The following is a 47,807-nucleotide window of genomic DNA, read 5'->3' as shown; positions in this document are numbered from 1 at the left end:
CCCGCCCCCCCCCGGCGGGGTCGCAGCCGCCCCGCCCCGGGGGCGCGCGGCCCCCCGGCCCCCCCCCCCGCCCCCCGGGGGGGGGGGGCGCGGCCCGCCCCCCCCCCCGGCGGATCACCGGGTCTGCGTGGAGAGGCTCACGCCGCTGAAGTCCTGTGCGGCGGCGAGGCTGAAGTAGACCCAGCCGGACGGCGGGTTGTCGATCGTCAGGGTCTCGCCGTTGCCGGCGCCGGTGGACTTCGCCTGGTGGCTGCCGGTGGTGGCCCAGCTGCCGCCGCCGTAGTACAGGTCGGCGTTGCCGGTGCCGCCGCTGCTGGTGATGGTCAGTTGCCTGACCCCGGCCGGCAGGTACACGAAGTGGTAGCTGTAGTTCCCGGCGGTGGCCGCGAGGCCCTCCCGGCGGCAGTTCGGGTCGAACTGGCGCGGGTCGGCGGCGGTGCAGAGCGGGGTGGACGGGGCGTCCGGCAGCGGGCCGCAGCCGTCGGTCGCGCAGGTGGTCGTGAGCCAGGTGGCGAAGCCGGCGTCGTAGCGGGTGCCGATGGTCTGCTTCAGGAAGGCGCGGGCGCCGTTCCAGTCGCCCGCGCGGTACTTGCCGAGCACGGTCTCCATGTCGTCGCGGTGGGCCTGGAGCATGTACCGGACGGCGAGGAAGCCCCAGCGGTAGACCCGGTCGGAGGTGACGGCGGGGTCCTCGTCCTGGCCGTAGACGGTGTCGAACAGTTCGCTCAGCCTGTACGTCTTCCTGCCGGCCTCGGCGATCGCGTCGGTGTTGCGCTCGCCCCGGTAGCCGTAGGAGATGTTCTCGGCGATGCCCTCGACCCACCAGACGGTCGGGGTGGTCATGCCGGCCTCGAAGTCGCCCGCCATGTCGAAGCGGCCGTCGAGGTAGTGGGTGTACTCGTGGTTCAGGTTCCAGATCTGGAAGGAGGGCCGCAGCCAGTCGGCCTCGTGGGCGATGAAGCGGGCCTGGTTGCCGGCGGCGGCCGGGTCGCCCTCCTCGTACATGCCGCCGTTGTCGACGTCGATGTCGTAGATGGCCCAGGCGTACAGCGCGTACTGGCCGTGGTCGTCGAAGACGACGACCTCCAGGGCGGTGTTCAGGTCGCCGGGGAGCGCGCCCTTGTCGCCGATGATCCGGTGGAAGTACGCGTCCTCGTTGACCAGGCTGGTGCAGGTGCTCTCCAACTGGCCGGGGGACATGTCCTGGGCGCGGATCTTCAGGCCCGGGGTGCACGTGTGCTGGATCGGCAGGACCGCCGGCAGGATGCGGGCGCCCAGGTCGCAGAGGGCGTAGGCCGCGCAGTTGCCCTTGTCGTACTGGCGCGTGTACCAGCCGAGGTTCATGGTGATCGGACCGGTGGGGCCGGTGTTCGGGTAGCGGTTGATCAGGTCCTTCAGCAGTGGCCGGACCCGGTCCTTGAGCTCGGGGACGTCGAGGGCGTAGCCGAGGTAGCGGCCGACGTTGCTGACCACGTCCAGGCGGTTGAGCTGCGCGCCGTTGCGGGTGATGAAGCCGGCCCAGGTGTCGAGGAGGGACGGGTCCGCCTTCAGGGCGGCCCGCCAGCCGCGGTCGTCGTTCTTGGCCTTGAAGCCGTTCTGCACGACCCACTCGACGTGCTGCATGGCCAGGTCCATCCGGGCGGGCCAGGTGCCGTCGTAGCGGCCGAGCATCCACTTGACCACGCCGGCGTACCGGCCGGCCGTGTGGGTGCTGTCGATCAGGGTGACGGCCTCGTTGAAGATCTCGCCGTTGGCGTCGGTGACGTCCTTGCTGTGCGGGGAGGCGAAGAAGGCGTCCAGCGCCCCGCGGGCCGCGCCGTCCAGGGCCGTGCCGTAGTCGCCGACGACGTCGGCGTGGTTGTCCTGGACGTAGTAGCCGGCGCGCAGGAACAGCACGAGCTGACCGATGGCGGCGCTGTTGTCGCCCGTGTAGCCGGCGGAGGCGTCGCGCAGGGCGTTGGCGACGGTCACCATCTGGGGTTCGCGGAAGGCCTTGCGCGCGTCCTCCCCGGTGAGTTCGAACAGCGGGTAGGTACAGGTGATCGCGGGGAGCGCGGTGAGCTGCCGGACCAGCGCGGAGCCCGTGGCGTCGATCACGCCGGAGAGGTCCCCGCACGCGTCCCCGGCGGCGGCCGCCGCCGAGGACTGCCCCTTGCCCGTCCGGGCGACGGAAGCGGCGGCGGGGGCCGGGCCGGACTCCTCGGGGCTGTCCTGCGAGGAGATCCGCAAGCGGCTGCCGTCCCGCACCGCGTCGGGCGAGAGGGGCACCGGGATCGACCGCGGCGCCGACGCCGCGGGTCCCGCGGGACGCCGGCCGGCCGGAGCCGGGGCGCCGGCGGAGGCGGCCTGGCTCGGTGGTGCGAACAGGCCGAGCGCGAGGAAGACGGCCGCGCCGAGGGCGGGCAGTCGGCGCGCGCCGGCCTTCGATATCCGGGAGGGATGCATCGGTGGGGGCCTCCGGGGCCGTGGACCGCGTGCGGGGAAACACGCGGTGTTGACATGTGACATGTAAAATTGCACATGTCGCACCACTCCGGAAGTCTTCGCGCCGGACTATTTCGGCCACTCGGGTCGACGGAGTCGGGCGGCCCTCACCCGGACCGGGCGCCCCCCGGGTCGCCCAGGCGGACGGCCAGCGCGGCGATGTCGTCGTCGAGGGCCCCTCTGCTGTACCGCAGGAGGTCGTGGTGCAGGGCGGTGAGCAGGTCGCGGGGCGGCATCGGGGGCTGTCGGCGCATCCAGGCCGTGAGCGGGAAGAATTCCCCGTCGCGGGCCCGGGTCTCGGCGATCCCGTCGGTGTAGAGGAGCAGCAGGTCGCCGGGGGAGAAGGCGAAGGTGTCGACGGTGTAGTGGTCCCCGATCAGCGCCGCGAGGCTGAGCAGCGGTGAGGGGGAGGCGGGTTCGAGGACGCGGAGTCCGCCGCTGCCGAGCAGCAGGGGCGGGGGGTGCCCGCAGTTGAGGATGTCGATGCGCCGCCCGTCGTGCGGGATCTCGGCGAGGAGCGCCGTCGCGAACCGCTCCATCGGCTCGTTCGACGGGAAGGCCGCGTTGTAGCGGGTGCTGCTGGCGTCCAGCCGGCGCGCCACGTCCACCAGGTCGCGTTCGCCGTACGCCGCCTCGCGGAACGCGTTGACGATCGCCGCGGCGGACCCCACCGCGGGCAGGCCCTTGCCCCGCACGTCACCGATGAGCAGCCTGACCCCGAACGGCGTGTCGACGACCTCGTAGAAGTCCCCGCCGATGCGGGCCTCCGCCGCGGCCGCGAGGTACAGGGACTCGATCTCGACGTGCCGGAAGCGGCGGGGCAGCGGGCTCAGCACCACCTGCTGCGCCGCCTCGGCGACGAGCCGCACCTGGAAGAGGGTGCGCTCCCGCTGGAGCCGGAGGTGGCTGCCGTACGCGGCGGCCACGGTGACCGCGATGATCCCCGCGGCCGTCCACCACGTGCCCAGGTCCGGGAAGACCAGGCTGAGGCCGATCATCAGGCCGAGGCAGACCGTGCCGAGCAGGATGGTGGGGAGGACCGGCCACATCGCGGCGGCCAGGGCCGGCGCCGCCGGCAGGAGGCGGCTGAAGGCCATCTCCGGCGGAGTCGCGTAGGCCAGGGTGGCGATCACGGCGGTCAGGATGACCGGCGACAGCCGCACCAGGCTCCCCCGACCATAGCTCCGGCGGAGCCGCGGCCGTCCAGACTCGATCACATCCCACAGAATATCCGGGCAAGAGGGACATAGCTCCCTGGCGGGCGGCCCCGCCCAAGGCTATGGAACAGGTTCAGTGCGGCTCGCGGGGGCACCCGGGCCGCCGGACCGGCGGCCCGGCGCGCCACGGCCTCCGTCGCCCCGGTGGGCTGGAGGAATTCCGGCCGTTTTCCCGAGCGGGGCATGGAGGAGGCAAATGCGGCGCGCGCGCCGGGATGAATTCCAGGCCCGTGATCATCGGATCATCCCGCGACTACCTGGTTCGAGTGAAGGGGATCGGCGATCTCCTTTACCGGTCCGTGACCGCTGCTACTAATTTCCCTGCGCCCGGATCCGGGCCGCAATACCCCAATTTTCCAGGCCGCGCGCCCGGCGCTCCGGCCTGCCTCGGGAATGGAATCACCATGATGCGCACCGCCGTCCGCAACACGCTCGCTCTCGCCGCGCTCGCGCTGACCGCCGCCCTCCTGCCGGCCGGCCAGGCCGGGGCGGCGGGCACCGCCCAGCAGACCGCGCGGGTCCCCGGCCGGTACTGTCTCGCCAACGCCTGGGGGACCCCGAACATCTCCACCAAGCCGTGCGACCCCGCCGACCAGGGCCAGCACTGGACCGTCGCGGGCCACCAGATCTCCCTGACCAACGCGCGCGCCTACTGCCTGGCGAACACCTGGGGCGCCACGACGGTCTCGGTGAAGCCGTGCAACGCCAACGACCAGGGGCAGTACTGGAACGTCTCGGGCCAGCAGATCGCCCTCACCTTCGCCCCGGCCTACTGCTTCGCCGACGCCTGGGGCACCCCGAACGTCTCCACGAAGCCGTGCGACAACGCCGACCAGGGCCAGCACTGGGTGGTCTTCAACGACCAGATCAGCCTGGCGCTCGTCTGATCCCCCGTCCCGACGTGCCCGGAGCGGCCGCGACCGCCCCGGGCACGGCACCGGCTCAGGCCCCGGCGCGGGGTACCCGGAGTTTCGCCCAGGACGTGGGACCGGGCGTTCCGTCGGCGTCGGCCCCCTCGTAGCCGAGCCTGCGCTGCCAGGCCTGGTAGGAGGCGACGTCGCCCGAACCCCAGACGTCGGCGTCGGCCGTGCTCCGGTAGCGGTCGCAGCCGACGGCGACCAGCCGGTCGTGCATGGCGGCGATGACCGGGCTGCGCCGGCCGGCCGTGAAGAAGCCGGCACCCGGGAACGGCTCGAAGGCGGACGCGGGCGGTGTCCATCGCCAGGAGACCACGGCCGGGCCGCCGCGGGGGTCGTGGGGATCGGCGGTGGGCGGGCACAGCCCGTCCGGGAAGCGGGGGGCGAAGTAGCCGGTGACGTAGCTGCTGCGGCGGGGGTTGGAGTGCGACCAGACGCCGTTGCCCTGGCCGTGGTCGGCCGATCCGGCCTGGATGCTGTTGCCGCCCTTGGTGTACAGGGTGTCGGCGTCGAAGCCGGTGACGATCTCGGTGTGGGCGCCGTCGCCGAAATCCACCCAGGCGCCGACGGAGGGGTACTCGGACCACTGGTCGCGCGCCCGGGCCCACTCCGCGAAGGCGCTCACGTTGTCGACCTTGGGGACGATCGCGTCGAGTCCGGTGTCGTGGTACATGCACCAGTCGAAGATCACGCACCAGGGGACGCCGTTCTCGCCGAACTCCTCCCCCCAGCGTGTGTAGTTGTCCCAGCCGTCGCGGCTGTTCCAGCCTTCGTAGACCTGCTCGGGGACGGACATGAGGTGGTCGGTGAGCTGCCGCCACCGGGGTGTGCTCATGGGGTGCCTCCAGGCGTGACGGTGCCGCGCGTTTCCGGAGCCGTCAATTCCCGTGGAGGCTTCCCAGCTCAGGGCGGCCCGATGCCGCCCTGAGCTGGAGAAACGATTCGGCTGGCCGTGCTCAGGCCGCCCGGTGCCCGCCCGCGGCCAGGGCGGCCTTGACCGCCTGTGCCACGCGGGCCGCGTCCTCGGGACGGTTCACCACGTCCGTGTGGTTCATGTCGATGACGAGGACCTCACTGGCCGAATAGTGCTGGTGGACCCAGTCGTCGTAGCCGGACCACAGCGTCCGGTAGTACTCCACGAGGCTCTCGTCCTGCTCGAAGTCGCGGCCCCGCAGTCCGATGCGGTGCAGCACCGTCTCGAAGTCCGCCTTCAGGTAGACCATGAGGTCGGGCGCCTTGCGGTACGGCAGGCCGTCGATCTCGCGCATCATCTCGTCCAGCAGTCCCTCGTACACCTGCATCTCAAGGGAGCTGATCCGGCCCAGGTCGTGGTTGACCTTGGCGAAGTACCAGTCCTCGTAGATGGACCGGTCGAGGACGTTGTCCCCCTTCTTGTACGCCTGCTTGATCGAGGCGAACCGCGTCTGCAGGAAGTAGAGCTGGAGCAGGAAGGGGTAGCGCTTCGCCTGGATCTCCTCGGGGCTCGCCGTGTAGAAGAGCGGCAGGATCGGATTGTCTTCCACGCTCTCGTAGAAGACCTCGCTGCCCAGCTCCTTGGCGATCAGCTCGGCCACGGTCGTCTTGCCGATGCCGATCATGCCTCCGACGCAGATCACTGGCATACCTCACTTCTCCCTGGGGGTCTTTTCTTCGCGGGGCGGCCCGGATGGGCGCCCCGGGCCGGGACGCCCGTCGGCGGCCGCTCGTTTCCCCAGGATCTTCATGATCGGTGCCATGTGGTCCCCGCCGGGACCAAGGCCCCGACGCAGGTCGCTCTCCTCGACCTGCCGGACTGACCGTTCCGCAGTTGCCGTATTCAGCGACGAGCCACCGCCCCGTGGCCGCTCAGAAGCATAAGTCATGGTCCGCCCGGGTGGCGGCGCGTACGCCGGATGGCGGCGGGGCCGGCGGTACGGGTGGCGGTCCGGCGGGCCCGGCCCGAGGCTCGTGGACGGGGGAGACGACGAGGGAAGGGCGGTCGTCCATGCCGCAGGCCGACGAGGAGGGCCTCGACGTGCGCCCGGCCGGTGCCGCGGGCCCGTGCCGCACCGGAGCCGGGCGCCTGAGGACCGTGGTCGCCCGCACCGGCCTCGTTCCCGCGTTCCTGGTCCTCACGGTGATGATGGTGGCCCTGTGGCTCACGGGCATGCCGTTCCTGCAGGCCCTGACGGTTTCCACCGGGGTGAAGATCGCGCTGGTCCTCCTCGAACTCCGCCGCTCGGCGCGGCCGGAGTCCCGGGCGTGAGCGGTACACCGGTCCCCGGGCCGTGTCGACCGCCGGATGTCGTACGGATGTTCTAGGGTCGGTGTCATGAGTACGCAGCTCCCGGCCCTTGAGCCGCTCCTGTCGCAGATCGCCCGTCAGGACGCCGTGTGGCAGGCCGAGAAGGACCTGAAGGCGCTCGGCTCCGCAGGGGTCGACGGCCTGGTGGAGATACGGCGCGGCGGCCCGGGTGCGCTGCGCCGCCACGCCCTGCACGCGCTGGCGATGCTCGGCGCGGGGGACGCGCTGGACGACCGCGACCGGCGGGCGCTGGAGCGCCTCGTCCGGATCAAGCTGCTGGACGACCGGCCGCTGGACGAGCACCTTCCGTTCATCTGGTTCGCGGTGCCGGCGGCCACGTACGAGGGCGTCTTCGAGGCCCTGGGACTGCACGACCGCATTCCCGCGACCATGGCCATGGGCATGTCGGCGATGTACCACGACACGGCGGTGACGACCGGGCCGGACGGCGAGGAACGGACGGTCCACCGGATCTTCGTCACGCCGGAGTTCGCCGGGTGGCGGATGCTCTTCGGCGGACTGGTCTTCAAGGACGCGGAGGAGACGCTGGCCCGGATCAGCGCGCACTGCGGTCAGGCCCACTTCTACTTCCGCGACGCCTACGACGACGAGCACGGCTGGGCGATCGCCGAACGGGGCCGGGTGGTCCGCTCCTTCCACACCTACCGCGAGCCGGCGTGGACGGGCGACCCGATGCCGTGGGAGGCCCCCCAGACGGAGGACGAGCACGGGGGGCCGGGCCCGTACGAGCCGAACGCCTCGTGCGAGACCAACGCCAACGAGGTGGCGCGCGCCCTGACCGTCGACCCGGAGCAGATCGACGAGGACACCCCCATGACCGGTCACGGCTGGCTGGCCGTCACCGCCCCCGGCGTCGGCCACGGCCCGTTCCCCGGCGCCCTCGCCATCTGAGGGCACGGTACGGCCCGCTCCGCCGGGGGGTGCCCCCGGCGGAGCGGGCCGCGGGCGTCAGCCCTCGATGCGGTGCTGGGTCCAGAACGAGGTCAGGTCGGTGGCCGACGCCGCCTGGGCGGCGGCCTTGAACTCGGCCGTCGTGGAGACGCCGTACCAGTGCGCGGCGGCGTAGTCCTTGAGCAGCTTGGCCATCGCGCTGTCGCCGAGCTGGCGCCGCAGGTCGTGCAGGGCGCACTTGCCGTAGCCGTACACCACGGTCGAGTACCGGGAGGAGTTCGCGTCCCAGTAGGCCATCGAGTTGGTGATCTTCTCGCCGGAGGACGCCCACGAGACGCTGTTCCAGCAGTTCGTGCCCGTCTTGCCCAGGGCCAGGTCGGTGGCGTAGTCGGTGAACGCCTCGTCCAGCCAGGGGCTCGTGTACTCGTCGTCGCCGACGATGCCGTAGAACCACTGGTGGCCGATCTCGTGCGTGAGCGCCGTGGTGCTCACGAGGTCGAGGACGAAGCCGGGGTACTCCATGCCGCCGAACCAGTAGTTGTTGTCGATGACCGCGTCCAGCTCGCCGTACGGGTACGCGCCGAACCGCGCCGCGTGGGCGTCGACCGCGTTCTTCGCGGTGGTCAGCATCGACTGCGCGTCGCTCGCACTGATGCCGGACACGGAGTAGATGTTGATCGGCGTGCCGGCGGCCGAGGTCCCGGAGATCTTGGCGAACGGGCCGGCGCCCCAGGCGAAGTCGCGCACCTTGGAGGCGGTGGCCCTGGTGACCGTGCGGCCGCTGGTGCCGGGGGTGTCGGCCGAGGTGCCGGTGGCCGGTACCAGCAGGCCGCTGGGGTGGTCCAGGGTCACGTTGAAGTCGGAGGCGAGGGAGTAGAACGACTCGCCGTTGTTGGTGTACGGGTCCAGGTGCCAGCCCGCGCCGTCGCGGACGGCGAGCACCGGCAGGGCGTTGCCGATGTTGCTGAACGCGCCGTCGTGGCCGAAGCGGTCCGCGCCGCTGGGCACGGTGATCGACAGGTCGAAGCCGATCGTGGCGCTCTGGCCCTGGGTGAGCGGGGCCGGCAGGTCGATCTTCAGGGCGGTGCAGGCGACCGAGAGGGCGCCGGCGGTGCCGCCGGTGACGTGGGTGACGGCGATCGGCATGGCCTGGCAGGTGCCGTGGTAGTTGTCCCAGAGCCTCAGGTACACCTCGCTCAGCGGGGTGGCGGAGGCGTTGGTGAACGACGCGGTCTCGTGGCCGGTCCACACGAAGCCGTTGGCGTCGCTGCTGAGGTCCACGGTGTACGAGGGTGCGGCCGGGGTGCGGGTGGAGTCCGTCGGCGGGACCGTGCCGCCGGAGGTGTCGAGGGCGACGTCGTCGAGGACGAAGCTGGTCTGGAGGCTGGAGTCCTCGGAACCGGTGAACGCGACCGTCACGGTCTGGCCGGCGAAGGCCGAGACGTCGAGGGACTTCTGGACGTAGCCCGTGTTCTTGTCGAGGTTCGAGTACGTCGCGAGCGTCGTACTGCCGATCTTCGCGGTCAGGGTGTCGTACTTGACCGACGTGGTGCGCTCGGCGGTGTCGATGTGCAGCCAGAAGGTGAGGGTGGCCGTGCTGCATCCGGAGGGGATCGTGACGCTCTGGGAGAGCGTGTCGGTGTGCGTGCCGCCGACGCCGTCCAGCCAGGCGAACCAGCTGCCGCCGTGGGCGCTCTGGCCGGTGCGGTTGGTGATCAGTCCGGACTGCGACGCGGTCCAGGGTGAACTGCCGTTCTCGAAGCCGCCGTTGGCGATGACCTGCGCGGGGGTGCAGGCGGCCGGCGCCGTGGCGGCGTGCGACCGGGCGGCGGTGTGCGACGGGGCGGCGGTGGCCGGCGCCGCGGGGAGCAGGGCGGCCGCGGCCAGCGCGGCGACGGTGCTCAGGATCGCGGCGAAGGCCTTGTGGGGGGTGGCTTTCACACGTAACTCCTTCTCGGCGGCCGGGATTCCGGCCTGCTGGTGAGACGTGCCTGTCCCCCGGTTCGGGGGACACCGACAGGCAGCCTCGCAGCGTTGACCGGAACATGCCATCCAGTGCGGGTAAAGGCGGGGTCTGTGAAATCTGCCATTCAAGATCTTGCCGTTTGTACACCCCCATGCCAGATTCGGCGCAGCACGTCCTGGGTCAACGGCGCGGCGCCGCGTGCCGGTGCCGCCACAACTGCGGGAAGAGGCCACCACCATGCCGGAACGACACGCCCCCGGGGACCGCCTCGCGGTCGAAAGACGGACCATCGAGGCGGTCCCGGACTCCGAGCGGCACGGTACGCCGCGCAGTCAGTTCACCCTCTGGTTCGGCGCCAACATGCAGATCACGGCCATCGTCGACGGCGCCCTGTCGGTCGTCTTCGGCGCCGACGCCCTGTGGGCGATACCCGCGCTGCTCCTCGGCAACCTGCTCGGCGGCATCGTCATGGCCCTGCACTCCGCCCAGGGCCCCCGGCTCGGCGTACCGCAGATGATCTCCAGCCGGGCGCAGTTCGGGGTGTTCGGCGCGGTACTGCCGTTGCTGCTGGTGATCCTCATGTACCTCGGCTTCGCCGCCACCGGCAGCGTACTGGCCGGCCAGGCGATGTCCGCGATGCTGCACGTCGGCACGAGCGCCGGGATCCTCGTCTTCGGGGCCCTGACCGCCGTCGTCGCCGTGACCGGCTACCGCCTGATCCACGTCGCGGGCCGCATCGCGACGGTCGTCGGCGCGCTCGGCCTCGGCTACCTGATGGTGCGGCTGTTCACGCAGTACGACGTCGGCGCGCACGTCGGCGGCAAGGGGTTCGACGCGGCGACCTTCCTGCTCGCCGTGGGGCTCGGAGCCGGATGGCAGCTCACCTTCGGCCCCTACGTCGCCGACTGCTCGCGCTACCTGCCCCGCGAGACCAGCACCCGTGCGACGTTCTGGTCGACCTTCGCCGGCTCCGTCATCGGATCCCAGTGGGCCATGACGCTGGGCGCGCTCACGGCGGCCGTCGCGGGCAAGGCCTTCCTGCCCGACCAGGTGGGCTTCCTCGGCGATCTGGCGGGCCCGGCGTTCCTCGCGTTCCTCGTGTACCTGGTGATCGTGGTCGGCAAGCTGACCGTCAACTGCCTCAACGCCTACGGCGGGTTCATGTCGATCCTGACCACCGTCACCGCCTTCGACCGCCGCTCGCGCGTCACGCCCGCCACGCGCGCCGCCTACATCGTCGGCTTCATCGCGGTGTCCATGGTCATCGCGCTGGCCGCCAGCGACGACTTCCTGAACAACTTCAAGAACTTCGTGCTGCTGCTCCTGGCCGTCTTCACACCGTGGAGCGCGATCAATCTGGTCGACTACTACCTGATCTCCCGCGAACGCGTGGACATCCCGGCCCTCTACGATCCGGACGGCCGCTACGGACGCTGGAACGCCGCGGCGCTGGGCTCCTACCTCATCGGCATCGCGGTCCAGGTCCCGTTCCTGGCCACCAAGCTGTACACGGGCGCGCTCACGAGGAAGCTGGACGGCGCGGACATCTCGTGGATCGTCGGCCTGCTGGCCACCTCGGCCCTGTACTGGCTCTGGGCCCGCCGCTCCGCCAACCCGCCCGACGAGACCGTCCACCCGGCCCTGCCCGAGCCCGCCGGGGTGCCGGCGCCCCCGGCCGCCTGACCGGCCGACGTCCCGATTTTCCCCGCATGGCTACCGTGGGGGGCGTGACGTCGAGCGAAGCGGAGTACCTGGACTGCCTGCGGGGTGAACGGCGCGCCTACGCGTGGGTGATGGAGCGGTACGGCGGGATGCCTCCGCAGGAGGCCGCCGAAGCCGCCGTGCGGTGCTACCCGTACGAGCCGGCGGACGACCCGTACCGCTGGCTGGTCTTCCACGAGGAGGCCTGGCACTGGGCCATGCAGGCCGTCCACGGCCACGACTACGTGGTGGAGCAGCCCGAACTGGTCCACCCCCCGGCCGACTACCGGGCCCTCGACTGATCCGCACCCGGTCTCCCGCCCTTGCGTCACTCTATCGAAATTCGATAGATTTCCATCGTGACTCGATGGAGGGATGGGCTGTGGGAAAGCTGACCGTAGGTGCGTTGCGTGCCGTTCTCGCGGTGGTGCTCGCCGGTACCGCCGGTGTCCAGGTGCTGATGGTGTGGGCGTTGTTCACCGACCCCGAGGACGGGGCCCTCCCGCTGACGCCACTGCGCGTGATCACCGTGCTGGGCATGGTGGCGGCCCAGGTCGCCCTGGTCTGCGTGTGGCGGCTGGTGGCGATGGTGCGCCGGGGGACCGTGTTCTCCCATGCCGCCTTCCGGTACGTGGACGGCGTGATCGGCGCGATCGTGGCGGCGTCCCTCCTGTGGTTCGCGGTCACGGTCCTCAACGCGCCGGGCCAGCGCGAGGATCCCGGCGTCACCGTCATCATGGGTGGCATCGGCCTGGCCATCCTGGGGGTCGCGCTCATCGTGCTGGTGCTGCGGATGCTGCTCGCCCAGGCCGTCGCGCGCGATGTCGAGGCGACGCGGATGCAGGCCGAGCTGGACGAGGTGATCTGATGCCGATCGCCGTCGACATCGACGTGATGCTGGCCCGGAGGAAGATGTCCGTGGGCGAACTCGCCGACCGCGTGGGGATCACGCCCGCCAATCTGGCGGTGCTCAAGAACGGCCGCGCCAAGGCGGTGCGCTTCGCGACCCTGGCCGCGCTCTGCGAGGTGCTCGAATGCCAGCCGGGCGACCTGCTCCGCTGGGAGGCGGGCGAGGCCCCGGAGGGGTGAACGGCGCGGAGCCCCTCGGCTGCGCCCGCCGGGCCGTCACGCCCTCCGGGTCCGCTCCCGGCGGAAATCGGTTGGCTCCCGCGCCGCATCCATGATCGGATGACCCGGCTATGGGAACTGTGGTGGCGGTGCGCCGGTATCCGGTGAAGTCCATGCTCGGCGAGGCGCTGACGAGCGTCCCGGTCACGGCGGAAGGCCTGGCCGGCGACCGGGCGTTCGCCGTCCTGGACGGGGCGGGCGCGGTCGGCAGCGCCAAGCACCCGCGCAAGTGGGGCGCCCTGCTGCACTGCCGGAGCCGGTCGGCCGGCCCGGGAGCGGTCCGGGTCGAGCTGCCCGGCGGCGCCGTGCTGCCGGCCGGGTCCGAGGAACTGGACGCGCGGCTGTCCACCCTGCTCGGCCGGGCGGTGACGGTATCGGCCGAACCCCCGGAGCACGGGCTCCTGGAACGCGCCGTCCCCGCCTACGAGGGCGGCCTCCCCGACGTCCTGCGCGACCGGGCGTCCGTGGACGCGACGGGGGAGGAGATCACCTCGGGACGGGTCGCCGCCGGGACCTTCCTCGACTTCGGCCGGGTCCACCTCGTCACCACCAACAGCCTCCACCGGCTCCGGCAGGCCCACCCCGCCGGGGACTTCGACCCGCGGCGCTTCCGGCCGAACCTGGTCGTCGGCCTCCCCGGCGGCCCGGGGTTCCCCGAGGACGCCTGGCAGGGCGGCACCACGCTGCGGATCGGCCCGGTCCTGTTCCGGGTCACCGTGCCCACCCCCCGCTGCGCCGTCCCGAACCTGGGCCACGGCGAACTGCCCCCGGACCCCGCAACCATGCGCACCGTGGCCCGCGAGCACCGCGTGCCGGTGCTCGACCTCGGCCGGCTGTCGTGCGTCGGCGTGTACCTGGAGGTACTGGAACCGGGAACGGTCCGGACCGGCGACGAGGTGACCGTCCACTCCGCCCCGTCCGGCGCCTGACGGGTCAGTCCGGGCGCGGGCCGATCACCGCGGTGCCGTCGTGCACCGTGATGGCCTGGGCCGGACACATGTCGGCGGCCTCCAGGACCCTTTCCTGCGCGGCGACCCGCTCCTCGCGCGGCCGGGCGCGCTCGTCCTCCAGCGCGAACACCTCGGGGGCCGTACCCGCGCAGATGCCCGACCCCATGCACAGCCCCGCGTCGACCCGTACGGTCCACGTCACGTCGCTCACCACCCGATCGGCATGACGCGCGGCCCGCGCACCAGCATCTCGGTCTTCCAGGTGACGTCCCCCGCGAGCTTCAGCCCGGGAAAGCGCGTCAGCAGCGCCCCCAGCGCCTCCTGGAGCTCCATCCGGGCCAGCGGGGCCCCCAGGCAGTGGTGCACGCCGTGGCCGAAACCGAGGTGCTGGTTCGCGGGGCGCCGGATGTCCAGAACGCCGGGGGCCGTGAAGCGCAACGCGTCGCGGTTGGCGGCGCCGGTCGCGACCAGCAGGGGTTCCCCGGCCCGCACCAGGGTGCCGCCCACCTCGACGTCCTCGGTGGCGTAGCGGGCCTGGCTCGCCCCGCTGCCCAGCGGCACGAACCGCAGCAGCTCCTCCACCGCCGCGGAGATCAGGGCGGGCTCCCGGCGCAGCAGCGCGAGCTGGTCCGGATGGTCCAGCAGGGTGAGGACGAAGTTGGGGATCTGGGAGGCCGTGGTCTCGTGCCCGGCCACCAGGACCGCCACGCACAGGTCGACGAGCTCCCGCTCGGAGAGACGGTCGCCGTCGGCCTCCCGGGCCTCGATGAGCGCCGTCATCAGGTCGTCCTGCGGGTCCCGGCGGTGCAGCTCGATCAGCCCGGCCATGTAGGCGCGCAGCTCCGCCTGGTTGGCCTCGAACTCCTCAGCCGTGAGCGAACTGGTCGACAGCGCCGCGTCGCTCCACACCCGGAACCGCGGCCGGTCCTCGACCGGCACGCCCAGCAGACGGCAGATCACGGCCACCGGCACGGGCAGCGCGAAGCGGTCGACGAGGTCGGCCGGCGGCCCGGCCGCCTCCAGCTCGTCGAGCAGGCCGGCGGTGAGCGCGCGCACCCGGGGGCGGAGCTTCTCCACCTGCCGGACGGTGAAGGCCCTGGCCACCAGCGACCGCAGCCGGGTGTGGTCGGGCGGATCCATGCCCAGGATGCCGCTGTCGACCTGGGCCTCGGACTGCCGGGGCTCGTCGTGCGCGGCGCTCTCCGCGCGGCTGAACCGGGCGTCGCCGAGCACCAGCCGGGCGTCCGCGTAGCGGGTGACCAGCCAGGCCGGTTCGCCGTACGGCATCTGCACGCGTAACAGCCCGGGCAGCTCGCGGACGCGCTCGTACTCGTCGGCGAGCGAGAGCCCCTCGGCGGTGTTGAAGGGGTAGGTGTGGGGGGTGGTGCCGGCGGTCGTCACTTCGGCCTCCTGTTGTAAGCAGCTGCTTACAACCTAGGACGGCCCACCCGGTCGGTCAACGACGCTTTGTGGCCGTTATCCTGACGGGCCTTCCGAGAGGACGACAGCGTGGACGAATCCCCCCGAGCACAGCCCGCGGAGCGCCCCCGCAACGCCGCCGCCACCCGCCTGCGGCTGCTCGAAGCCGCCGGCGAGCTGTTCGCCGAGCGGGGCTACGAACGCACCACGGTCCGGGCGATAGCCGAGCGCGCCGGTGTCAACCAGGCGCTCCTCTTCCGCTACTTCGGCTCCAAACACGGGCTGCTGACCGAGGTCGTGGCCCGGGGAAGCCTGGAGCAGCTGCGCGCGACCGCGCCGGAGGACCTCTTCGAGACCGCCCTGCGCTCGATGCTCACGCGCAGCGCGCCCGGAGCCGACCGCTCCCTGGAGGTGTACCTGAGGTCCGTCGGCCGGGGCGACGAGGCGACGGGGACCCTGCGGGAGCTGGGCGGCGAGTACCAGAAGGTACTGGCCGGCCTCGCCCCCTCCCAGGACGGCGCCCTGCGCGCCGACCTGGCCATGGCCTGGCTGCTCGGGATCGGCCTGATGCGCACCGTCGCCGCCCGCGAACCCCTGGCCAGCGCCGACCCGGAGACGGTGTGCCGACTGGTCCTGACCACCCTGGACCGCTTCTGGACCCTGCCTGCGCAGCCCCCGCCGGACGGGGACGGCAGCCCGGCCGGCCCTCCGGCGTCGCCGGGCACGGTCTCCCGCTGACCGCCGGTCCGAGCGGCGGGCGGCCCTCCGCTTGAGCCGCCCCGCGGCGGCCGCAGCCGGGCCGGCCCCCCTGCGGTCAGGCGGGGCGGGGGACGTACGCCAGGCCGTGGGCGCCGGGTTCGCCGAGCTTGGCGACGTCCAGCCGGGCCAGGCGCTCCAGGGTCTCCAGGTCGACGACGTCGACGGTCGAGGAGATGACGCAGGACACGTAGCCGAGCCGGCCGTCGGGGGAGGAGGTGATGGTGAGGGGGAACAGCCCCACCTCGACCTCGCCCAGCCGCTTGCGGGTGTCGGCGGCGAAGACCGTGAGGAGGCCCGGGGCGTGGCGTCCCAGCTGGGCCCCCGGGGCGGCCGTCATGCGCAGCTCACCGGCGAGGAGCCTGCCCGTCGACGTCAGGTGGACCGGCAGGACGACGTTGTCCGTGGGCAGGGTGTCGACGACGGACGCCGTCGCGGCGTCGATGACGCGGATGCCGGTGGCCGGCCGGCCCTCGGCACCGGCGGAGAAGTTGCCGTACGGTGCGGCGACGAAGGCGTGCGCCCCGTCGGCGGAGACGGCGAGCCCCTCACTGCCGGGGACCTCGACCTTCGCGGTGAGGACGCCCCGTTCGAGGTCCACGACGGACACGAACGGCGCCTCCTTGTTGGTGGCGTAACCCGTCCGCCCCGCCGGGTCGATCGCGAACCAGTGCGGGCCGGGCGCGTCCGTGTCGATCCTGCCGAGCGGACGGCGGGACGCGGTGTCGATGACGACGACACCGCCGGGCCGGTCCTCCCCGGCCTCCACGCTGACGTAGAGCCGCCCGCGCGCCGTGTCCAGGGCCAGGCCGTGCGGCCCGTGTTCGGGGGCCAGGTCGACGATCTCCACGATGCGGCGGCTGTCCGGATCGATGACGGCCAGCTCGGTGCGGCGGCCGCCGTTCGCGTGGTAGTAGCCCGAGTGGTAGGTCAGCGTGCACCACAGGAGCCGCTGCGTCGGGTCGTAGCACAACTCGTGCGGTTCGGCGGGGACGCGCACGTCACCGAGGTGCCGGTCGGATGCGGCGTCGAAGAACGAGACCGTCGGTCCGCTCTGGCTGACGACGGCGACCGCGTCGCCTTCCCGGCCGGTACGGGGGGACTGCTTGACGGGCTGCACAGGGGCTCCTTGAACTGGGTGGAGGGCGGATGCCGCGCGGCTTCGCGGGCAGGCACCACTCTCCGGTGCGGGCGGACCTGTGATCAATGCAAAGATCGGCACCTAGTCCTTGTCGCAAATGGAAAACCGCAGGTCCCGGAGGTGTTGGGGCGCCGTCCAGTGCCCGGCGGAGGGACCGCCGGGTGCATGCCGGCCGCAGGGGTGGGTACGACCCCTCCCGTACGGGGTGAGAGCGGGGCGGCCGAGGGAATCGAAAGCTGCAGGCGGTCGCGATGGACTGCGCCGATCCGGTACGGCTCGCGGAGTTCTACGCGGCCCTGCTCGGCGGCCGGGTGGTCCCGGACCCGGACGACCCCGACTGGGTCGAGGTGCACGGGTTCGAGGGGACACCGCTGGCCTGTCAGCGCGTGGACGGCTACCAGCCGCCCGAATGGCCCGGCCAGCGGCGTCCGCAGCAGCTCCACCTGGACTTCGACGTCGACGACCTCGACGCGGAGGAGAAGCGGGCGCTCGGCCTCGGCGCGACGGTGCTGGAACGCACGGACCGGCTCCGCCCGGACGCCGACTGGCGGGTCTACGCGGACCCGGCGGGCCACCCGTTCTGCCTCTGCCTCCACTGACCCGCCGTGCCACGGCCCGCAGGGCCTGGCGGGCGCCGTCGGCGAGGCGTTCGGGGTGGGCGTGGCCGTCCGTCGGCGCCGACCGGCGAGGGCGCGGCGTCGGCGGGGGCGCCGTACACGGCCGGCCGCGCGGGGCGGGCCGCCCCAGGGCCGGCCAGGCGGGCGCGGCCGCCGACCGGGCCGAGGACGACGTCGAACGGCTCCTCACCGGCCGGCCCGTCGCCGGCGGCGGACTTCGTCCGGGTGATCGGCGGCCCGGGCGGAGCGGGCGGCCGAGGGGCCCACGCGGCCGGCCGCCCCCGGGCGATCGGGCGGACGGCACCGGCTCCGCGAAGGCGCCTCCGCCCGTCGGTGCGCCGACCGTCCGGCCCGTCGCCGGCGGTGGCACGGGCGCAGGCGCCGGCCGAGGACCACCCGTGCAGCCGCGTCCGTCCCGCGGATCAGGCACTGTCCGGCCACCACGAAGCCGTCCCGCGCGGGCACGGCCCGGTCTCTGCGCCTCCTGGAACGTGCCACAGGCGTTCGGTCGGGCAGATCCCGCGCCGGCGGACCGCGGCCGCCCTCCCGTGCGAGTGAACCCGCGCCCGGCGGGCAGGCGCCGGTCGCGCGTGCCGTCCCGTGGCGAAGGGAGACGAACACACATGAGTCCGACCGTTCCCCGGGAACCCGAGACCCTCAAACGGCTCATCATCCACGAGGTGGCCCTCCTGCGGGCCGCCGCAGGCCGGTCGGCGGGCGTCCGGCCGCGTCCCGCCGCACCGGACGGGGCCGACGCCCCCACCGCCTGCGCCTGCGGGGGCAGCCCCGACCGCAGCCACTCCTGCGCGGACGGCGGCGAGGGACACGACCCCTGGGCGTGCGTCTGCGCCGCCCTCCCGGCCGTCCCCGTCTCGGCGGCACTGCTGGCCCCCGTCACCGGCGAGGACGGCCGGACCGAGGACTTCGTCATCCGGGCCGGCAACCACGTCCGGTCCGCCGCCTGGCTCGAAGCCCCCGACCAGCAGGTGGGCAGGCGGCTGCGCGAGGTCCGGCCCGGCGTCGACGGCACCGGGCTCCTCGACTCCCTCACGGAGGTCCTGCGCACCGGCCGCGCCCTGCGCGGTTTCCCCGTCGACTACACCGAGCGTCGGCCGGACGGCCTGCACCGCGCCAAGCTGCTCTACGACGCGGCGTCCTGCTCCGGCCAGGTGCTCGTGACCTGGCGCCCGGCCCACGACCCCGCGGAACTCATGTCGCTGGAGGCCCAGTACATCGCCACCATGGGCTGGGCCCGCTTCGACCTCCTCTCCGGCGAGACCACCTGGTCCGAGGGGCTCTGCGCCATCTTCCGCACGCCGCCCGGCCGGCCGATGAGCCTGCTCGGCCTGTGCGACGCGGTGCTGTTCGACGACGTACCGCGCTGGGGACGGCTCCTGCGGGCGCTCCTCGACGGGGAGGAGCCCCCGGGCTCCGACATCCGGTTCACCGTGAACGGCGACGTCCGCACGCTCCACGTCATCGGCCGGCCCGTCATCTCCACCGACGGCCTGCCCTGGGCCCTGCACCTGATCGCACGTGACCTCACCTCCGTGATCCACGGCAGGCAACGCCTCGCCGCCACCCGCCGCCAGACCGAGCGGCTGCGCGAGGAGGCCGCCGCCGAACACCGCGTCGCCTCCGCGCTGCGCGAAGCCCTGCTGCCGAGGCACTCCTCGGAGATCGCGCGGCTCGGATACGCCGTCGCCGCCGCGTACCTGCCCGTCGAGGAGGACGCCGCCGTCGGCGGCGACTGGTACAAGTGCCGCGCACTGCCCGACGGCCGCATCCTGCTGGCCATCGGCGACGCGTGCGGCCACGGGATCGCGGCGGTCGCCCGCATGGCGCAGCAGCGGCACGCCCTGGCCGGACTGGCCCACACCCCCGACAGCGACGCCGGGCAGCTGACGACCTGGCTCAACGAACTCGTGTGCGCGGACGCCTCCGCCGAGACCGCCACGGCGGTCATCGGCCACCTCGACCACGACCGGCGGCTGGTCTGGGCCTGCGCGGGACACCCGGCACCGCTCCTGCTGCACGGCGGCGCGGCCACCGCGCTCGACACCCGGCACCGGGGGCCGCTCCTGGGACTGCTGCCCGGCGAGACGTACGCGGTGGACGAGGTGGCGCTGGAACGGGGAGACCTCCTGCTGCTCTACACCGACGGACTGGTCGAGCGGCGCGGCGAGGACCTGGAGGACGGCATCGACGCCCTGCGCGCAATCCTCGCGGACTGCGCGGGCCGCGACGCCCGCCAGACCCTCGACGCGGTGGTCGCCCACTACGCCGACGACAGCCTGGAGGACGACACCTGCCTGGTGGCGGTCGAAGTCCTCTGAAAGCCGCGCGAAAAGGTGACGTGAACTGTCGCCTTTGGCATGCACCGTAGAGGCATGGACCACGACACCACCACCCCGCAGCCCTCGCCGCGGACCCCGCTCGCCGGCCGGATCGCGCTCGTCGCGGGGGCCACCCGCGGCGCCGGACGCGCCCTCGCCGTCGAACTCGGCCGCGCCGGAGCCACCGTCTACGTCACCGGCCGCACCACCCGCGAGCACGTCAGCGAGGTCGGACGGGCCACGGAGACCATCGAGGAGACCGCGGAACTCGTCACGGCGGCCGGCGGCGCCGGCATCGCCGTCCCCACCGACCACCTGGACGAGGAGCGCGTACGGGCCCTCGTCGGCCGCGTCGACCGCGAGCAGGGGCGCCTCGACATCCTCGTCAACGACCTCTGGGGCGGCGAACACCTCACCGCGGGCTCCGTGTTCGGCAGGAAGACCTGGGAGACACCGCTCGCCGACGGACTGCGCATCCTGGAACTCGGGGTGCGCTCGCACGTGATCACCGCGGCCCTCGCCCTCCCGCTCCTGATCCGCTCGGACGCTCCGCTGCACGTGGAGGTCACCGACGGCACGGCCCGCTCCAACCGCAGGTACCGCGAGAACCTCTACTACGACCTCGCGAAGACCGCCCCCCTCCGGATCGCCTTCGGCCTGGGCCGGGAACTCGCCGAGTACGGCGGCACGGCCGTCGCCGTCACCCCCGGCTTCCTGCGCTCGGAGCAGATGCTCGCCCACTTCGGCGTCACGGAGGACAACTGGCGCGACGCCATCGCCCGGGTACCCGACTTCGCCATCGCCGAGTCCCCCCACTACCTCGCCCGGGGGGTCGCCGCGCTCGCCGCCGACCCGGACCGGGCGGCCCGCTGGAACGGCAGGTCCACCTCCAGCGGGGAACTCGCCAGGGTCTATGGCGTACGGGACGTGGACGGCAGCCGCCCGGACGCCTGGGCGTACCTGGAGGACGTCAGGTACGCCGGGAAGGAGGGATCGGCCGACGACTACCGCTGATCCTCCGGCGCCGCCCCGTACAGGGCGGCGAGGGCCTGCGCCTGCTCCCGGAAGAGGGCGCGCAGGCCCTGCGGGGACAGCACCTCCGCGTCCGCGCCCAGGCGGCTCAGCTGGTCGAACGCGACCTCCTGCGACTCCACCGGCAGCTCGACGGTGACGCGCCCGGCGGCATCCGGCGCGGACGCGGACGCCAGCGCCTCGGCCACGCCCGCCGGATCCGCGACGGCGGGCAGGCGCCGCAGCCCCCGCTCCGTCAGCCGGACGGTGACGGTCGCGCGCAGCAGCGCCCGGGCGAACTCGGCGGCGCGGTCCCGCCAGTGCGCCGCCAGGTCGAACGACGGGTCACGGACGAAGGTTCCGCCGCCGGGGGCGTCCGACAGGGCCGCGATGCGGTCGACGCGGTAGGTGCGCCACGCACCGGCCCGGCCCGGCCGCTCCTGCGGGACCCGGCCGACGACGTACCACACCCCCGCCTTCAGGACGAGCCCGTACGGCTCCAGGGGGCGGACCACCCTGCTGGGCGCGGCCCCGTCCCGGCCGGGCCGCGCGTACACCAGCTCGACCGTGCGGTCGGCCCACACCGCGCGGGCCAGCTCCGGCAGCGCCTCCGGTGCGGAAGGCTCGCGGAACCAGGCCGGGGCGTCGAGGTGGAAGCGCCGCACGCTCGACTCGGCCGCCGCCCGCAGCGAGGGCAGCAGGGTGGCCGACAGCTTCAGCCGGGCCGTGTCCGCCGGACCCGCCAGCCCGAGGTCGCGCAGGGCCCCTGGCAGACCGGAGAGGTAGAGCGTCTCCGCCTCGCTCGGATGCAGCGTCGTCAGCCGGGTCCGGTGGCCCGGCGCGAGGTGGTAGCCGCCCGTACGCCCGCGCTCGGCCCGGACGGGGACGCCCGCCTCCTGCAGGGCCTGGGCGTCGCGGATGACCGTACGCTCGGAGACGTCCAGCTCCCGCGCCAGGGCGGCGGCGGTCAGGCCGGGGCTCGACTGGACGAGGAGCGCCATGCGGATCAGGCGGGCGGCACGCATGCCCCCATGATCCCGCCCCGCGGACGGTGCCCGCACGGCCGACCGCCGGTCAGTGGTGGTCGGGGCGCAGGCGCGCGGCGGCCGCGGCGACGAAGTCGGCGGTCGCCTCCTTGGCCGCGCGCCGCAGGGCGTCCAGTTCGCCGCGGGTGGTGGCGTTGCGCAGGGCGTAGGTGGCGTCGGCCGCCCGCTGGGCGGGAGCGGCCAGCTCGGGGACCAGCACCTGGAGGCGGACGTGGGGGGCCGTGACCGCCGCCCGGGTGTCATAGGACTTGGTCTCGGCCTCCAGCCGGTGCTCGGCCCCGGCCTCACCGAGGGCCAGGCGCTCCCGGTGGAAGATGGCCGAGCGGTGCGCGTCCAGGGCCGCGGCGAAGTCCGTCACCGCCCCGAGCTGGTCCTGGCGATGGGTGTCGGCCCGCTGCTCGGCGCGCGCGGTCCGGGCGGCCCGCTGCTGGAGGGCCCCCGCGGTGAGGGCGCCGGCCAAGGTGCCGAGTACGGCGATGATCGAAGACCACATGTCGGGTCGGCTCCGTCCTCACTACGGTGCGCCGCTACGGCAGTCGGGCCACTGTAGATCAGGGCGCGTCCGCTCCCGGACACCGGGGGGAAGGCCGTGGCCCGAGCAGAACCTGCGTGGCGCGTTCCGGGTGGTGTCGGCGTACACGCGGTCGCCGCGCCCCGCCCGGTCCCCGCGCGGCCGGCGGCGTGGCGGAGCGGTCACGGCATCCGCGGCCTGGCGGCACGCTCGGCCGGATCGTAGTCCGGCCCGACGCCTTCGATCAGCAGCACGTCGCCCTCGATGTGGTCGTTCCGCAGGGGCAGGACGGCCCGGTAGGCCGCAGAGCGGTACCAGGCGCGGGCGGCGGCCAGGTCGGGAAACTCGATCAGCACCATGCTGCCGGGCCACTTCCCCTCCACGATGTCGGCCGGCGGGCCGTGGATGACGAAGCGGCCGGTGAAGGGTTCGAGGGTCATGGGGATGCGCCGCAGGTACGCGATGACGTCGGGGTGGTCGCGGCGGTCGCGGAGATGGGCGAAGCCGTAAGCGGGCACGCGGGCTCCCGGGTTCGAGGCTTGAGGGCTGAGGGCGATGCCGAACGTAGCCGGGGTGGCCGGTGGGGCGCGATGACCCCGGAGGTGATGACACCGCCGTGCGCGTCCTGCTTCCGCGACTCGGCCCTGTCCGTGGGAGCGGCCGCCGGGTGCCGGTCCTGGTCGTGGTCCTGGACGAGACCGCTGGGGGAGTGGCGGGATCGGCGAAGGCCGGGGGTCCGCCCGCCCGGCCGTGTACGGAACGGTTGCCGGTGGCGTCGTCCGTGCGGCGGCCCGGGCCGCCGTGGGCGCCGGTTCGTGGGCCTGGGGTTCAGCGGCCGGTCAGGGCGAGGGACGCGGCGGCGTCCAGGACGCCCAGGTGGTGGAGGTGGAGCGTGGGCTCGGAGTCGGTGCCCGGGGGCCGCTCCAGGGCCACCGCCGCCGCGTGCTCCGGCCCCACCGGCACGTCCCGGACGGCCCAGCCGGGCGGCCGGGCGGGTGCCCCGACACCCGGGTCTCCGAGGTAGTCCAGGCCCGGGCTGCGGCCCACCCCCGTACCGAGCCCCTTGAGGTAGGCCTCCTTGCGGGCCCACAGCCGGGCGAAGACCGCCGGCCGCAGCGCGGGCTGCGCGGCACGGATCGTCCGCCGTTCGGCAGGGTGCAGGGACTCGCCCACGGTGGCCGCCTTGTGCGGCGGCGGCAGCGCCTCCACGTCCACGCCGACCGGCCGCCCGGCCACCCCGATCAGCACCAGTCCGCCCGTGTGCGACAGCGAGAAGTGCGGTGCGCCGGGACCGGCCAGGGCCGGGCGCCCGTGGGGGCCGCCGCAGCAGGGACACGGCCGGCGCACGAACCCCAACTCCGCCGGAGCGACGCCCTCGTAGGCGCAGAGCACCCGCCGCAGCGCCAGGTGCGCGGCCACGTAACGGCTCCGGTCGACCGGGTACACGAAGGCGGCGACCCGCGCCCGCTCCTCCGCGTCCAGCGGGGACCGGTCGAGGACCACCGACCGCAGCCCGGAATCCGGGACGTGGAACAGCCACAGGTCCACGGAACCGCCGGCCGGCCGGGACCGCGGCCCCGGCCAGGGGGCGGGCGGCCAGCCGGGCGGCGGGCAGGACAGCTCCAGGTGGGACAGCACGCAACACTCCGGTGGGTTCGGCGGCCAACTGCTGCCCCGGCACGATAACCCAGCCCGGAAACGGGAATTGATGGCCGGATATCGGCCGCCCTCTTCCCCGCCGGACCTGCCCGTCGCCTTCCGCGCCACGGGAATAGGGAAATTCGGCTGCGTGAAAAGGCCGAAATTCGGTGCGTTTCCCGGCCGACGGCCCGCGCACGGCGGCATGTGCCTCGGCCAAGGTCCAGTACATTCTGGCTCAAATCCATTGGATCGGGCCCAAGTTCCCACGGCACATCCCTTACGATCTTGGTCACGCAGGGACATTCCGGCGTCGTACCGCCGGATGACCAGAGGCGGTTCCACGAAGGAAGAGGGAAACGCAATGGTGTTCACCGCCGGAATGGCGCGGGGCCCGGTACCGCCCGCCGACACGTCCACCCCCGAACTCGAAACCCTGTTGCGCCACGCCGCCGAGGCCCGGGCGGGCACCGCGCGGGCCGTCCTCGTCCGGGGCCCCGCCGGAATCGGCAGGACCCGCCTCCTGGCCCTCGCCCGGCAGCGGCTGGCGGCCGCCGGCTGCACCGTCCGGCACGCCGCCGGCCCCCCGCACGGCCCGGCCCCCACCCGTACGGTGGACGCCCTGCTGCCGCCCCCGCCAGGCCGCCCGGCCGGCCCAACCCCCCGGGACCCGCACCACGACCGGCACGTCCTCCACCGCCGCGCCCTGGACCTGCTCGCCGCCGGACCCCTGGCCCTGGTGATCGACGACGCCCAGTGGTGCGACGAAGCCTCCCTGCGCTGCGCCGACTTCATCCTGCGCCACACCGCCGACCGGCCCCTCCTGCTGGTCCTCGCCCAGCGCACGGACGCCCCCGGCCCCGGAACCCCCGTCCTCGCCGAGATCCTCGCCCAGGGCCGCTGCGCCCCGCTGGAACCCGCCCCGCTCACCGAGGCCGGCATCGCGCACATGGCCGCCCGTATCTCCGGAGCACCCGCGGACCAGCGCTTCGTGCGGCGCTGTGCCGAACTCACCGGCGGCAACCCGCAGCTCCTGGACCGGCTGTTCACCGCCCTGCGCACCCTCGGCATCCCGCCCGACGCCGCCGCCGTGCACCAGCTGGGCACCGTCCACCAGAGCGTGCTGACCTCACGCGTCCCCGAACTGCTGGCCGCGGGCCCGCGCCGCGCCCGACAGGTGGCCACCGCCCTGGCGGTGCTCGGCCGGGCCGCCCCCGACCTGCTCGCCGCGCTCTGCGGACTGGACCCCGGCGCCGTGGACTGCGCGCTGAAGTCGCTGCGCCGGACCGGGGCCGTGCTGCCGGGCTCCCCGGGCTCCCCGCCCCGCATGTGCGAGGGCGTGCGCGGTGCGGTGCTCGCCGCCCTGCCCGGGCCCGAACTGCGGGACCTGCGGGTGCGCGCCGCCCGCGTCCTCAGTGACGCCGGGCGGCCCGCCCCCGAGGTCGCCGAACAACTCGCCCCGCTGGACCGGATCGACGAACCGTGGATGTTCGCCGTGCTGCGCGACGCCGCCGCCGAGGCCCCCACCCGGGCGACCGTCAGAGCCGCCGGCCGCTGGCTGCGCGGTGACGCGGGCCGCGGCCTCGGCGCCGCCGAACGCGGCGGCCTGCACGTGGAACTGGCCCGCGCCGCCAGCCGTACCGTCGTCACCCCCGCGCACGCCCTCTGGCACCTGCGCCAGGCCCTGGCCCTCACCCCCGACCCCCGCGGGCAGGCCCCCGTCGCCGTGCAGTACGCCATGATGGCGCTCGGCACCCGCCGGGCACCCGAGGGCCTGCGGTTACTGGAGCGGGTGCTGGACGGCCTGACCGGCCCCCCGGACGACGGGGGCGACCCCGCCGACCGGGACCTGCGCACGACCGTCGAATCCGCCCTGCTGGCCACCGCCGTCAACGACCGGACGGCGCTGCCCGCGGCCCGCACCCGGGCCGCCGCCCTGCCCGTACCCACCGGGCACGGCCCGGCCGACCGCCGCCTGCTCGCCGCCCTCAGCGCCTTCGCCGCCCTGGACGGCGGATCCGCGGCCCGGGCCGCCGCCCTCGCCCGCCAGGCCCTGCGCGCCGACGAACCCGGCACCGCCGGCTGGGGGGTGTTCTGCTCCTCCGCCGTCCTCACGCTCGCCGACTGCGTGGACGAGGCCGTCGCCGCCCTGGACCGGGTCCTGTCACCGGCCACCGGACACCCGCCGCTGTGGCCCCGGCGCGCCGCGCTGGCCGGCCGCTCCCTGATCCTCCACGGCATCGGCGACGTCCCCGCCGCCGCGCGGGACGCCTGGGCCGCCACCGAGGTCTCCGGCCCGGCCGGGGCCCCGCCCCTCGCCCACCTCGCCCTGAGCGCCGTACTGCTCTCCCAGGGCGAGGCCGCCCGGGCCGGCGCCGTCCTCGACGGACTCGCCCGCACCGCCGGCCACCTGGACCGCAGCGTCTGGGAATGGCACCTCTACCTGTACACCGCGGGGCGGGTCCGCCGGGAACGGGGCGACCTCGAAGGGGCGCTGGAGCTGTGGCGGCGCTGCGGGCGCAGCCAGGAGGACGCGGGCATCGCCAACCCGGTCCTCGCCCCGTGGTGGCTGCCGACCGCGACGACCCTGGCCCGCCTCGGCCGGGGCGCCGAGGCCTCCCGGCTCGTGGAGGCCGCCCGGGAGAGGGCCCGCGGCTGGGGCACGCCGCGCGCCCTGGGGCTGGGGCTGGTCGCGGCGGCCTCCGTCGTCGGGGGCCGGGCCCGTACGGAGCTGCTGGCCGAGGCCGTGGACACCCTGGCCGGCTCTCCGGCCCGGCTGGAACTCGCGCGGGCCGAGTACCAGCTGGGCCGGGAGCTGCTCGCCCTGGGGGACGCCCGCGGGGCGCGCGGCCACCTGCGCCAGGCCATCGAGCTCTCCACCCGCTGCGGTTCCCACGCGCTGACCGCGACCGCGCGCGACGCGCTGGTGACCGCGGGCGGGCGGATGCCGCAGCTGGCCGTCGCCCCCGTGGACTCCCTGACCCCCAGCGAGCGCCGGATCGCCACCCTGGCGCAGCGCGGCCACAGCAACAAGAAGATCGCGGAGGCGCTGTTCATCACTCCGCGCACGGTGGAGATGCACCTGACCAACGTGTACCGCAAGCTCGACGTCCGGGGCCGTGGCGACCTGCCGCGCGGCCTCGCCCCCCACCCCCGCCCCACCGTCCTCCCACCCGCGGCCCGCCCGCCCGAACCGGTGCGGGCCGCACCCCAGGGCCCGCCATAACCGGCCCCGGCCCCGGCCCCGGCCCCGGCCCCGGCCCCGGCCCCGGCCCCGGCCTCGGGCCGGAGACCGGGTCACCGCGCGGCCCGCCATGGGCGCCGTACGCACCGGCGGCCCGCCGCCCGGGGGCGGCGGCGGAGCCCCTTCACACGACATCCAGGAGGACGGACAGCCATGCCACGGACGACAGCCGCCCCGCCGGGCCCGCCCCCCGGATGCTCCTGCCCGGCGGCGCCCGTCGGGCGCGACGCCGAACACCGGCTGCTGCGCGGCCTGCTGGCCGACCTCCGCCGGGGCCGGCCCGCGCTCGTCGAGGTCCACGGACCGCCCGGCATCGGACGCAGCACGCTGCTCGACCACGCCGCCGCCCTCGCCGCCGACGCCGGGGTACGGGTCGCCGTCGCGGCCGCCTCACCCGAGGAGACCTGCCTGCCCCACGGGATCACCGCCCAGCTCCACAGCCAGCTGCACTCAGGGACCACGCCTCCCCCCGGGCGGCCCGACGCGCTGTGCGCCGCCTTCCTGGCCGACGCCCGCAGCCACCCGTTCCTGCTCGTCGTCGACGACCTCCAATGGGCCGACCCCCCGTCCCTGCGCTGGCTCCAGGCCCTGGCCCGGCGGCTGACCGGGGTGCCGCTGATGCTGCTCACGTCCCGCAACAGCGCCGCCCGCCCGGAACCGTACGACCGGATCGACCCCTGCCCGCTGGCCGGCGGGCGCACGGTGGCCCGGCACGTACTGGACCTGCCCCCGCTGCCCGCCGAAGCCGTGCACCAGGTCCTCGCCGGCACCTGGCCGGGCTCCGTCGACCCCGTCTTCCAGCAGCAGGCCGCCCGCTGCCTCGACGGCAACCCCGCCCTGCTGCGGTCGGTCGTCTCCCGCTTCGTACGCCACGGCTGGACCCCGCGGACGGCCCACCTCACCCACCTCGCGGAGAGCGCGGCCGAGGCCGTCAGGGAGCGCACCGTACGCACCCTGCCCCTGCTGCCCGGCGAACTCGTCGGCGTGCTGCGCGCGATGGCGGTCGCCGGACCCGACGGCACGCCCGGGCTGATCGACGCCCTGGCCGCCGGCCCCCGTACCCCGGGCACCGCCCGGGCCCTGACCCTGCTGGCCGGCACCGGCCTGCTCGCCGACGGCCCCCGGCCCGCCCTGCGCAGCGAAGCCGCCGCCCGCGCCGTCCTGGCCGAACTCGGCACCGAGCAGCGGGAGGAACTGCACGCCCGGGCGGCCGCCTGGGCCCACCGCGCGGCCCTCCCGGACCGGTCCGTGGCCCGGATGCTGCTGGACTCCGGCCGGATCGGCGCCCCCTGGGCGGTGGCGGCCCTGCGCCGCCGGGCCGACGAACACCGCGCGTCCGGCCGCCACGCCCAGGCCGCCCGGCTGCTGGAACGGGCCCTGCGCGAGCCGGTGCCGGAAGCCCTGCGGGTCCGGCTGCTGACCGAGCTGGGCACCGCCACGCTTCCCACCGGAGCGGAGGCCGCGAGCCGCCACCTCTACCGTGCCCTCGACCCCCCGGCGGGCGGGGCCGGTTCCGCGCCCGCCGACGCCGCCACCGTCCGGGCCCGGCTGCGGGCGGCGGAACTCCTCGTCGCCCGGGGAGACGTGCGGACCCCCGCCGCCCGCATCGCCCGGGCCGTCGCCGAGGCGGCGCCGGGCACCGCCGAGCACTCCGGACTGCGGGCCCTCTACTGGATGGCCGAGGACGGCCGACCCGACCCCGAGGACGGATGCGGGCCGCCGCTGCCCGACACGTGGCCCGCCCGGCCGGAGCAGGCCGCCGAGGCCGCCGTGGCCGCCTGGCGGACCGCGCAGCGGGGCCTGGACATCGCGCGCGCCCGCGGGCTCGCCCGGGCCGCCCTGGCCCCGGAGGTCCGCGCGCACGTCCCGCCGGCCGTCCGGGCGGCCGCGGCGCACGCGCTGGTCCTGAGCGGGGACACGCGGGAGGCGCGCAGCGCCCTCGACGAGGTCCTGGTGTGCGCCCGGCGGCGCGACGCCCGGCCGGTCGCCGGCGCGGCCCTGCTCGTCACCTGCGTCGCTGAGCTGTGGGGCGGGCGCGACGCCGCCGCCTCGGAGGCCCTGGACCGGTGCGAGGAGGTCATGCCGGGCCGCTCCTGGCACCCGCTCATGGCGCCCGGCCCCCTGGCCCTGCGGGCCCTGCTGGACCTGCGCCGGGGAGACGCCGACGCCGCCGCGCGGATCCTGGACACCCGGCTGCCGCCCGTCGCCGAGGGCGGTCTGGCCTGGGCCTACCTCCTCTACGCGCGCGGCAGGGTCCGGCTCGCGGCCGGTGACCGCGACGGGGCCCTCGCCGACCTGCTGGAGTGCGGTCGCCGGCTGCTGGCCCGGCAGGCGGCCAATCCCGCCCTGCTGCCCTGGCGTTCGGCCGCCGCGCGAACCCGCGACCCCGAAGACCCGCTGGCGGTGCGGTTGCTGGCGGAGGAGCGCCGCCGGGCCGTGCTGTGGGGCTCGCCCCTCGCGCTGGCCACGGCACTGGCCCCGGCGCCGGGTGGCGCCGCCCCGCCCGGCGCGGTGGCACGGGCCCGGGGGCGTGCGGCCGGCTGGCAGTACCGGCAGGCACTGGTGGCCCTCGGCACGGCGCCCTTCTCGGGCCACCTCACGGTCGACTCCCTCCTGGACGACGACCGCACCCCCGCCGACCACCCCACCCCGTCCCCGACCGCCAAGGGCCCGGCCGCACCGAACGCGGCCGCCCTGGCCCGGGCCGCCATGGGCCCGGACGTACCGGATGCGGCCGCCCTGGCCCGGGCCGCCATGGGCCCGGACGTACCGGATGCGGCCGCCCCGGCCCGGGCCGCCATGGGCCCGGACGTACCGGATGCGGCCGCACCCGCCCTGCCCGCTCCGGCCTCGACCGCTCCGGCCTCGACCGCTCCGGACGCGACCGGGCTGGCCCCGGCCGCCATGGGCCCGGGCCTACCGGTCACGGGCGTACCGGCCCCCACCGCCACGGGCCCGGCCCCGCACCCGACGCCGGACACGGCACCCGCCACCCGTCCGGCCCGGCACCGCACCCACCGGCCCACCGCCCCGGGGCGTGCCGCCCCCCAGGACCCCCACCGCGTTCCGGCTCCGGCCGGGTCAGGGGCTCGCGCGGGACATCCGACGCCGGCCGCGCCACCGGCTGGGGCGGCCCGTCCGGCACGGACCGGACATGCGCCTCCGCCGAACCACGAGGCCCGGCCGGGGCTTGTACCCCCGCCCGGATACACCGCTCCGGCGGGGCACGAGGCTTCGGCCGGACCAGTGGCTGGGGCGACCCGTCCGGCTCCGGCGGGGTATCCGCCGTCGGCCCCCTACGGGGCGCCGGGCGGGGCCGCGGTCTCGGCGGGGCACGAGGCTCCGGCCGTATCAGCCGGGGAGGCGGAGTACCCGGTCGCAGGGGGACATGTGATTCGGGCGGCCCATACGGCCCCGGGCGGGTACGTGGCTCGGGCGGCACATCAGGCTGTGGCCGGATCCACGCCCCCGGCCGGAGAAGTGGCCGGCCCGGGGCACGCCCCTCCGAACGGACCCGCGGCCCTGGCGGGGTACGACGTTCCGGCCGGGTCCGCCGGAGGGGCTGGATATCCGGCCCGGGTGGGCCACGTGGGTTCGGCGGGGCAGGCGGCAGCGGACGGGCGCGCGGTCCTGGCGGGGTACGACGTTCCCGGCGGGTTCGCCGACGGGGCGGGGCATCCGGCCCGGGCGGGACATGTGGCCGGGCCGGGGCAGGCGGCTCCGGACGGGCACGCGGCCCTGGCGGCGTATGGCGCTCCGGCCGGGTCCGCCGGCGGGGCGGGGTATCCGGCTCCGGCGGGATACGCGGACCGTCCGGGGCAGCCGGCTCCGGCCAGGAACCCCGCTCCTGCCGGGCAGGCGGGCGCGGCCGGACGTACCGGGCCGGCCGCCGGCGGAGCGGTGGCGCTGACCGCGGCCGAGTCCCGCGTCGCGGCGCTCGCCGCCGGGGGCCTGCCGAACCGGGCCATCGCCGAGGAACTCGCCGTCACCCCCCGAACCGTGGAACAGCACCTCACCAAGGCCTACCGCAAGCTCGGCATCCGCGGACGCCCACAACTGGCCGCGGCACTCGAACGAACGGCGACGGAGGAACCGACATGACCACCCTGCTCCACCGGACGCAGGAACTCGACCTGCTCACAGCGGCGTTGGACGCCACGGCCCGCGGGACGGGGGTGGGGGCGGGAGGCGGGTCGCTGACGGTGGTGACCGGGGGCATCGGCATGGGCAAGACCGCCCTGCTGAGGGCCCTGCCGGAGCTCGCCGAACGCCGGGGCGTGCGCGTCCTCACGGCCAGCGGGGCCCCGCACGAACAGGCCTTCGGCTACGGCGTGCTCAGCCAGCTCCTGACCCCGCTGCTGCCCGCCGAAGGGTCCCCCGTCACCCCGCCCGCGGCCCCGCCCGGGGAACCGGCCGGTCCGTCCACCGCGGCCGGACAGGACTCCGAGCTGTTGGCCCTGGTCGCCGAACACGCCGAGCGGAAACCGCTGTTACTGCTGGTGGACGACCTCCAGTGGGCCGACGCCCCGTCGCTGCGCTGGCTCGCGCGGCTGACCGGACGCCTGCCACGGCTGCGCGTCACCGTGGTCGTCGCGCTGCGCGAAGGGGACCCCGGCGAGGACGAACCCCGCCTGCACCACCTCACCGGCCGGGCGGCCGCCGTCCTGCGGCTGGGCCCGCTGTCCCCGGAGGCCACGGCAGACCTCGCCGGAGCCCGGCTCGGCCGGCCCGTGGACGAGGACTGCGCCCGCGCCTGCCACGAGGCGACCGGCGGGCACCCCCTGCTGCTCACGGCCATCCTCGACGCCCTGGCCGCCGGCGCCGACCTCGGCGCCGAGCCGCAGGCTCCGTACGGCCGTCTGCCCGACGCGCGGGACATCCGCGGGATCCGTCCCGACGGCCTGCGCGAACGGCTGGCGGTGGTCCTGCGAGGCCAGCGCCCGCCGGTATGGCGGTTCGCCGCCGCCCTCGCCGTCCTGGGCGAAGGCACCGGAGAACCCGGGGACCCGGGAGAGGCCGCCGGACACGCCCACCACGCCGCACGCCGCGGCTCCCCCCGGCCCACCACAGGCGCCGAATCCGTCGGCTATGCCAGGGACACGGCAGGCCCCGGACACGCCGAGGGCGTCGGCCACGCCGGGGGTGCCGGCCACGCCGGGGACACCGGCGGTGGTCGCTACCCCGGGGGCGCAGGCTCCTCAGGCCACGCTCGGCACGCCCGGGACGGCGCCGGCAGCGCGGCCTCCTCCGGCTACGCCGCAGCCGCCGCAAACAGCGTCGGCCACGCCGGGGAGGCCGGAGGGCGGGGACCCGCCCGGGAATCCGGGGGCACCGGGGAGCCGGGATACCCCGGGGAACCCGGCCATGCCGCAGCGGCGGGATACGCCGCGGAGGTCGGCTGTGCCTGGGCGGCCGGACCCGGGTGGGAGGCCGGCCGTGCCGGGAGCGTCGGCGGTGCCGGGGAGGTGGCGGCGGTCGGATGCGCCGGGGGAGTCGGCGATGTCGGGAGCGGGGGCTCTTCCGGCTGCGCCGGGGTGGCCGGAACTGGGAAGGAATCCCGCGTCGTCGGGGAGCCGGGATACCTCGGCGAGCCCGGCGCGGGATACGCCGCGGAAACCGGCTGCGTCGGCGAGGCCGGGGCCGTCAGGGAAGCCGGCCGTGCCGGTGCGGCGGACGGGTACGGGTGGAAAGGCGGACGTGTCGAGGCGGACGGATACCCGCGGGAAGGCGGAGGTGTCCAGGCGGACGGGTGCGGGTGGGACGGCGGGGGCCCTGAGGCGGACGGGTACGGGTGGGACGGCGGTGGCGGGGAGGATCCCGCCGCTCGGCTTGCCGGGCTCGATGACACCGGGCGGGCCGAGGCGGTGCGGGCGTTGCGCCGGCTCGGGCTGCTGGCGCCGGGTCCCGTACCCCGGTTCGTGCACCCCGTCGTCGCGGACGCCGTCGAGGACGTGATGGCCCCCGCGGAGGCGGAGGCCGTGCGCCTGCGTGCCGCCCTCCTGCTGCACCAGAGCGGCCAACCCGCCGAGCGGGCCGCCGCGCAGCTGCTCGCCGTCTCCTCCTGCGAGGAGCCCTGGGCGCAGGAGGTCCTGCGGGCCGCCGCGACCGCCGCCCTGCGCCGCACCGACCCGGAAGCCGCCGCCCGCTACCTGCGCCGCGCCCTGCTCCTCAGCCCGCCCGAGGGGCCCTCCCGCGCCGAGCTGCTCGTCGAACTCGCCATGGTCGAGCGGGACTTCAACCCGCGGGCGGCACTGCGCCACTTCACCCAGGCCCTGCTGCTCCTCCCGGAGCCGGCCCGCCGCGCCCGGGTGGCGGGCCGGATACCGCCGTTCCTCCTCGACGACTGCCCGCCCGCCACCCTCGGCACCGTCGCGAGGACGGCCGCCGAACTGGGCGACGCGGCCGGCCTCACCGGCTCCGCCCGCCGCAGCGCCCTGCGCCTGGAGGCCCGCCTCGGGCACGCCGCGGTGGCCGGCCCGGCCGAACTGGCCGGCACCGCGGACCGGCTCCGGGCCCTGGGCCCCGTACCCTGCCTGGACAGCGCCGCCGACCGCGAACGCGTCACCGTACTGCTGCACGGCGCCGTCCTGGCCCAACGGGTCACCGCCGCCGAGGCCGTGCCCCTCGCCGAACGGCTGCTCCAGCACGAGCCGGCCACCCCGGACCACGTCCACACCGCCCTGCCCCTGCTGACGGACGTCCTGGTCGCCGCCGACTCCCTCACCACCATCGGCCCCTGGCTGCACACCGCCTACGACCGGGCCCGCCGCGACCGGGCCACCGTCCCGCGCGCCCTGATCGCCGTCGAGCTCGCCCACCTCGCGCTGGCCCGCGGAGACCTGGCGGGGGCCCGCGCCCACGCCGCCGAGGCCCTCGACCTGGACGCCACGGACTGGGCCACCCTGCGCACCCTGGCCTCCGTCGTCCTGGCCGCCCTGGAGGCCCGGGACACCGCCCTGTGCGAACGGCTGCTGTCCGGCTCCCCGCCGGACCCCGCCCACAGCCACCTGCCGTCCCTGCGGCTGCTCGTCCGCGGCTCGGCCGCCGCCCTGCGCCACGACCTGCCGACCGCCCTGGGCTGCTACCTCGACTGGGGCCGTACGGCCGAACGCGCCCACTGGCACAACCCGGCCGTCGCCCCGTGGCGCTCCTGGGTCTCCGCCCTCCACTACCGCATGGGCCGGCCCGGCCACGCCCACGACCTCATGGACGAGGAGTACGAGCGCGCCATGGCCTGGGGCAGCCCCGTGGCCATCGGCCGCGCCCAGCGCGGACGGGGCGCCATCACCGGCGGAGAGCACGGGCTCGCCCTGCTGCGCGAGTCCGCGGCCACCCTGGAACGCACCGCCCACGTCCTCGAACAGGCCCGTACCGCCCTGCTGCTCGGCAGGAGGCTGCTGACCGCCGGACGGGAGGCCGAGGCCGAACAGCGGCTGACCCGGGCCCGCGAGCTGGGACTGACCTGCGGGGCGCCCTGGATCGCCGACCGGGCCGGCCGGGCCCTGCACACCATCGCGGGCTCCCAGGGCGCGGACGCGGTCGCCGCACTGACCCGCACCGAACGCCGCGTCGCCGGCCTGGCCGCCCATGGCACCTCCAACCGGGCCATCGCCGAACGGCTGGAGGTCAGCGCCCGGGCGGTCGAGAAGCACCTCACCCGGGCCTACCGCAAACTGCGCATCGACGGCCGCGCCGAACTGGTCCCGCTGGCACGGCTGCTGTCCGTGGAGTGCCCCGAGGCCGCTACGGGGGCCGGTGCACGGGCCGGTACCGGGGTGGGGGAGGGGCGGGGGCCGGGCCGGGGGGCCGTACCGTACCGAACCGAAGCCCCCCGGTACCGCCCGTAACCGTACCCCCCGTGCCCCGCCCACAGGGTTAGCGTGTGGGGGATTGAATTCGTTGACACCTTTCACCACGTCTTCATACCTTCGTGGTGGCGGTGATCGAACCGCCCCGACGGCGGAGTTCACTCGACCGGACCCGCCATGTCAAGAACGCGTTCACGCCGTGTTGCGACCGCGTTTTTCCGAGGGGATCGGGCCGAAATGCGGCCGGCCATGGAAGGGCATATATGAGCCAGGGTTTACCGGTGACCTTTTCCACTGTCCGGGACGGATACTTCAACCCGCCCCCGGAGACCCGGTCACTGCGCCGGACCGAGCCGCTGACGCGCATGGAATTCGCCGACGGCCATCTCGGATGGCTCGTCACCGGCTATTCCGCCGCCCGGGCCGTTCTCGCCGACGCCCGGTTCAGCGCCCGCGGCGAACTCAAGCACCCGCCGGTCCCGCGCGCCGCCACCCTGGACGAGGCGCCGGCGGCGCCACCGGGCATGTTCATCCAGCACGACGACCCCGAGCACCAGCGCTACCGCAAGCTGCTCGTCGGGCAGTTCACCGTCCGCCGGATGCGGCTGCTGACGGAGTGGATCGAGAAGATCACCGCCGAGCGGCTCGACGAGATGGAGCGCCTCGGCTCCCCCTCCGACCTCTTCGAGCACTTCGCGCTGCCCATCCCCTCCCTCGTCATCTGCGAACTCCTCGGCGTGCCCTACGCCGACCGCGCCACCTTCCAGCACCACACCCACGTCTGGAGCAGCTTCGGCGAGTCCACCGAGGACGTCACCGCCGCCTTCCTGGAACTGGGCGCCTACCTGGGCGGCCTGGTCCGCCTCAAGCGCACCGCGCCGGCCGACGACATCCTCAGCGGGCTGATCGCCGCCGACCCCGACCTCACCGACGAGGAACTCACCTCGATCGCCTTCCTGCTGCTGGTCGCCGGCCACGAGACCACCGCCAACCAGCTCGCCCTCGGCACCTTCGCCCTGCTGGAGCACCCCGACCAGCTGGCCGCACTGCGCGCCGATCCCTCCCTGATCGAGGGCGCCGTCGAGGAGAGCCTGCGCTACCTGAGCATCGTCCACCACGGCCCCACCCGCGCCGCCCTGGAGGACGTGGAGATCGAGGGCACCCTCATCAAGGAGGGGGAGGTCGTGATGGTCTCCCTCGCCGCCGCCAACCGCGACCCCGAACGCTTCCCCGACCCCGAGTCCTTCGACGTGACCCGGCGCGCCGCCGGACACCTGGGCTTCGGGCACGGCATCCACCAGTGCCTCGGCCAGCAACTGGCCCGCATCGAACTGCGGGTCGGCTTCACCGCCCTGCTGGAGCGATTCCCCGGACTGCGCCTGGCCTGCCCGCCCGAGGAGATCCGGCTCCGCCACGACATGCAGGTGTACGGCGTGTACGCGCTGCCCGTCGCCTGGTGACCGGCGGCCCGCTGCGGGTCGCCGCCGACCGGCGGCTGTGCTGCGGGGCCGGCATGTGCGCCCTGCTCGCCCCCGAGGTCTTCGACCAGTGCGACGAGGGCTTCGTGGTCCTCCTCGACCCCGCCCCGCCCGCCGCCGCGCACGCCGCCGTGCGCGAGGCCGCCGACCAGTGCCCCTGCGCGGCGATCACCCTGCACACCGCCGGCTGACGCCTTCCCGAAACCCCTGCCCCGCGGGGCCCCGCGACGTCCCGGCCCGGGCCTCGCGGCGCCCCGCGCCCTCCGACAGCTGCCCCCGCCCGCCGCGCGAGGCGCGCCCCCACACCCCCGCCCGTCCCTTTCCTCCCGAAAGTCAGGTATCCATCGTGGAACAGCACCTGTCCCGCCGCCGCCTGCTCGGACTGACGGCCCTGAGCGCCGCGGCCCTCGCCGGCGGCACCACCATCGGCGCCCCCCGGGCCCTGGCCGCCGACCGTGCCGACGGCACCGCGTTCGTCCCCGCCGTCGTCATCGGCACCGGCTACGGCGCCGCCGTCTCCGCGCTGCGCCTGGGTGAGGCCGGCGTGCGCACGGTCATGCTCGAAATGGGCCAGCTGTGGAACCAGCCGGGCCCCGACGGCAACGTCTTCGCCGGCATGCTCAAGCCCGACAAGCGCTCCAGCTGGTTCAAGAACCGTACCGAGGCCCCCCTCGGCAGCTTCCTCTGGCTCGACCTCGCCAACCGCGACATCGACCCGTACGCCGGCGTCCTGGACCGGGTCAACTTCGACCAGATGTCCGTGTACGTGGGCCGCGGCGTCGGCGGCGGCTCCCTCGTCAACGGCGGTATGGCGGTGGCCCCGAAGCGCTCCTACTTCGAGGAGGTGCTGCCCCGCGTCGACTCCGCCGAGATGTACGACCGCTACTTCCCGCGCGCCAACTCCATGCTCCGCGTCAACCACATCGACAACGGCTGGTTCGAGAGCACCGAGTGGTACAAGTTCGCCCGGGTCTCCCGCGACCAGGCCCAGAAGGCGGGCCTCGGCACCGTCCACGTCCCCAACGTCTACGACTTCGACCACATGCGGCGCGAGGCGGCCGGGGAAGCCCCCAGGTCCGCGCTCGCCGGCGAGGTCATCTACGGCAACAACCACGGCAAGCAGAGCCTGGACAAGACCTACCTGGCCGCCGCCCTGGGCACCGGCAAGGTCACCATCGAGACCCTGCACCAGGCCAGGACCATCCGGCAGCAGAAGGACGGCACCTACCTCCTCACCGTCGAGCAGCGGGACGCCGACGGCCGGCTGCTGGCCACCAAGGAGATCTCCTGCCGCCACCTGTTCCTCGGCGCCGGCAGCCTCGGCTCCACCGAACTGCTGCTGCGCGCCCGTGAGACGGGCACGCTGCCGAACCTGAGCTCCGAGATCGGCGCCGGCTGGGGCCCGAACGGCAACATCATGACGGCCCGCGCCAACCACGTGTGGAACCCGACCGGCGCCAACCAGTCCTCCATCCCCGCCCTCGGCATCGACGACTGGGACAACCCCCAGAACCCCGTCTTCGCCGAGATCGCCCCCATGCCGGCCGGCCTGGAGACCTGGGTCAGCCTCTACCTGGCCATCACCAAGAACCCCGAACGCGGGACCTTCGCCTACGACGCGGCGACCGACCGGGCGGCACTGCGCTGGACCCGCGACCAGAACACCCCCGCCGTCAACGCGGCCAAGTCGCTGTTCGACCGCATCAACAGGGCGAACACGACGATGTACCGCTACGACCTCTTCGGCAAGCAGGTGAAGGCCTTCTCCGACGACTTCACCTACCACCCCCTCGGCGGCTGCGTCCTCGGCCGGGCCACGGACGACTACGGCCGGGTGAAGGGCTACAAGAACCTCTACGTGACCGACGGTTCGCTCATTCCCGGCTCCATCGGCGTGAACCCGTTCGTCACGATCACCGCCCTGGCCGAGCGGAACATCGAGCGCGTGATCCGGCAGGACGTCACCGCCCCGTAACGGGCGGCCGGCACGCAGGGGAACAGCACGGGGGCCCTCCCCGGCACGCACGCCCGCACGCCCCGAGGCGCTGCGGAACCGTCACATCAGCAGTAGTTCAACGGGTCGATGGAGCACACATGACGCGCGAGTCTGTAGCGATGCCGGAGGAGTCCGGGAAGGGCACCCACGAGGTGATCGTGGCGATCGGGTGGGCGCACCGCCCGCCGGAGGCCACCGGCGCGGACGCGGCGTACGACGCGGAATTCCTCGCGGAGGCCACCGGAGACCTCTCGGACCCGGCCCGCACCGGCGCCCTGCCGTACGGGCCGGCCGCGGCGGAGACCTGGTGGGAGGCGCTGGAGGACGCCGGGGTCGTCCCGGCCGCCGGCCCGCGCCCCGGTGTCTTCCTCGCCGTCCCCGGCGGCGCCGACGCCGAGCTCCCCGCGCAGGAGGAGGCCGCCGCCGCGGTCGGCGCCGCCCTGCGGCTCGCCCCCGGAACCACCCCGCTGCTGCGCCGCCTCCCCGGCGGCCCCGACGCCCTGCGCGCAGCCCACGCCGGTCTCGTCCGGGGCGAGAGCGCCCTCGCCCTGGCGGCGGGGCCCGGCGTACGCCTGCCGGGCGCACCGCACCCCGTGCCCGACGGCTACGGCGCCGTCCTGCTCAAGCCCCTCACCGCGGCCCGCGCAGCCGGCGACCGCGTCCTCGCCACCCTCACGGCCGACGGCCACTTCACCCCGGCCCCGCCCCCCGCCCCGAACACGCCCGCGGCCACGGCCCCCGACGCGCCCGCCCCCGCCCTCGGCGTGCCGGCGGCCCCCGGCCCCGACGCGACCGCAGCCCCCGCCCCCGACGCGGCCACCCCCGGCCCGGGCACCGCCACCGCTCCCGACGCGCCCGCTCCCGGCTCCGACGCGGCCACCGTGTCCCGTACCGGCGCCGGTGGTGGGGGCCGGGGCGGGGAGCCGGGGCCCTGGGTGCTTTCCGCCGCCGGACCCGAGGGGCTGCGCGCGCGGGCACGGCAGTTGCACGGGTACCTCGACGGGAACCCCGGCCTCGAACCCGCCGCCGTGGGGCGGTCCCTGGCCACCACACGGCACCACTTCCCGTACCGCGCCGTCCTCTTCGGCGACGGCCGCGACCGGCTCCTCGACAGGCTGGCCACCCTCGCCGACGGCGGCTTCGCACCCGACGTGGTGCGGGGCACCGGCGCCGCCCGACCGACCGCCTTCGTCCTGTCCGGCGTCGGCGGGCAGTGGCCCGCCATGGGCGGCGAACTCCTCGACTCCTCCCCGGAGTTCCGCGCCGCCGCCCTCCGCTGTGAGGAGGCCCTCGCGCCCTTCACCGGCTGGCTCCTCACCGACGTGCTCCGCGGCGCCCCCGGCGCCCCCGGCCTGGACGGCCCCGACGTCAGCCTGCCCGCCACCTTCGGCGTCCAGATCGCCCTCGCCGAAACCTGGCAGGCCCACGGCGTACGCCCCCGCGCCTACGCCGGCCACAGCATCGGCGAGGCCGCCGCCGCCCACCTGGCCGGCGTCCTCACCCTGGAGGACGCCGCCCGCACCGCACACGCCTGGGGCGACGCCCTGGCCGAACTCGGGGCACGCGGCGGCGACATGCTCGCCGTGAGCCTGCCCGCACACCTCCTGCAGGAGCGGATCGCTCCCCTGGCGGACCGGCTGGTCATCGCCGCCCACAACGGCCCCGTATCCCAGGTGGTCTCCGGCGACGCCGACGCCGTCCGTGCCCTGCGCGCCGCACTGGAGGGCGAGGGCGTCCGCTGCGGCGGCGTACGCCTCGGCGCCGCCGCCCACTGCGCGCACGTCGACGCCGTCCGCGACCGGATGCTCTCCGCCCTCGCCGGCCTCGCCCCCCGCGCCGGCCACACCCCGCTCTACTCCTCCGCCACCGGCGGCCTCGTCGACGGCCGCACCCTCGACCCCGGTTTCTGGTTCGAGGCCCTGCGCCGCCCCGTCCGCTTCGAGCAGACCACGCACGCCCTGCTGGCCGACGGCCACGAGGCCCTCGTGGAGATCGCCCCCCACCCCATGCTGACCGCGGCCATGCAGGAGACCGCCGCGGCCGCCGGACGCCAGGCCGTCACCCTCGCCACCCTGCGCCGCGGCCAGGGCGGCCTGCGCCGCCTGCACACCGCCCTCGCCGAGGCCTGCGTCCAGGGGGTCGACGTCGACTGGGCGGCCGCCTTCCCCGGCGCCCCGGCAGACCGCGTACCGCTGCCCGCCTACCCCTTCCGGCGGCCCTCCGCCGACGCGGCCCCCGCCCCGGCGCCGGCCGCCCGGCTCGCCCTGCTGCCCGAGGCCGACCGCGAGCACACCGCCGCCGCGCTCGTCCGGTCCCTCACCGCCGCCCTGCTGGGGCTGCCCGGCCCGGATGCCGTCACCCCCGGCCAGGCCTTCCGCGACCTCGGCATGGACTCCGTCACCGCCGTCGAGCTCCGGGGCCGCCTGAACGAGGCCACCGGACTCCTCCTGCCGCCCACCGTCGTCTTCGACCACCCCACCCCGGACTCCCTGACCCGCCGGCTCCTCGCCGAAGCCCTCGGCACCCACGAGGACCCGGCCGACGCCGACACCGGCACCGCCGCCTGGGACGAACCCGTCGCCATCGTCGCCATGAGCTGCCGACTGCCCGGCGGCACCGACAGCCCCGAGGCCCTGTGGCGGCTGCTCACCGAGGGCGGCGACGCCGTCTCCGCCCTGCCCGCCGACCGCGGCTGGGACGTCGAGGGCCTCTACGACAGCGAGCCGGGCCGCCCCGGCCGCTACTACCAGCGCGAAGCCGGCATGCTCCCCGAAGCCGCCGCATTCGACCCGGAGTTCTTCGGGATCTCCCCGCGCGAGGCCCTCGCCATGGACCCCCAGCAGCGACTCCTCCTGGAGACCGGCTGGGAGGTCCTCGAACGCGCCGGCATCGACCCCGCCACCCTGCGCGGCACCCGCACCGGCACCTTCGTCGGCGCCATGAACCAGGACTACGGTCCCCGCCTCCACGAGGCGCCCGAGGACGTCAGCGGCTACCTGCTGACCGGCAACAGCGTCAGCGTCGCCTCCGGCCGCCTCGCCTACACCTTCGGTTTCGAGGGCCCCGCCGTCACCGTCGACACGGCCTGTTCCTCCTCCCTCGTCGCCCTGCACCTGGCCGCCCAGTCGCTGCGCACCGGCGAATGCTCCCTGGCCCTGGCCGGCGGCGTCACCGTCCTGCCGACGGCCGGCTCGTTCGTCGAGTTCAGCAAGCAGCGCGCGCTGGCCCCCGACGGCCGCTCCAAGGCCTTCTCCGCCGACGCCGACGGATTCGGCCTCGCCGAGGGCGCCGGCATGGTCCTCCTGGAGCGCCTCTCGGACGCCCGCCGCAACGGCCACCGGGTGCTGGCCGTCCTCCGCGGCTCCGCCATCAACCAGGACGGCGCCTCGAACGGGCTCACCGCGCCCAGCGGCCCCGCCCAGCAGCGCGTGATCCGCCAGGCCCTGGCCAACTCCGGGCTGACCGCTGCCGACGTGGACGCCGTCGAGGCCCACGGCACGGGAACCCGGCTCGGCGACCCGATCGAGGCCCAGGCCCTGCTCGCCGCCTACGGCCGCGGCCGGCCCGAGGAGCGGCCCCTGTGGCTGGGCTCCCTCAAGTCCAACATCGGCCACACCCAGGCCGCCGCGGGCATCGCCGGCGTCCTGAAGTCCGTCCTGGCCCTCCAGCACGGTGTCCTGCCCCGCACCCTGCACGCCGACGTCCCTTCCCCGCACGTGGACTGGAGCGCCGGACGGGTCCGGCTGCTGACCGACGCCGTCGACTGGCCCCGGTCCGGCCGTCCGCGCCGCTACGGCGTGTCCTCCTTCGGCATCAGCGGCACCAACGCCCACGCCATCCTCGAAGAGGCCCCCGCCGAGCCCCGGGCCGAATCCCAGTCCCCGGCCCCCGCCGAACCTCAGGCCGCAGCCGGAGCCCCGGCCTCGGCCGAGCCCGTCACCGCGGCCGCGGCCGAGAGTCCCGCAGCCAAGACCCCTGCCGCCGCCGAGGGCCCCGCCGCCGAGGGTCCCGTCGTTCCCTGGGTCCTGTCGGCCCGCACCCCTGCGGCCCTGGCCGCCCGCGCCGAAGCCCTCCTCGCGCACACCGCCGCGCACCCCGGCAGCCGGCCCGCCGACATCGGACACGCCCTCGCCACCACCCGTACGGCCTTCGAACACCGCGCCGTCGTCACCGGAGCCACCGAAGCCGAACTCCACGAGGGACTGCGCGCCCTCGCCGCCGGCGTCTCCACGCCCCGCACCGCCCAGGGCACGGCCTCCGACGGCCGCCGCGTCGCCTTCGTCTTCCCCGGCCAGGGCTCCCAGTGGGCCGGCATGGCCGTCGGACTCCTCGACACCTCCGCCGTCTTCCGCGAGCGGATCGCCGACTGCGGCCGGGCCCTGGCCCCGTACGTGGACTGGTCCCTGGAGGAGGTCCTGCGCGGCGCCCCCGGCGCCCCCGCCCTCGACAGCGCCGACGACGTGGTCCAGCCCGCGCTGTGGGCCGTCATGGTCTCCCTCGCCGAACTGTGGCGCTCCTTCGGCGTCGAGCCCTCCGCCGTCATCGGCCACTCGCAGGGCGAGATCGCCGCCGCCGCCGTCTCCGGCGCCCTCGGCCTCGACGACGCCGCCCGCGTCGTCGCCCTCCGCAGCCGCCTGCTCGCCCGCCTCGCCGGACTCGGCGGGATGGTCTCCGTGCCCGAACCCCTCGCCGACGTCACCCGGCGCCTGGAGCGCTGGGGCGACCGGCTCGGCATCGCCGCGATCAACGGCCCCCGCTCCACCGTCGTCTCCGGCGACGCCGACGCCCTCGACGAACTCCTCGCCGACTGCGCAGCCGACGGCGTCCGCGCCAAGCGGGTCCCCGTCGACTACGCCTCCCACTCCGCCCACGTGGAACTCATCGAGGCCGAACTCGCCGAAGCCCTCGACGGCATCACCCCGCTCACCCCGAGCGTGCCGTTCTACTCCACCGTCACCGCGGAGCCCGTCGACTCCGCCGCCCTCGACGCCGGCTACTGGTACACCAACCTCCGCACCACCGTCCGCTTCGAGCCGGCCGCCCGCCGCCTCATCGCCGACGGCCACCAGGTCCTCGTCGAATGCAGCCCGCACCCGGTGCTCGCCATCGGCCTCCAGGAGACCGCCGAGGACGCCGCCGCCACCGTGGACGTCCTCCCCTCGCTGCGCCGCGGCGACGGCGGCTCCGCCCGCTTCCTCACCTCCCTCGGCGAGGCCTGGACCCGGGGCGTCCCCGCCGACTGGGCCGCCGCGTTCGCCGGGCTGCGCCCGCGCCCCGCCGACCTGCCCACCTACCCCTTCCAGCGGCGCCGCTTCTGGCTGGACACCGCCGCACCGGCCGCCACCGCGAGCGGCGCCGCCCACAGCGAGGAGGAGGCCCGCTTCTGGGCCGCCGTCGAGAACACCGACGTCCGGGCCCTGACCAGCGCGCTGGACCTGACCCCCGACGCCTCCCTCGACACCATGGTCACCCGCCTCGCCGACCGGCGCCGCCGCTCCACCCGGACCGCACGCGTCGACGGCTGGCGCTACCGCGTCACCTGGACCCCCGCCGCCGCCCCGGCCCGGCGCGGCAGCCGCGCCGCGCTCACCGGCACCTGGCTGCTCGTCACCACCACCGCCCGGCAGGACAGCGCCACCGCCACCGCCGTCCACGACGCCCTCACCGCCTGCGGCGCCCGCGTCGAACACATCGCCCTCGACCCGGCGGCCCACCCCGACCGGCAGGCCGTGGCCGCACTCCTCACCGAACGGACCGGCCGGGACGGCCGGAGCGCCGACACGGTCACCGGGGTGTTCTCCCTGCTGGCCGAGGACCCGTCCGACACGCCCGGGCACCGGGTGCCGACCGCCCTCGCCGCCACCCTCGCCCTCGTCCAGGCCCTCGGCGACGCCGGCGTCGACGCCCCCCTCTGGTGCGCCACCTCCGGGGCCGTGGCCACCGGTCCCGCCGACCCGCTCCGTCACCCCGCCCAGGCCCAGATCTGGGGGCTCGGACGGGTCGCCGGCGCCGAGTACCCGCAGCGCTGGGGCGGCCTCGTGGACCTGCCCGAGGCCCTCGACGCCCGCACCCTCGAACTCCTCACGGGACTCCTCGCCGACCCCGCGGGCGAGGACGAGCTCGCCGTCCGCGCCACCGGAACCCTCGCCCGGCGCCTCGTCCGCGCCCCCGCCGGCCAGGCCGCCCCCACCGGCGAGCACACCCTCGCGCGCCCCCACGGCACCGTCCTGATCACCGGCGGCACCGGCACCCTCGGCGCCCACGTCGCCCGCTGGCTCGCCCGCTCCGGAGCCGCCCACCTCCTCCTGACCAGCCGCAGCGGCCCCGACGCCGAAGGCGCCGCCGCACTGCGCGAGGAACTCGCCGCCCTCGGCTGCCGCGCCACCCTCGCCGCCTGCGACGCCGGCGACCGCGCCGCGCTCGCCGCGCTCCTCGCCTCCCTGCCCGCCGAACACCCCCTCACCGGCGTCATCCACACCGCCGGAGCCCTCGACGACGGCGTCCTCGACGCCATGACCACCGACCGGCTGGAACACGTCCTGCGTCCCAAGGCCGACGCCGCACTCCACCTGCACGAACTCACCGCCGGCCTCGACCTCGACTTCTTCGTCCTGTTCTCCTCCATCGCCGGCGTCGTCGGCAACGGCGGCCAGGGCGGCTACGCCGCCGCCAACGCCCACCTCGACGCCCTCGCCCAGCAGCGCCGCGCCCAGGGCCTGCCCGCCACCGCCATCGCCTGGGGCTCCTGGGGCAGCGGCCGCATGATGGGCCGCCACGCCGAGGAACACCTCACCCGGCGCGGCATCCTCCCCATGCCCGCCGACCTCGGCATCGCCGCCCTGCGCCGCGCCATGGAACACGACGACACGGCCGTCACCGTCGCCGACATCGACTGGGAGCGCTTCGTCCGCGCCTTCGCCCACACCGGCGACTACCCGCTCCTGCACCGGCTGCCCGAAGCCCGCCGGATCCTCGACGACGCCGCCGCGCCCGCCGGCCCGAACGGCTCCGCCGCGGGCGGCCCGGCGCTCGCCGGTCAGCTCGCCGCACTCACCGGCCCCGAACGGCTGCGGACCCTCGTCGAACTCGTCCGCACCCAGGCCGCGACGGTCCTCGGCCACTCCGGCGCCGACGCCGTCCAGCCCCGACGCGCCTTCCGCGACACCGGGTTCGACTCCCTCACCGCCATCGAGCTCCGCAACCGCCTGGCCGGCGCCACCGGCCTGCGGCTGCCCACCACCGTCGTCTTCGACTACCCCAACCCGTCGGAACTCGCCGCCCACCTCGACACCCTGCTCGCCGGCGGCCCGCAGCCGGGAACGCCCGCCACCGCGCCCACCGACCGGCCCGCCGACGACGAGCCCATCGCCATCGTCGCCATGAGCTGCCGCTTCCCCGGCGGGGTGACCTCCCCCGAGGAACTGTGGACGATCCTCTCGGAGGGCCGGGACGCCCTCTCCGGCTTCCCCGAGAACCGCGGCTGGGACCTCGACGCCCTCTACCACCCCGACCCGCAGCACCCGGGCACCACGTACGCCCGTGAAGGCGGGTTCCTCCACGACGCCGGAGCCTTCGACGCCGCCTTCTTCGGGATCTCCCCGCGCGAGGCCCTCGCCATGGACCCCCAGCAGCGACTCCTCCTGGAGACCACCTGGGAGGCCTTCGAACGCGCCGGCATCGACCCCGCCACCCTGCGCGGCACCCGCACCGGCACCTTCGTCGGCTCCAACGGCCAGGACTACGCGTCGGGCCTGCGCCAGGCCCCCGACGGGGTCGAGGGATACCTGCTGACCGGCCGGGCCGCGAGCGTCGTCTCGGGCCGACTCGCCTACACCTTCGGCCTGGAGGGGCCCGCGCTCACCGTCGACACGGCCTGCTCCTCCTCCCTCGTCGCCCTCCACCTGGCCGTCCAGTCCCTGCGCCGGGCCGAATGCGACCTCGCCCTCGCGGGCGGCGTCACCGTCATGTCCGGACCCGGCATTTTCATCGAGTTCAGCCGCCAGCGCGGCCTGGCCCCGGACGGCCGGTGCAAGGCCTTCGCCGCCGCGGCCGACGGCACGGGCTGGGGTGAGGGCACCGGCATGCTGCTCCTGGAGCGGCTCTCCGACGCCCGGCGCAACGGCCACCGGGTGCTGGCCGTCGTACGGGGCTCCGCCGTCAACCAGGACGGTGCCTCCAACGGCCTGACCGCCCCCAACGGCCCCTCCCAGCAACGGGTCATCCGCCAGGCCCTCGACGACGCGGGCCTCACGCCCACCGACGTCGACGCGGTGGAGGCGCACGGCACGGGCACCCGGCTGGGCGACCCGATCGAGGCGCAGGCCCTCCTGGCCACCTACGGGCAGGAACGGGAGGCCGACCGGCCGCTGTGGCTGGGCTCGCTGAAGTCCAACATCGGGCACACGCAGGCCGCGGCCGGTGTCGCCGGCGTGATCAAGCTGGTCCTCGCCCTCCAGCACGCGGAACTTCCCCGCACCCTGCACGTGGACTCCCCGACCCCGCACGTCGACTGGTCCACGGGCTCCGTCGAACTGCTCTCCGCCCCCGTCGCCTGGCCCGAATCCCCGGACCACGTCCGCCGGGCCGGAGTATCCGCCTTCGGCGTGAGCGGCACCAACGCCCACGTGATCATCGAACAGGCCCCCGCCCCGGCCGCCCCCGAGCCCGGGCCGGCCGCGGACGGCATCGCGGACGGCGAAGCGGGCAACGCCCCGGAGGCCGCCCACGCGGCCGAGGACACCGCGCCGCGCACCTCCCTCGCCTGGCTGCTGTCCGCGAAGAGCACCACCGCGCTGCGCGCCCAGGCCCGGCGCCTGCGCGCCCACCTCGCCGAGCACGAGGAGGCCACCCCGGCCGACATCGGCTTCTCCCTCGCCACCGGCCGGGCGGCCCTCCAGCACCGTGCGGCCGTCGTCGGCACCGGCCGCGCCGAACTGCTCCACGGCCTCGACCTCCTCGCCGACGACGACGCGGCGGGCACCGCACCCCACGTCATCACCGGCGGCACCGACCCGGCTTCCGGAGGCGAACCGGGCCGCAGCGCCTTCCTGTTCTCGGGGCAGGGCAGTCAGCGGCTGGGCATGGGGCGCGAACTGTACGCCGCCCACCCGGTGTTCGCCGACGCCTTCGACGCCGCCTGCGCCCACCTGGACGGACACCTGGAACGACCCCTGCGTGAGGTGGTGTTCGGTGAGGACGCCGCGTTGTTGAGCGAGACGCGGTATGCGCAGCCGGCGCTGTTCGCGGT

At 75.3% G+C, this 47,807-nt stretch carries 31 protein-coding genes; 19 read left to right on the top strand and 12 right to left on the bottom strand.

The window, feature by feature from the left end; all coding sequences use genetic code 11:
* Nucleotides 1–114: 114 nt before the first annotated feature.
* Together WDV06_RS20290 and WDV06_RS20285 are read right to left on the bottom strand one after the other, a co-directional pair.
* A complete protein-coding gene (locus WDV06_RS20290; protein WP_395511195.1) occupies nucleotides 115–2,445 on the bottom strand; it encodes a M9 family metallopeptidase in 2,331 nt (776 codons plus the stop codon).
* 146 nt (nucleotides 2,446–2,591) lie between these two features.
* The gene (locus WDV06_RS20285; RefSeq protein ID WP_395511194.1) at nucleotides 2,592–3,701 is read right to left on the bottom strand and encodes a PP2C family protein-serine/threonine phosphatase; all 1,110 of its coding nucleotides are present in this window, start codon (nucleotides 3,699–3,701) and stop codon (nucleotides 2,592–2,594) included.
* Between the two features lie 404 nt (nucleotides 3,702–4,105).
* Between WDV06_RS20285 and WDV06_RS20280 the strand changes: the two genes are divergently transcribed.
* Nucleotides 4,106–4,588: a ricin-type beta-trefoil lectin domain protein gene (locus WDV06_RS20280; RefSeq protein WP_395511193.1), complete on the top strand. Its 483-nt coding sequence runs from the start codon at nucleotides 4,106–4,108 to the stop codon at nucleotides 4,586–4,588.
* A gap of 55 nt (nucleotides 4,589–4,643) precedes the next feature.
* On the opposite strand, the gene WDV06_RS20275 is transcribed toward WDV06_RS20280, so the two are convergent.
* Nucleotides 4,644–5,453 (bottom strand): peptidoglycan-binding protein, encoded by an 810-nt coding sequence (locus tag WDV06_RS20275; protein WP_395511192.1) that lies wholly within the window; start codon nucleotides 5,451–5,453, stop codon nucleotides 4,644–4,646.
* Nucleotides 5,454–5,574: 121 nt separating this feature from the next.
* Nucleotides 5,575–6,240: a deoxynucleoside kinase gene (locus WDV06_RS20270; protein WP_395511191.1), complete on the bottom strand. Its 666-nt coding sequence runs from the start codon at nucleotides 6,238–6,240 to the stop codon at nucleotides 5,575–5,577.
* A gap of 362 nt (nucleotides 6,241–6,602) precedes the next feature.
* On the opposite strand from WDV06_RS20270, the gene WDV06_RS20265 reads away from it, so the two are divergent.
* Nucleotides 6,603–6,863: a hypothetical protein gene (locus tag WDV06_RS20265; protein WP_395511190.1), complete on the top strand. Its 261-nt coding sequence runs from the start codon at nucleotides 6,603–6,605 to the stop codon at nucleotides 6,861–6,863.
* Between the two features lie 66 nt (nucleotides 6,864–6,929).
* On the top strand, nucleotides 6,930–7,814 hold the full coding sequence (locus tag WDV06_RS20260; RefSeq protein WP_395511189.1) for a hypothetical protein: 885 nt from the start codon (nucleotides 6,930–6,932) through the stop codon (nucleotides 7,812–7,814).
* Nucleotides 7,815–7,871: 57 nt separating this feature from the next.
* Here the strand turns inward: WDV06_RS20260 and WDV06_RS20255 are convergent, their stop codons facing one another.
* Nucleotides 7,872–9,755 carry a M1 family aminopeptidase gene (locus WDV06_RS20255; protein ID WP_395511188.1) on the bottom strand — a complete coding sequence of 628 codons (1,884 nt, stop codon included), beginning with the start codon at nucleotides 9,753–9,755 and terminating at the stop codon, nucleotides 7,872–7,874.
* A gap of 262 nt (nucleotides 9,756–10,017) precedes the next feature.
* Between WDV06_RS20255 and WDV06_RS20250 the strand changes: the two genes are divergently transcribed.
* The 5 genes from WDV06_RS20250 to WDV06_RS20230 all read left to right on the top strand — a co-directional run bounded on the left by WDV06_RS20250 (nucleotide 10,018) and on the right by WDV06_RS20230 (nucleotide 13,538).
* Complete coding sequence (locus WDV06_RS20250; protein WP_395511187.1) at nucleotides 10,018–11,463, top strand: purine-cytosine permease family protein; 1,446 nt, start codon at nucleotides 10,018–10,020, stop codon at nucleotides 11,461–11,463.
* A gap of 44 nt (nucleotides 11,464–11,507) precedes the next feature.
* On the top strand, nucleotides 11,508–11,783 hold the full coding sequence (locus WDV06_RS20245; RefSeq protein ID WP_395511186.1) for a hypothetical protein: 276 nt from the start codon (nucleotides 11,508–11,510) through the stop codon (nucleotides 11,781–11,783).
* A gap of 80 nt (nucleotides 11,784–11,863) precedes the next feature.
* Entirely contained in the window at nucleotides 11,864–12,349 is a 486-nt protein-coding gene (locus tag WDV06_RS20240) for a DUF2975 domain-containing protein (RefSeq protein WP_395511185.1), read from the top strand.
* The gene (locus WDV06_RS20235; protein WP_395511184.1) at nucleotides 12,349–12,570 is read left to right on the top strand and encodes a helix-turn-helix domain-containing protein; all 222 of its coding nucleotides are present in this window, start codon (nucleotides 12,349–12,351) and stop codon (nucleotides 12,568–12,570) included. Before WDV06_RS20240 ends, WDV06_RS20235 begins: the two co-directional genes overlap by 1 nt.
* A gap of 110 nt (nucleotides 12,571–12,680) precedes the next feature.
* Nucleotides 12,681–13,538: an MOSC domain-containing protein gene (locus WDV06_RS20230; RefSeq protein WP_395511183.1), complete on the top strand. Its 858-nt coding sequence runs from the start codon at nucleotides 12,681–12,683 to the stop codon at nucleotides 13,536–13,538.
* Nucleotides 13,539–13,542: 4 nt separating this feature from the next.
* On the opposite strand, the gene WDV06_RS20225 is transcribed toward WDV06_RS20230, so the two are convergent.
* Together WDV06_RS20225 and WDV06_RS20220 are read right to left on the bottom strand one after the other, a co-directional pair.
* A complete protein-coding gene (locus tag WDV06_RS20225) occupies nucleotides 13,543–13,770 on the bottom strand; it encodes a ferredoxin (RefSeq protein ID WP_395511182.1) in 228 nt (75 codons plus the stop codon).
* Entirely contained in the window at nucleotides 13,767–14,960 is a 1,194-nt protein-coding gene (locus WDV06_RS20220) for a cytochrome P450 (protein WP_395511181.1), read from the bottom strand. The genes WDV06_RS20225 and WDV06_RS20220 overlap by 4 nt, the downstream gene beginning before the upstream one ends.
* A gap of 108 nt (nucleotides 14,961–15,068) precedes the next feature.
* Between WDV06_RS20220 and WDV06_RS20215 the strand changes: the two genes are divergently transcribed.
* Nucleotides 15,069–15,716, top strand: coding sequence for a TetR/AcrR family transcriptional regulator (locus WDV06_RS20215; protein ID WP_395511180.1), 648 nt, complete (start codon nucleotides 15,069–15,071; stop codon nucleotides 15,714–15,716).
* 76 nt (nucleotides 15,717–15,792) lie between these two features.
* Here WDV06_RS20215 and WDV06_RS20210 read toward each other — a convergent pair whose 3' ends face one another.
* Nucleotides 15,793–16,854: a YncE family protein gene (locus tag WDV06_RS20210; RefSeq protein ID WP_395511179.1), complete on the bottom strand. Its 1,062-nt coding sequence runs from the start codon at nucleotides 16,852–16,854 to the stop codon at nucleotides 15,793–15,795.
* Nucleotides 16,855–17,126: 272 nt separating this feature from the next.
* On the opposite strand from WDV06_RS20210, the gene WDV06_RS20205 reads away from it, so the two are divergent.
* The 3 genes from WDV06_RS20205 (at nucleotide 17,127) to WDV06_RS20195 (ending at nucleotide 20,842) form a co-directional block, all read left to right on the top strand.
* Nucleotides 17,127–17,474, top strand: a complete 348-nt coding sequence (locus WDV06_RS20205; RefSeq protein ID WP_395511178.1) for a VOC family protein — start codon at nucleotides 17,127–17,129, stop codon at nucleotides 17,472–17,474.
* Nucleotides 17,475–18,115: 641 nt separating this feature from the next.
* Nucleotides 18,116–19,828, top strand: a complete 1,713-nt coding sequence (locus tag WDV06_RS20200) for a PP2C family protein-serine/threonine phosphatase (RefSeq protein WP_395511177.1) — start codon at nucleotides 18,116–18,118, stop codon at nucleotides 19,826–19,828.
* 54 nt (nucleotides 19,829–19,882) lie between these two features.
* A complete protein-coding gene (locus WDV06_RS20195) occupies nucleotides 19,883–20,842 on the top strand; it encodes an SDR family oxidoreductase (RefSeq protein WP_395511176.1) in 960 nt (319 codons plus the stop codon).
* Here WDV06_RS20195 and WDV06_RS20190 read toward each other — a convergent pair.
* From WDV06_RS20190 to WDV06_RS20175, 4 genes are all read right to left on the bottom strand, one after another.
* The gene (locus WDV06_RS20190; protein WP_395511175.1) at nucleotides 20,833–21,864 is read right to left on the bottom strand and encodes a helix-turn-helix transcriptional regulator; all 1,032 of its coding nucleotides are present in this window, start codon (nucleotides 21,862–21,864) and stop codon (nucleotides 20,833–20,835) included. The two genes, WDV06_RS20195 and WDV06_RS20190, sit on opposite strands and share 10 nt — an antisense overlap.
* A 49-nt stretch (nucleotides 21,865–21,913) precedes the next feature.
* Nucleotides 21,914–22,378, bottom strand: coding sequence for a protein kilB (locus WDV06_RS20185; RefSeq protein ID WP_395511174.1), 465 nt, complete (start codon nucleotides 22,376–22,378; stop codon nucleotides 21,914–21,916).
* A gap of 200 nt (nucleotides 22,379–22,578) precedes the next feature.
* Nucleotides 22,579–22,914 (bottom strand): DUF1330 domain-containing protein, encoded by a 336-nt coding sequence (locus tag WDV06_RS20180; protein ID WP_395511173.1) that lies wholly within the window; start codon nucleotides 22,912–22,914, stop codon nucleotides 22,579–22,581.
* Between the two features lie 310 nt (nucleotides 22,915–23,224).
* On the bottom strand, nucleotides 23,225–24,034 hold the full coding sequence (locus tag WDV06_RS20175; RefSeq protein ID WP_395511172.1) for a 4'-phosphopantetheinyl transferase family protein: 810 nt from the start codon (nucleotides 24,032–24,034) through the stop codon (nucleotides 23,225–23,227).
* A gap of 364 nt (nucleotides 24,035–24,398) precedes the next feature.
* On the opposite strand from WDV06_RS20175, the gene WDV06_RS20170 reads away from it, so the two are divergent.
* From WDV06_RS20170 to WDV06_RS20140, 7 genes are all read left to right on the top strand, one after another.
* Nucleotides 24,399–27,260 carry a helix-turn-helix transcriptional regulator gene (locus WDV06_RS20170; RefSeq protein WP_395511171.1) on the top strand — a complete coding sequence of 954 codons (2,862 nt, stop codon included), beginning with the start codon at nucleotides 24,399–24,401 and terminating at the stop codon, nucleotides 27,258–27,260.
* 171 nt (nucleotides 27,261–27,431) lie between these two features.
* The gene (locus WDV06_RS20165; RefSeq protein ID WP_395511170.1) at nucleotides 27,432–31,379 is read left to right on the top strand and encodes an AAA family ATPase; all 3,948 of its coding nucleotides are present in this window, start codon (nucleotides 27,432–27,434) and stop codon (nucleotides 31,377–31,379) included.
* Nucleotides 31,376–35,125: an AAA family ATPase gene (locus WDV06_RS20160; protein ID WP_395511169.1), complete on the top strand. Its 3,750-nt coding sequence runs from the start codon at nucleotides 31,376–31,378 to the stop codon at nucleotides 35,123–35,125. Before WDV06_RS20165 ends, WDV06_RS20160 begins: the two co-directional genes overlap by 4 nt.
* Nucleotides 35,126–35,367: 242 nt before the next feature.
* Nucleotides 35,368–36,546, top strand: a complete 1,179-nt coding sequence (locus WDV06_RS20155) for a cytochrome P450 (protein WP_395511168.1) — start codon at nucleotides 35,368–35,370, stop codon at nucleotides 36,544–36,546.
* Nucleotides 36,543–36,755, top strand: coding sequence for a ferredoxin (locus WDV06_RS20150; RefSeq protein WP_395511167.1), 213 nt, complete (start codon nucleotides 36,543–36,545; stop codon nucleotides 36,753–36,755). The genes WDV06_RS20155 and WDV06_RS20150 overlap by 4 nt, the downstream gene beginning before the upstream one ends.
* Nucleotides 36,756–36,910: 155 nt before the next feature.
* Nucleotides 36,911–38,539, top strand: a complete 1,629-nt coding sequence (locus WDV06_RS20145; protein ID WP_395511166.1) for a GMC oxidoreductase — start codon at nucleotides 36,911–36,913, stop codon at nucleotides 38,537–38,539.
* A gap of 119 nt (nucleotides 38,540–38,658) precedes the next feature.
* Nucleotides 38,659–47,807: type I polyketide synthase (locus WDV06_RS20140; protein ID WP_395511165.1), on the top strand; the 9,149-nt coding region annotated here is incomplete at its 3' end.

This window comes from Streptomyces racemochromogenes (assembly GCF_044129415.1).
In the GTDB taxonomy this organism is placed as follows: Bacteria; Actinomycetota; Actinomycetes; order Streptomycetales; family Streptomycetaceae; genus Streptomyces; species Streptomyces racemochromogenes_A.
This window is presented reverse-complemented; position numbering and strand designations above follow the sequence as displayed.

Coding starts and splice junctions, on each gene's coding strand:
- WDV06_RS20190 (WP_395511175.1), bottom strand. CDS start 21,864: ATGCGTGCCGCCCGCCTGATCCGCATGGCGCTCCTCGTCCAGTCGAGC.
- WDV06_RS20275 (WP_395511192.1), bottom strand. CDS start 5,453: ATGAGCACACCCCGGTGGCGGCAGCTCACCGACCACCTCATGTCCGTC.
- WDV06_RS20185 (WP_395511174.1), bottom strand. CDS start 22,378: ATGTGGTCTTCGATCATCGCCGTACTCGGCACCTTGGCCGGCGCCCTC.
- WDV06_RS20260 (WP_395511189.1), top strand. CDS start 6,930: ATGAGTACGCAGCTCCCGGCCCTTGAGCCGCTCCTGTCGCAGATCGCC.
- WDV06_RS20265 (WP_395511190.1), top strand. CDS start 6,603: ATGCCGCAGGCCGACGAGGAGGGCCTCGACGTGCGCCCGGCCGGTGCC.
- WDV06_RS20160 (WP_395511169.1), top strand. CDS start 31,376: ATGACCACCCTGCTCCACCGGACGCAGGAACTCGACCTGCTCACAGCG.
- WDV06_RS20270 (WP_395511191.1), bottom strand. CDS start 6,240: ATGCCAGTGATCTGCGTCGGAGGCATGATCGGCATCGGCAAGACGACC.
- WDV06_RS20230 (WP_395511183.1), top strand. CDS start 12,681: ATGGGAACTGTGGTGGCGGTGCGCCGGTATCCGGTGAAGTCCATGCTC.
- WDV06_RS20235 (WP_395511184.1), top strand. CDS start 12,349: ATGCCGATCGCCGTCGACATCGACGTGATGCTGGCCCGGAGGAAGATG.
- WDV06_RS20165 (WP_395511170.1), top strand. CDS start 27,432: ATGCCACGGACGACAGCCGCCCCGCCGGGCCCGCCCCCCGGATGCTCC.
- WDV06_RS20250 (WP_395511187.1), top strand. CDS start 10,018: ATGCCGGAACGACACGCCCCCGGGGACCGCCTCGCGGTCGAAAGACGG.
- WDV06_RS20200 (WP_395511177.1), top strand. CDS start 18,116: ATGAGTCCGACCGTTCCCCGGGAACCCGAGACCCTCAAACGGCTCATC.
- WDV06_RS20170 (WP_395511171.1), top strand. CDS start 24,399: ATGGTGTTCACCGCCGGAATGGCGCGGGGCCCGGTACCGCCCGCCGAC.
- WDV06_RS20195 (WP_395511176.1), top strand. CDS start 19,883: ATGGACCACGACACCACCACCCCGCAGCCCTCGCCGCGGACCCCGCTC.
- WDV06_RS20205 (WP_395511178.1), top strand. CDS start 17,127: ATGGACTGCGCCGATCCGGTACGGCTCGCGGAGTTCTACGCGGCCCTG.
- WDV06_RS20280 (WP_395511193.1), top strand. CDS start 4,106: ATGATGCGCACCGCCGTCCGCAACACGCTCGCTCTCGCCGCGCTCGCG.
- WDV06_RS20290 (WP_395511195.1), bottom strand. CDS start 2,445: ATGCATCCCTCCCGGATATCGAAGGCCGGCGCGCGCCGACTGCCCGCC.